The organism is Roseburia sp. AM23-20 (genome assembly GCF_003470905.1).
Classification (GTDB): domain Bacteria; phylum Bacillota; class Clostridia; order Lachnospirales; family Lachnospiraceae; genus Roseburia; species Roseburia rectibacter.
Genome location: NZ_QRHS01000012.1, coordinates 1 through 57,671 on the forward strand (window position 1 = coordinate 1; position 57,671 = coordinate 57,671).

General features: G+C 42.3%; 47 protein-coding genes, 1 pseudogene and 1 riboswitch (1 of these 49 running past the window's edge). Of the genes and pseudogenes, 42 read left to right on the forward strand and 6 right to left on the reverse strand.

Features of this window, described 5'->3' with window-relative positions; genetic code table 11:
* The first annotated feature begins 632 nt into the window (after positions 1 to 632).
* The 6 genes from DW650_RS10395 to DW650_RS10420 all read left to right on the forward strand — a co-directional run bounded on the left by DW650_RS10395 (position 633) and on the right by DW650_RS10420 (position 7,497).
* Positions 633 to 866, forward strand: a complete 234-nt coding sequence (locus DW650_RS10395; RefSeq protein WP_199654254.1) for a hypothetical protein — start codon at positions 633 to 635, stop codon at positions 864 to 866.
* Between the two features lie 18 nt (positions 867 to 884).
* Positions 885 to 3,128: a glycoside hydrolase family 31 protein gene (locus DW650_RS10400; protein ID WP_118209860.1), complete on the forward strand. Its 2,244-nt coding sequence runs from the start codon at positions 885 to 887 to the stop codon at positions 3,126 to 3,128.
* 76 nt (positions 3,129 to 3,204) lie between these two features.
* Positions 3,205 to 3,699 carry a hypothetical protein gene (locus DW650_RS19760; RefSeq protein WP_199536247.1) on the forward strand — a complete coding sequence of 165 codons (495 nt, stop codon included), beginning with the start codon at positions 3,205 to 3,207 and terminating at the stop codon, positions 3,697 to 3,699.
* A 261-nt stretch (positions 3,700 to 3,960) separates the two neighbouring features.
* Positions 3,961 to 6,486 carry a hypothetical protein gene (locus tag DW650_RS10410; protein WP_118209861.1) on the forward strand — a complete coding sequence of 842 codons (2,526 nt, stop codon included), beginning with the start codon at positions 3,961 to 3,963 and terminating at the stop codon, positions 6,484 to 6,486.
* A gap of 192 nt (positions 6,487 to 6,678) precedes the next feature.
* Positions 6,679 to 6,933: an HPr family phosphocarrier protein gene (locus tag DW650_RS10415; protein ID WP_015560179.1), complete on the forward strand. Its 255-nt coding sequence runs from the start codon at positions 6,679 to 6,681 to the stop codon at positions 6,931 to 6,933.
* Positions 6,934 to 6,957: 24 nt separating this feature from the next.
* Complete coding sequence (locus tag DW650_RS10420) at positions 6,958 to 7,497, forward strand: DUF6465 family protein (protein WP_118209862.1); 540 nt, start codon at positions 6,958 to 6,960, stop codon at positions 7,495 to 7,497.
* Between the two features lie 165 nt (positions 7,498 to 7,662).
* Here DW650_RS10420 and DW650_RS10425 read toward each other — a convergent pair whose 3' ends face one another.
* From DW650_RS10425 to murC, 4 genes are all read right to left on the reverse strand, one after another.
* Positions 7,663 to 8,841 carry a ribose-phosphate pyrophosphokinase gene (locus DW650_RS10425; protein ID WP_117922559.1) on the reverse strand — a complete coding sequence of 393 codons (1,179 nt, stop codon included), beginning with the start codon at positions 8,839 to 8,841 and terminating at the stop codon, positions 7,663 to 7,665.
* Between the two features lie 92 nt (positions 8,842 to 8,933).
* Positions 8,934 to 9,914, reverse strand: coding sequence for an ATP-binding protein (locus DW650_RS10430; protein ID WP_118209863.1), 981 nt, complete (start codon positions 9,912 to 9,914; stop codon positions 8,934 to 8,936).
* A 69-nt stretch (positions 9,915 to 9,983) separates the two neighbouring features.
* On the reverse strand, positions 9,984 to 11,108 hold the full coding sequence (locus tag DW650_RS10435; RefSeq protein WP_118209864.1) for a DnaD domain protein: 1,125 nt from the start codon (positions 11,106 to 11,108) through the stop codon (positions 9,984 to 9,986).
* Positions 11,109 to 11,431: 323 nt separating this feature from the next.
* Positions 11,432 to 12,811 carry a UDP-N-acetylmuramate--L-alanine ligase gene (murC, locus tag DW650_RS10445; RefSeq protein WP_118209866.1) on the reverse strand — a complete coding sequence of 460 codons (1,380 nt, stop codon included), beginning with the start codon at positions 12,809 to 12,811 and terminating at the stop codon, positions 11,432 to 11,434.
* A gap of 266 nt (positions 12,812 to 13,077) precedes the next feature.
* Between murC and DW650_RS10450 the strand changes: the two genes are divergently transcribed.
* The 11 genes from DW650_RS10450 (at position 13,078) to DW650_RS10500 (ending at position 27,478) form a co-directional block, all read left to right on the forward strand.
* Entirely contained in the window at positions 13,078 to 14,352 is a 1,275-nt protein-coding gene (locus DW650_RS10450) for a glucose-1-phosphate adenylyltransferase (RefSeq protein ID WP_199654256.1), read from the forward strand.
* The gene (glgD, locus tag DW650_RS10455; protein WP_006856279.1) at positions 14,349 to 15,467 is read left to right on the forward strand and encodes a glucose-1-phosphate adenylyltransferase subunit GlgD; all 1,119 of its coding nucleotides are present in this window, start codon (positions 14,349 to 14,351) and stop codon (positions 15,465 to 15,467) included. Before DW650_RS10450 ends, glgD begins: the two co-directional genes overlap by 4 nt.
* A gap of 50 nt (positions 15,468 to 15,517) precedes the next feature.
* The gene (spoVG, locus tag DW650_RS10460; protein WP_117922555.1) at positions 15,518 to 15,784 is read left to right on the forward strand and encodes a septation regulator SpoVG; all 267 of its coding nucleotides are present in this window, start codon (positions 15,518 to 15,520) and stop codon (positions 15,782 to 15,784) included.
* Between the two features lie 1,191 nt (positions 15,785 to 16,975).
* Entirely contained in the window at positions 16,976 to 17,719 is a 744-nt protein-coding gene (locus DW650_RS10465; RefSeq protein ID WP_118209867.1) for a sugar phosphate nucleotidyltransferase, read from the forward strand.
* Positions 17,720 to 17,779: 60 nt separating this feature from the next.
* Positions 17,780 to 18,358 carry an aminoacyl-tRNA hydrolase gene (pth, locus tag DW650_RS10470; RefSeq protein ID WP_186899368.1) on the forward strand — a complete coding sequence of 193 codons (579 nt, stop codon included), beginning with the start codon at positions 17,780 to 17,782 and terminating at the stop codon, positions 18,356 to 18,358.
* A gap of 49 nt (positions 18,359 to 18,407) precedes the next feature.
* Positions 18,408 to 21,938, forward strand: coding sequence for a transcription-repair coupling factor (mfd, locus tag DW650_RS10475; protein WP_118209869.1), 3,531 nt, complete (start codon positions 18,408 to 18,410; stop codon positions 21,936 to 21,938).
* A 79-nt stretch (positions 21,939 to 22,017) separates the two neighbouring features.
* Positions 22,018 to 23,061, forward strand: a complete 1,044-nt coding sequence (locus DW650_RS10480; RefSeq protein WP_117919913.1) for a peptidyl-prolyl cis-trans isomerase — start codon at positions 22,018 to 22,020, stop codon at positions 23,059 to 23,061.
* A 55-nt stretch (positions 23,062 to 23,116) separates the two neighbouring features.
* Positions 23,117 to 23,629, forward strand: a complete 513-nt coding sequence (locus DW650_RS10485) for a shikimate kinase (protein ID WP_117919915.1) — start codon at positions 23,117 to 23,119, stop codon at positions 23,627 to 23,629.
* A 31-nt stretch (positions 23,630 to 23,660) separates the two neighbouring features.
* A complete protein-coding gene (locus DW650_RS10490; protein ID WP_118209870.1) occupies positions 23,661 to 25,223 on the forward strand; it encodes a M23 family metallopeptidase in 1,563 nt (520 codons plus the stop codon).
* 154 nt (positions 25,224 to 25,377) lie between these two features.
* Positions 25,378 to 26,670 carry a UDP-N-acetylglucosamine 1-carboxyvinyltransferase gene (locus DW650_RS10495; protein ID WP_117919919.1) on the forward strand — a complete coding sequence of 431 codons (1,293 nt, stop codon included), beginning with the start codon at positions 25,378 to 25,380 and terminating at the stop codon, positions 26,668 to 26,670.
* A gap of 67 nt (positions 26,671 to 26,737) precedes the next feature.
* Positions 26,738 to 27,478, forward strand: a complete 741-nt coding sequence (locus DW650_RS10500; protein WP_117919921.1) for a YoaK family protein — start codon at positions 26,738 to 26,740, stop codon at positions 27,476 to 27,478.
* A gap of 91 nt (positions 27,479 to 27,569) precedes the next feature.
* On the opposite strand, the gene DW650_RS10505 is transcribed toward DW650_RS10500, so the two are convergent.
* A complete protein-coding gene (locus tag DW650_RS10505; RefSeq protein ID WP_243006755.1) occupies positions 27,570 to 28,649 on the reverse strand; it encodes an HD-GYP domain-containing protein in 1,080 nt (359 codons plus the stop codon).
* Positions 28,650 to 28,858: 209 nt separating this feature from the next.
* Positions 28,859 to 28,974: riboswitch (SAM riboswitch) on the forward strand.
* A 101-nt stretch (positions 28,975 to 29,075) separates the two neighbouring features.
* Between DW650_RS10505 and metK the strand changes: the two genes are divergently transcribed.
* From metK to DW650_RS10590, 17 genes and pseudogenes are all read left to right on the forward strand, one after another.
* Positions 29,076 to 30,257, forward strand: coding sequence for a methionine adenosyltransferase (metK, locus tag DW650_RS10510; RefSeq protein ID WP_118209871.1), 1,182 nt, complete (start codon positions 29,076 to 29,078; stop codon positions 30,255 to 30,257).
* A gap of 226 nt (positions 30,258 to 30,483) precedes the next feature.
* Entirely contained in the window at positions 30,484 to 31,971 is a 1,488-nt protein-coding gene (locus DW650_RS10515) for a sensor histidine kinase (RefSeq protein WP_117919925.1), read from the forward strand.
* On the forward strand, positions 31,964 to 32,653 hold the full coding sequence (locus tag DW650_RS10520; protein WP_117919927.1) for a response regulator transcription factor: 690 nt from the start codon (positions 31,964 to 31,966) through the stop codon (positions 32,651 to 32,653). Before DW650_RS10515 ends, DW650_RS10520 begins: the two co-directional genes overlap by 8 nt.
* Positions 32,654 to 32,969: 316 nt before the next feature.
* A pseudogene (fic, locus tag DW650_RS10525) lies at positions 32,970 to 33,434 on the forward strand (protein adenylyltransferase Fic); the annotation flags it as partial.
* A gap of 136 nt (positions 33,435 to 33,570) precedes the next feature.
* Positions 33,571 to 33,810, forward strand: coding sequence for a hypothetical protein (locus DW650_RS10530; RefSeq protein WP_117919931.1), 240 nt, complete (start codon positions 33,571 to 33,573; stop codon positions 33,808 to 33,810).
* A gap of 5 nt (positions 33,811 to 33,815) precedes the next feature.
* The gene (locus tag DW650_RS10535) at positions 33,816 to 34,481 is read left to right on the forward strand and encodes an RluA family pseudouridine synthase (protein WP_118209872.1); all 666 of its coding nucleotides are present in this window, start codon (positions 33,816 to 33,818) and stop codon (positions 34,479 to 34,481) included.
* Between the two features lie 39 nt (positions 34,482 to 34,520).
* Positions 34,521 to 35,960 carry a proline--tRNA ligase gene (gene proS, locus DW650_RS10540; RefSeq protein ID WP_117919934.1) on the forward strand — a complete coding sequence of 480 codons (1,440 nt, stop codon included), beginning with the start codon at positions 34,521 to 34,523 and terminating at the stop codon, positions 35,958 to 35,960.
* A gap of 182 nt (positions 35,961 to 36,142) precedes the next feature.
* The gene (locus DW650_RS10545) at positions 36,143 to 39,454 is read left to right on the forward strand and encodes a GGDEF domain-containing protein (protein WP_118209873.1); all 3,312 of its coding nucleotides are present in this window, start codon (positions 36,143 to 36,145) and stop codon (positions 39,452 to 39,454) included.
* The gene (locus DW650_RS10550; RefSeq protein ID WP_118209874.1) at positions 39,451 to 40,791 is read left to right on the forward strand and encodes a CCA tRNA nucleotidyltransferase; all 1,341 of its coding nucleotides are present in this window, start codon (positions 39,451 to 39,453) and stop codon (positions 40,789 to 40,791) included. The genes DW650_RS10545 and DW650_RS10550 overlap by 4 nt, the downstream gene beginning before the upstream one ends.
* Before the next feature lie 68 nt (positions 40,792 to 40,859).
* Positions 40,860 to 41,837 carry a CotS family spore coat protein gene (locus tag DW650_RS10555; protein ID WP_241070873.1) on the forward strand — a complete coding sequence of 326 codons (978 nt, stop codon included), beginning with the start codon at positions 40,860 to 40,862 and terminating at the stop codon, positions 41,835 to 41,837.
* 51 nt (positions 41,838 to 41,888) lie between these two features.
* Positions 41,889 to 43,280 carry a hypothetical protein gene (locus DW650_RS10560; RefSeq protein ID WP_118209875.1) on the forward strand — a complete coding sequence of 464 codons (1,392 nt, stop codon included), beginning with the start codon at positions 41,889 to 41,891 and terminating at the stop codon, positions 43,278 to 43,280.
* 101 nt (positions 43,281 to 43,381) lie between these two features.
* Entirely contained in the window at positions 43,382 to 45,118 is a 1,737-nt protein-coding gene (locus tag DW650_RS10565; protein ID WP_118209876.1) for a phospho-sugar mutase, read from the forward strand.
* A gap of 188 nt (positions 45,119 to 45,306) precedes the next feature.
* Positions 45,307 to 45,582: an HU family DNA-binding protein gene (locus DW650_RS10570; RefSeq protein WP_006856310.1), complete on the forward strand. Its 276-nt coding sequence runs from the start codon at positions 45,307 to 45,309 to the stop codon at positions 45,580 to 45,582.
* A gap of 207 nt (positions 45,583 to 45,789) precedes the next feature.
* Positions 45,790 to 46,032 carry an RNA-binding S4 domain-containing protein gene (locus DW650_RS10575; protein ID WP_006856311.1) on the forward strand — a complete coding sequence of 81 codons (243 nt, stop codon included), beginning with the start codon at positions 45,790 to 45,792 and terminating at the stop codon, positions 46,030 to 46,032.
* A gap of 72 nt (positions 46,033 to 46,104) precedes the next feature.
* Positions 46,105 to 46,395 (forward strand): sporulation protein YabP, encoded by a 291-nt coding sequence (gene yabP, locus DW650_RS10580; RefSeq protein WP_117919944.1) that lies wholly within the window; start codon positions 46,105 to 46,107, stop codon positions 46,393 to 46,395.
* Positions 46,392 to 46,847 (forward strand): spore cortex biosynthesis protein YabQ, encoded by a 456-nt coding sequence (gene yabQ / locus DW650_RS10585; RefSeq protein WP_118209877.1) that lies wholly within the window; start codon positions 46,392 to 46,394, stop codon positions 46,845 to 46,847. Before yabP ends, yabQ begins: the two co-directional genes overlap by 4 nt.
* 62 nt (positions 46,848 to 46,909) lie before the next feature.
* Positions 46,910 to 47,215 carry a septum formation initiator family protein gene (locus DW650_RS10590; protein WP_118209878.1) on the forward strand — a complete coding sequence of 102 codons (306 nt, stop codon included), beginning with the start codon at positions 46,910 to 46,912 and terminating at the stop codon, positions 47,213 to 47,215.
* Between the two features lie 71 nt (positions 47,216 to 47,286).
* Here the strand turns inward: DW650_RS10590 and DW650_RS10595 are convergent, their stop codons facing one another.
* Complete coding sequence (locus DW650_RS10595; protein WP_118209879.1) at positions 47,287 to 48,276, reverse strand: aldo/keto reductase; 990 nt, start codon at positions 48,274 to 48,276, stop codon at positions 47,287 to 47,289.
* A gap of 286 nt (positions 48,277 to 48,562) precedes the next feature.
* Between DW650_RS10595 and DW650_RS10600 the strand changes: the two genes are divergently transcribed.
* The 8 genes from DW650_RS10600 to DW650_RS10635 form a co-directional block, all read left to right on the forward strand.
* Complete coding sequence (locus DW650_RS10600) at positions 48,563 to 50,404, forward strand: SpoIIE family protein phosphatase (RefSeq protein ID WP_117919952.1); 1,842 nt, start codon at positions 48,563 to 48,565, stop codon at positions 50,402 to 50,404.
* Positions 50,405 to 51,901, forward strand: a complete 1,497-nt coding sequence (gene tilS / locus DW650_RS10605; RefSeq protein WP_118209880.1) for a tRNA lysidine(34) synthetase TilS — start codon at positions 50,405 to 50,407, stop codon at positions 51,899 to 51,901. It abuts the gene before it with no gap.
* On the forward strand, positions 51,891 to 52,421 hold the full coding sequence (hpt, locus tag DW650_RS10610) for a hypoxanthine phosphoribosyltransferase (protein WP_117919956.1): 531 nt from the start codon (positions 51,891 to 51,893) through the stop codon (positions 52,419 to 52,421). The genes tilS and hpt overlap by 11 nt, the downstream gene beginning before the upstream one ends.
* 13 nt (positions 52,422 to 52,434) lie before the next feature.
* Positions 52,435 to 54,261: an ATP-dependent zinc metalloprotease FtsH gene (gene ftsH, locus DW650_RS10615; RefSeq protein ID WP_118209881.1), complete on the forward strand. Its 1,827-nt coding sequence runs from the start codon at positions 52,435 to 52,437 to the stop codon at positions 54,259 to 54,261.
* 421 nt (positions 54,262 to 54,682) lie between these two features.
* The gene (locus DW650_RS10620; protein WP_118209882.1) at positions 54,683 to 55,744 is read left to right on the forward strand and encodes a sulfate ABC transporter substrate-binding protein; all 1,062 of its coding nucleotides are present in this window, start codon (positions 54,683 to 54,685) and stop codon (positions 55,742 to 55,744) included.
* Positions 55,745 to 55,766: 22 nt separating this feature from the next.
* A complete protein-coding gene (cysT, locus tag DW650_RS10625) occupies positions 55,767 to 56,603 on the forward strand; it encodes a sulfate ABC transporter permease subunit CysT (protein ID WP_118209883.1) in 837 nt (278 codons plus the stop codon).
* 75 nt (positions 56,604 to 56,678) lie between these two features.
* Entirely contained in the window at positions 56,679 to 57,494 is an 816-nt protein-coding gene (cysW, locus tag DW650_RS10630) for a sulfate ABC transporter permease subunit CysW (RefSeq protein ID WP_118209910.1), read from the forward strand.
* A gap of 77 nt (positions 57,495 to 57,571) precedes the next feature.
* A protein-coding gene (locus tag DW650_RS10635) for a sulfate/molybdate ABC transporter ATP-binding protein (RefSeq protein WP_243102931.1) crosses the window boundary here: on the forward strand, positions 57,572 to 57,671 show its 5' portion. 989 nt of this gene lie beyond the right edge of the window; the window shows 100 of its 1,089 coding nt (coding positions 1-100); its start codon is at positions 57,572 to 57,574; its stop codon lies off the right edge, out of view.

A 57,671-nucleotide genomic window follows, 5' to 3' on the forward strand; every position in this document is an offset into this window, starting at 1 on the left:
AGTACAATGTAGCAGATGGAAATTTTGGCAAGTCATTAGTCTGAATATCAATGATACAGTACATTAGGATCATAAGCAGATTATAGGCATAATGAATATCAAAAATTCGCACCTACGCCCCCAGTTTTGAGATGAACCGCCCACCCAAATGGTGTTTCATAACCTGGAGGCTGGCATCTTGCGCAAAGTCGAAGTAATTTTGTGACTTTGGGAGAAAATTAGAAAAACTTGGTCTGCCTGTAGTTACACAGTGATGTTCTGCCACGGATGGCAGAACAAGGCTTCACGAGCCAAGGATGGCTCGTTGAACGCCGGTCACGTCACTCCGCCATAACCTAAATCAGGCAGACCTAGCTTTTCTTATTTTCGGACAACGAAACCAAAATTAACTTCGGCTTTGCGCAAGAAGCCACTCACAGACCTACAACACACCATTTGGGCGGGCGATTTATTTCATAAACAAATCATCATTTTGACAAACGATTTTCCATTCTGTGACGGAAAATGAAAGGAAACCTTGGAAACCGCATAGAAAATTTCGTAATTTTTCGGGACAAATCCTCCATATTATAGTATAATGGCGGTACTAAAGTAATATAAACGAAAAATACACTGGAAAAGGAGAACAATCTATGATGAATCCGGCTTCAATTATGAAAATCATGAATGCAAAAAATAAATTCACGGCAAACCATCCGAAATTTGCCGCATTTTTAAATGCAGTATTTTCGACCGGCATCACGGAAGGAACCATTATTGAGATTACCGTGACAAAGCCCGGAGCAGAACCGATCACAACAAATATGAAAGTGCAGCAGTCGGATCTTGATCTGTTGCAGGAATTACAGGATATTGCAAAAATGTAAAAAGAAAAGGAGAAATATATGTTAGGGAAAAAACTTTCTTATCAGATCAATAGCAGTACGGTAGAGTTTGAATTTGAACATGGAACGGCATATGTCACAGTAGTTACGGATACGATCATGAATGTATTTGTTCCGTATCAGTCAAAAGATCACCGCTCAAAGGCAATCGAAGGAGATAAAAGACAGAATGTTTCCGTAAAAGTCTCTGAGGAGAACGGAGCAGTACAGATTAAAACAGATAAACTGACAGCAGAAGTACATGATGATTTTCTCATTGATTTTTATAAAGAAGACGGTACACTTTTATGCGAAGATTTCAGGGGAGAGCGAAAGAAAAAAGCAAGATTAAGTGATGAAGCACTTGCAACTTTAGAATCTGAAGGACATGCTGTCTCTGCAGATGGTGAAAAAGAAGATCCTGTCATGGTCATAAAGAAGATGGACGGAGATGAAAAATTCTATGGGCTTGGAGATAAGACAGGCGTTTTAAATAAAAGAAACTATGAATATGAAAACTGGAATTCTGATCTTCCGCAGGCGCACACGGACGATTTTAAGGCATTGTATAAATCAATTCCATTCCTGATCACGTTAAAAAAGACAGGTGTATTTGGAATGTTTTTTGACAATACCTACAGATCCCATGTTAATCTCGGAAAAGAGAATGATGCATACTATTATTACAGTGCAGAGAACGGAAATCTCGATTACTATTTTATTTCCGGAGAGAAAATGACGGATATCGTGGAAGGTTATACCTATCTGACCGGCAGGACACCATTGCCGCAGTTGTGGACATTAGGACATCATCAGTCGAGATGGGGATATCTGTCCGCCGAGGATATCAGACGTGTGGCGCATAAATACAGAGAACTACAGATACCGTGCGATACGATTCATTTTGATATCGATTATATGGATGGTTATCGCGTATTTACCTGGAATGAAAAGGATTTTGGAGCACCGGGAGGAATCATAAAAGAAATTGCAGAGGATGGTTTTAAGGTTGTCTGCATCATCGATCCGGGTGTGAAATTAGATCCGGGATATGCAAAATATGATGAGGGAATTGCGAATGATTATTTTGCAAAAACACCGGAAGGTGAAGTATACGTTAATGAAGTGTGGCCGGGAGAGGCTGTGTATCCTGATTTTGGAAAACCGGATGTCAGAAAATGGTGGGCGGACAATCAGAAGTTTTTAGTTGATCTTGGTGTACGTGGAACATGGAATGATATGAACGAGCCTGCAAGTTTCCGTGGAGAACTTCCACAGGATGTAGTATTCACGGATGAGGATCAAAAAACGGATCATGCAGCAATGCATAACGTTTATGGTCATCTGATGTCAAAGGCTACCTACGAGGGATTAAAGGAAAATGATAAAAGAAGACCGTTTGTCATCACAAGAGCATGTTATGCAGGAACGCAGAAATACTCTACGGTATGGACAGGAGATAACCAGAGCCTCTGGGCACATCTTAGAATGGCAGTCCCACAACTCTGCAATCTCGGTATGAGTGGAATTGCATTTGCAGGAACAGACGTCGGCGGATTCGGAGCAGACTGTACACCGGAACTGATGTGCCGCTGGGTTCAGGTTGGTGCATTTTCACCACTGTTCCGTAACCATTCTTCCGTGGGAAGTACATACCAGGAGCCATGGCAGTTTGATGAGAAAACGCTTCGCATTTACCGCAAATTTGTAGAATTAAGATATCAGCTGCTTCCGTATCTGTATGATCTGTTCCACGAGTGTGAACTGACGGGACTGCCGGTTATGCGTCCGCTGGTTCTGCATTATGAAAATGATCCGGAAACATGGAACTTAAACGGTGAATTTTTAGTAGGAGAGAATCTTCTTGTTGCACCTGTTTTAGAGCAGGGAGAGACAAAGAAGATCGTATATCTTCCGGAAGGTACCTGGTATGATTATGAGACAAAGAAACCATATCAGGGAAAACAGTATTACATGGTGGATGCACCGCTTGATACCTGTCCGATGTTCGTGAAAGAGGGAGGAATGATTCCGACTTATGAACTGGCACAGTATGTTGGTGAAAAGCCGTATGATACCTTGAAAATGCGCATATATCCGGGAGATGGAACATACCTGCATTACCAGGATAACGGAGAGGATTTTGCTTATCGTGATGGTGCTTATAATGAGTACATGTTTACGCATAAGGGAAATGAAAAAGAGGCATCCGTACAGATGAACAAAGAAGGTTACACAAAATACAAAAATATTCTTTTTGAGTAGGATTTATGGTATGGCTGATGACACAAAAATATTCCTTAAGCATATGATATAGAGATGTTAGTGACAGGAGTAATGTGTGGACTATAATCAGGAACAGTTTTTCCGTATGCAGATGGATGTACCCAAAATGCCATTTTACATGAGTTATCCGATGCAGAATCTGTATCTTACGGAAATGGAATATGAAAAAGATATGGAACGCATGAAAGAGCTTTATCCGAAAGAGGTAAAGACGATCCTTTCTTACGTGGAAGATGAGTGCGATAAAATGGAGTATGAGGGAAGCCTGATGTTTGACGAATATCCGGATCGTCTGATGTTAGAGCAGGTGGCAGAGCGGATTTACCGTAAGGTGGCAGGAGAAGAAAATAATGTTGAGGCAGAACAGTACTGGGGTGGAATGAATCCACCGCCAGGACCGGGAATGCCTCCACCGCCGCCACCAGGACCGGGGATGCCGCCTCCACCGCCCAGAGGACATGATGATATGAGGAGTCTGATCGGGGTATTATTAAATAACGAGATGTATAAACGGCGCTGCAGACACAGAAGATGCAGACGCTGGTGGTAAAATAGCTGATGCAGGAAAAAGGGCAGGTACCTCGATGTGAGGTGCCCTTTTTTTGTGTAATAGGAAAATTCGTTGAAAGTGCCTATTACATAAAAAGCCCTCCGGGCAGGATTCTTTCTTACTTGATATCTTAAATTTTCTAAAAGAATCGGCAATAGGCATTGCGGATTTGAAAAAAAATGCATACAATATAGCTATCGCTTTTTTTGCGGTTTAACAGAGAAAATATATTTCATTCACATAGAGCAAGGAGATAATATCGTGCAGAAAGGTGCAATTAAGGCAGTCGTACTGACCGTCATTTTTTTTGTGGCGGTCGGAATATTTAGTATGATGACAAATCATGTCAATGAAGATCTGACAACAGAAATGAAAAATGCTACGTTACCGGTTATTTCATTAGAGAGCAGCGAACAGGAAATCAATGAATTACATGGATATCGTACAAAAATGAATGCCGCAAGCATGCGCGATACGATCACGCCGATCGGAAAAGACAGAAAACTCCCGGTTACAATTCAGACGTATGAGACGAGTATAGATGCTATATCTTATGAAATACGGAGTCTTGATGGGGAGAGACTGATCGCTAATGCAGATGTCAGTTCCTACGATGAAAAAAAAGGTATGATCAGAGCGGAACTGGAAATTCAGAATCTTCTTCAGGAGGGGGAAGAATATTTACTGCTCATTAATTTAGAGAGCGGGAATGATGTGATCTATTATTATACAAGAATCGTGGAGATGCAGAATGCGCATATAGATGAATCCCTGAAATTTGTTAAGGAGTTTCATAATACCACATTTAATAGTGAAACGTCGGGAACGTTGTCAACGTACATGGAAAAAACGACCGGGGATAATACCACCTTACAGTTTGTTTCGTTAAATTCTTCGTTGAAACAGCTTGCATGGGCAGATTTTAACGGAGAGCAGTTAACGACACCAGTGCCATCGATAAAAGAGATCACAGATACTTATAATGTGATCGTGCTGGATTATGTTGTAACGAGTATCGGGGAGGACGGCGAGAGCGAATATTATAATGTAGAAGAATATTATCGTGTGCGTTATACGAGCAGCCGTATGTATCTGCTTAATTTTGAACGCCGTATGAATCAGATCTTCCGTGGGGAAAATGTCAACTTTTTTGATAATTATATTGAGCTTGGAATACGTTCGGGAAATGTGGAGTATCAGGCAAATGAGACTGGGACTACAGTAGCCTTTGTACAGGAGGGGGAGCTGTGGAGCTATAACGAGACAGAAAATACGCTTGCAAAAGTATTCAGTTTCCGCGGATATGAAGGAATTGACAGCCGCGAAAATTATGGCGAACATGATATCAAGATCGTCCGGATTGATGAGGCAGGGAGCCTTGATTATATCGTGTATGGTTATATGAACCGCGGAAGCCACGAGGGGGAAGTGGGAATACAGGTAAATCATTATGACAGTCTTTCAAATACAAACGAAGAACTGGCATTCATTTCTTCCGATAAAGCATATGAAGTTATGAAATCAGAACTTGGTCAGCTGATGTATGTGAATGAGGGCGGAGAATTATATCTGATGGTGGACGGCAGTGTATATGGGATAGATCTTAGTACATTGGAAATGAAAGAGCTGATAAAAGGACTGGATAAGGAAATATATGCAGTTTCGGAGTCTGACCGCTATTTTGCATGGACAAAAGGCAGCCAGAATGGACAGAGTGATACGATCTGTCTCATAAACTTTTCGAATGAAAAAATAACAACGATAACAGAAGGAAGCAGCAAATATGTAAAACCGCTTGGATTTATGGGAGATGATTTTGTATATGGTGTAGCGAATGCTGCAGATGTATCAACAGAAGCTGCCGGGAATGTTATTTTTCCGATGTATCAGATTAAAATTCTGGATGTGTCGTCCGATGAACCATCTGTGTTAAAAACTTATGAAAAAAATGGTTATTATGTATCAGGTGTTGATATTGATGATTATACTATGTATTTAAACCGCATCCAGTATAATGGAACCGCCTATGTTGATGCAGATCAGGATATGATCATGAACAGGGAGGGAGATGGAAATAAAATTGTTTCCATTGTAAGCAGTAATTCCGACAGCAAAGAAACCCAGTTTGAAATATCTCTGCCGGAAACTGTAGGGGCGAAGGCTCCGAGGCTGCTTACTCCGAGAGAAACCATATTAGAGCAGGAGCGTACACTCACACTTGAGGATAAGGGTGATAGTAGGAAATATTATGTTTATGTAAAAGGTGATGTGGTCTATACTACAGATCAGGTGGCAGATGCGATCACAAAAGCGAATGAAAATATGGGAGTTGTGGTAGGAAAAGATCAGGAATATATCTGGAAACGTTCCAGAGATGCGATCAGACCGGCTCTTTCCGATATTGCGGTTGGCGCGGAAGATGCATCCTCTAACAGCATTGCGCAGTGTATCAATGCAATGCTTGAAAAGGAGGGAATTAATATCAGTGTAAGTGCATTGATCGCAGGCGGAGAAACACCAAAGAATATCCTGAGCAATACCATGAAAGATGCAAGAATTTTAGATCTGACAGGATGCAGTGTGGAGGAAGTCCTTTACTATGTAAGCTGTGGTAATCCTGTATTTGCGATGACGGGAAGCGATGAAGCGGTACTTGTGGTAGGCTATGATGCCAATAATGTCATTATCTTTGATCCGTCAACCGGAAGTAATTTTAAGCAGAGCCTGACAGATGCGGATGAAGTTTTTAAGGAAGCCGGAAATGTATTTTTCACATACCTCAAGTAAAAGAACAAAAATGCGGATATACAGACACATTGTAAGTATATATACATGAAAAAAACGAGAAAACTGCATAAAAAAACAGTGCTTCCATAGAATAGTTCGTTGAACTTTAACAGATTTAAGTGAGACGTATTGCAAATTAAAGTCGAATGGGTTATATTTTGAGAAGTACTTGAAAAGAGGAAGAGGATGAATATGAGCAGAAAAGAAGTAGTGGTTTCGAATGTTTCTAAAGAACACGATAATCCGATTGCAGAACTGGTTCAGGTGGCATGCCGCTATGACAGTGAGATTATCCTTGAGAGCAATAACCGCCGGATCAATGCAAAGAGTATCATGGGAATTATGGCATTTAATCCTTCAAAAGGTATGACTGTCAATATCGTTGCAGAAGGAAGCGATGAAGAAGAAGCATTAGACGCAATGGAGAAGTTTTTAGTTTGTGAGTAATTTTTGTTGAGGAGGGAATTCATTATGGCAAAAGAAACTATAGCAAAAAATAATGCAACAAAAACTAATGTTGTAAAAACAGCAGAGCCAAAGACAAACGAAAAGCAGGCAGAAGTATTGCAGGCAGCAAAGAATGTGGCAGCAACAGCAAAAACAGTTGTAAAAGAATCTGCAACTGAGGTAAAAGCAGCAGTAGCTGAGAAAACAACAGCAGTTAAAGAAGCAGTAGAAGAAATGACAGCAGCAAAGGCTGCATCGTCAACAAAACCAGTTGTCGAGAAAAAGGAAACAGCAAAACCTGTAAAAGAGAAGAAACCTTCAAGAGCAGCAAAGAAAGCGGCAGCGAAAGCAGCAAAGGAAGAATTAGTTCCGGAAGTATTTATTCAGTATCAGGGAAATGAAGCGATCGTTGCAGATGTGATCGAGAAAGCAAAAAATGAGTTTGTTGCAGAGGGTCACAGAGCATCATCTATCAAGAGTCTTCAGGTATATTTAAAACCGGAAGAATTTGCAGCATATTATGTGATCAACCAGAAGTTTGCAGGAAGAGTTGATCTGTTTTAAATAAGTCTGTAAGACACAAATACATAGAAGTGAAATAGAAGGAACCGATGTACCAAAAAGTACTGAGGTTCCTTTTTTAATTCATGATCATGGAATGAAGGCATCCTGTTATTTGTAAAGAAAAGCCGGCACAAAAAGTACCGGCTTTTGAAAAGTATTTCAGGATTATTTCTGCTCTGCTTTGTATTTGGATACCAGACGTTCGATTCTGTCATACGGGTTTAACAGATCGCTGATGGAAGAATCATGGTTTAAGGTATCAATGATATAAGCGATGTATTTACTCATATCACAGCTGATGTAATAAGGTTTGGATAAGAGCTCAGGTGTCTGATAAGTAAGGTTTGTAGTAACGACTTTGTAGATGATACCATCAGCAACTGCCTGATCAAATTTTTCTAAACCGTTTGTGAAGAGTCCGAAAGTTGCAACAACGAAGATACGGTTTGCTTTACGTTTCTTTAATTCAGTTGCAACATCGATCATACTTTCACCGGAAGAGATCATGTCATCAATAATGATAACGTCTTTTCCTTCCACGGAGGAACCTAAGAATTCATGTGCAACGATCGGGTTACGTCCGTCTACGATACGGCTGTAATCACGTCTCTTATAGAACATACCGACATCTAAACCGAGAACGCTTGCAAGATATACAGCACGGTTCGTACCGCCTTCATCCGGGCTGATTACCATCATATGATCAGAATCGATCTTTAAGTCAGTCACTTCACGCAGGATGCCTTTTACAAACTGGTATGCAGGCTGTACAGTTTCAAAGCCTTTTAATGGAATTGCATTCTGGACACGTGGATCATGAGCATCAAATGTGATGATGTTGTCTACACCCATTGCAGTCAGTTCCTGTAATGCTAAAGCACAATCTAAGGATTCGCGGGAAGTACGTTTGTGCTGACGGCTTTCATATAAGAAAGGAATGATGACTGTGATACGTCTTGCTTTACCGCCAACGGCTGCAATGATACGTTTTAAATCTGCATAGTGATCATCCGGTGACATGTGATTTTCATGACCGCATACAGAGTAGGTAAGGCTGTAATTTGTCACATCGACCATCAGGTACAGATCGTATCCACGAACAGATTCTTTGATCACACCTTTTGCTTCACCGGTTCCGAAACGCGGAACAGCGGTAGAGATGATGTAAGAATCGCGGCGGTAATCCTTGAAGGCAAGATCAGATGCATGCTGATGCTGTCTTTTTTCTCTCCAGCCGACCAGATACTTGTCTACTTTCAGACCAAGCTCTTTGCAGCTCTCAAGCGGGATCAGACCAAGTGCTCCATCAGGTAAGGTTTCTAGGTTTCTTTCATCGTTTGGCATTGAATGGTTCCTCCATAAAAATTTGTTTACATGTATTTCAATAGATTGCTCTAATTGAAGGCAGAAAAAGTATCGTGTGTCTGTTGCAATGATTAACGTCTCCGCTTCTGCATCCTGATATCTTCCCCGAATAATTTGATCAGAACATAATTATCCATGATTCTCGATAAGATTCGCTCCGAATACAGATCGGTAAGCTGTGATAATCCGAGATTTGTGGAAATGATGGTTGATTTCCGGTGCAGGATTCTTTCGTTTAAACATAAAAACAACTGGGAAGTTGTAAAAGAATTTGTAAGCTCTGTGCCAAGATCATCTATGATCAGAAGATCGCATGTAAAAATATTTTCATTTGCGGCAATCGCATCTTCATCTTTTGCAAATACACCCTTGCTTAATATATCAAATAATTGGAACGCCGTAAAGTAAATTACAGAATGACCGTGATCCATCAGCTCTTTCGCAACGCAGTTTGACAGAAAAGTTTTGCCGATACCGGTATCTCCGTAAAAGTAAAGATTGGAAAATGTATCATCAAAGTGATCGATAAAGTCGTGACATTTTGCGACAGCATCTTTTGCTGTTGCCAAAGATGATAACCCGGTTGCAGGATTTATGTCTTTATCAGAATAATAGTCAAAAGAAAATGTGGAAAAATTCTCACGGAGCAGGATGCTTTTTAAATTCGACTGGGTATAGACCAGATCGATCGCAGCCTGTGTAAAACAGTGGCAGCGTTTCCCGTCGATAAAACCGGTGTCCTTACAATCCGGGCATTCATAAGAAGTCTCCAGATAATCAGCAGCCAGACCGGCTTTTTTTAGAAGATCCTTTTTCTCACTGCGGTAGGAGGCAATCTGTTCTTTTAAGGTATGAAGAGCTTTGGTATCGCCGTCTAAGAGCTTCTTTGCCTGTGCAACGGAACAGGTTGCGATGGCATCATCAATCTCGCGGAGACGCGGAATCTTGATGTAGGCATAGCGTGTCCGTTCTTCCCTGTCATGTTCATTTTTTAACTGTCGGGCATCGTATGCCCGTATGATCTCGTCATATTGCGAATTTGTCAGAGGCATGTTCTTATCCTAATCTCCATTTTTGCCTGTTTTAGTATGAAGACAATATTTTCATACTATTCTATGGTATCAGCGTTTTGAATTGGTTGTCAGTAACATTTTTTCAAGCTCATCATATTCATAGGAACGGTGTCCGATGTTGTTGAACTTATTTTTTGAACCAGCCGCTTCCTGTGCGGAAGTCTTTGCACGTTCTTTATGTTCAAGATTTAAACGTTTTACATCTTCCATGGTATGTACGTTTAATTTACGCCAGTTCGAAAGCATTTTATCCGTGTAAGGAAAACTCGGCTGATGGATACTCTGTATGGTCTGCTGACATGCCGCACAGATGATGTCGATGGAAAAACCATACTCGGAACGCCATTTTTCAATGAAGTCTGTTTCAGATGGAACGAGATTCCTTCCGGTAATGCCAAAGGAACGCATTACTGCATAATAAGCCGGACTGTGGATCTTTGCTTCCTGTTTGGCGGAGGTTACAGTCCGGATACCGCTTTCTGCCCATTTCAACGCCGTAGCTTCGATGTAGCGGATCGCAGTATGGTTTTTGCTTACGCAGTATTCCACCAGATATTCGATCAGATCCGGTGAAAAAGAAAGTTCTTCATATAAATACAAAAGCGTGTTTGTATCAGTCTGGCTGAGAGGGCGTCCGAGATAGCGTTCTGTAATAAAAAGAAGTTCTGCGATCTGGTCATTTTCCTGAAACTGCTTTAATTCATCGCGGGTGTAATCCCTCTTTGGAGGAAAATTTTCCGTATCTGCAGAAGAAATACCATCATCATCTGAGGAGGTGTATTCGTCTGCAGATGATGAAATGCTGTTTGAGTCGGGTGCCTCTGCGGCAGATTCATTTTCTGAAAATTCGCCGGTTACATCAGTTTTATCCCTGGATGCAGAATCAATAAGGCACACACCGGTTAAGTTATGATCTGTATCGTATTCCAGACGCAAAAGATGCATGCGTTCCCAATAACTTAAGGCACGTTTTACATCTTTTTCTGTGTGTTCGAATTTATCTGCAATGGAAGAAATCGAAAAAGCGGAATCCGGGGCATTCATCAGACGCAGCAGGTACAGGTAGATCTTTACAAATTCTCCATTTGCGTCAGACATATATTCATCAATAAAAATATTCGATACACTCGTGGCAGAAGATGCGCTGTCACTGTGGATTAGTATTTTAGCCATGAAGGAAACCCTCTTTCGATAATATTCTAAAAGTATAAGCATAAATATTTGCTGCGCCACAAATTATAGCATAGGAAAAGAAAAAAGAGAAGAACAATTTTGAATACAAATGCTGTAAAATCAAGGGTTAAGGGGAATGTGGATAATGTGGATAAAAAGTGAATACATAAAAAACGAAAGTGATGGCAACTGTGACAAAATACAGAAAACAAGGGACATGAAAGAAAACGGAACAATAAAAGAGGGACATGTTATGTCGACAAGAAAAATCCACATTCGATGGTTGAAGTTTTCCCCAATCGAATGTGGATAATGTGGATAACTTATCTGCCAAGAAGGTGTTCACCAACGTTTACGATATCTCCGGCACCCATAGTTATCAACAGATCACCGTTTATACATTTTTTCAATAAAAATTTCTCGATTTCTTCAAAGGAAGGGAAATAATAACATTCTGTTCCTTTGTCCTTTAATTTTTCAAGGATATCTTTCGAGCTGATTCCGTAAGTATTTTTCTCGCGGGCAGCATAGATATCTGCAAGAACGACTACGTCAGCCATGGAAAGCACATCTGCAAAGTCATCTAAAAATGCTTTTGTCCTGGAATAAGTGTGCGGCTGGAAAGCTAAGACCAGACGTTTGTGCGGATAATTCTTTGCAGCAGTTAATGTTGCACGGATCTCTGTCGGATGATGCGCATAATCATCAATGATAGTAACGCCATCCACACATCCTTTATATTCAAAACGACGGTCTGCACCTCCGAAAGCGGATAAACCGGCGAGGATCGCATCCTTTGAAATGCCAAGGTCAAGTGTAAGTGCAATCGCTGCAAGCGCATTTGAGATATTGTGCATGCCTGGAACATGCAGTTTGACATCCATGACCGGAGAACCGTGATGCATAGCTGTAAAGGAAGCACATGCTGTCTCATCAAATGTAACATCGGACGGATAATAGTCGCAGGAGTCATTCAGACCGAAAGTGATCACCTTGGGATCTAAACCATCTGTAAGCTCGGTGTAATTTTCAATTTCACCGTTGATAATGATCGCACCGTCTTTTTTTGTATTTCCTGCAAATTTTCGGAATGAATTGCGGATGTCCTGAATATCTTTAAAGAAGTCAAGGTGTTCCGCTTCCACGTTTAAAATGACACTGTAGCGTGGATAAAAATGAAGAAAACTGTTGGTATATTCGCACGCTTCGGATACAAAAATATCGGACTTGCCTACTTTTATATTGCCGTCGATGGCTTTTAAAATCCCACCCACGGAAATAGTAGGATCTGCATTTGCGGCAAGAAGGATCTGACTGATCATGGATGTGGTCGTCGTTTTTCCGTGGGTACCGGCAACGGCGATGGAATTGTTGTAATTGTCCATGATCTGGCCAAGCAGTTCTGCACGGCTTAACATTGGGATGCTGCTCTCTTTTGCGGCCGCGTATTCCGGATTGTCTTCACGGATGGCTGCGGTGTAGACGATAAGATCAATGTCATCGCTAAGGTTTTCGGCCTTCTGACCGTAAAAAATACGGGCACCCATGTGCTCTAAATGTCTGGTCAGTCCGGATTCCTTTGTGTCAGATCCTGAGATGGTAAAATGTTCTTCTAAAAGTATCTCAGCAAGACCACTCATGCTGATACCGCCGATCCCGATGAAATGGATGTGCAGCGGCTGGTTGAAATTGATTTTATACATTTATTGATACCTGCCTGTTTTATTAATAATTCTGTTTGTTTCATTATACCCGTATGGAATCAATTTGCAAATTCTTTTGAGGAAAAATCTTTTCGACAGAAAAAAAGAATTGTAGATAAAATTTTATCAATTTGTGCAATGTGTCAAAAATATGTAAAATCAAAAAAAAATATTGTGAAAAATGATGTACATGAGATTTGGAGTGTGGTATAATTAAAAATACCAAAAGGAATAGATTGACTAGAAAGTGACGAGAGGTGATTGACGTGATTCGAAAAGAAATGATAGCCATGCTATTGGCTGGAGGACAGGGCAGCCGTCTTGGAGTGCTTACAGCAAAGGTTGCCAAACCCGCAGTTGCGTTTGGAGGAAAGTATCGTATTATCGATTTCCCACTCAGCAACTGTATTAATTCAGGAATTGATACCGTTGGTGTTCTGACACAGTATCAGCCGTTACGTTTAAATACCCATATCGGAATCGGTATTCCGTGGGATCTTGACCGTAACAATGGCGGTGTAACGGTGCTTCCACCTTATGAGAAGAGCAATAACAGCGAGTGGTACAGTGGAACAGCAAATGCAATCTACCAGAATATGAATTACATGGAGAGCTATAATCCGGAATATGTCCTGATCTTATCAGGTGACCATATTTATAAGATGGATTATGAGGTAATGCTCGATTTCCATAAAGAAAATCATGCAGATGTAACGATTGCAACAATGCCGGTACCGATCGAAGAAGCAAGCAGGTTTGGAATCGTGATCGCGGATGAAAATAAAAAAATACAGGATTTTGAGGAGAAACCGGCAGAGCCGAGAAGCAATCTTGCATCCATGGGAATCTATATTTTCAGCTGGAATGTTTTGAAGGAAGCATTACATGCCATGAAAGACCAGAGTGGCTGTGATTTCGGCAAGCATATTATTCCATACTGCCATGAGAGAGGAAAACGTCTTTTCGCCTATGAATTTAATGGTTACTGGAAGGATGTTGGAACCTTAGGCTCCTATTGGGAAGCCAATATGGAACTCATCGATCTGATCCCGGAGTTCAATCTGTATGAAGAATACTGGAAGATCTACACAAAGAGCGATATCATTGAACCGCAGTATCTGTCAGAAGATTCTGTGGTTGAGAAGAGTATTATCGGTGAGGGATCTGAAATATATGGAGAAGTGCACAGTTCTGTCATCGGTGCAGGTGTTACGATCGGTAAAGGCAGTGTAGTAAGGAATTCAATAATTATGAAAGGGACACAGATTGGTGAAGGTGTCACGATAGATAAGTCAATCGTTGCAGAAAACTGCCATATTGGTAACAATGTGGTGCTTGGAGTCGGTGAGGAAGCACCGAACAAGCTGAATGCAAGTATATATTCTTTTGGTCTTGTAACAATAGGTGAAGATTCCGTGGTGCCGGATGGCGTTCAGATAGGAAAGAATACGGCAATTTCCGGAGTTACGGAAAAAGAAGATTATCCGGATGGAATTCTTGGAAGCGGTGAAGCAATTATTAAGGCAGGTGACTCAGAATGAAGGCAATAGGTATTATTTTAGCTGGCGGTAATAACAGCCGTATGCAGGAACTATCCAATAAAAGAGCGATTGCAGCAATGCCTGTCGGAGGCAGCTATCGCAGCATTGATTTTGCACTCAGCAATATGAGCAATTCGCATATACAGACAGTTGCAGTACTGACACAGTACAGCGCCAGATCCTTAAATGAGCATCTGAGTTCCTCAAAATGGTGGGATTTCGGAAGAAAACAGGGTGGACTGTTCGTATTTAACCCGACAGTTACGGTTGATAACAGCTGGTGGTATCGCGGAACGGCAGATGCCATGTATCAGAATATCAGCTTCTTAAAGAAACGCCATGAACCGTATGTCATCATTACGAGCGGTGATTGTGTTTATAAGATTGATTACAATAAAGTACTTGAATATCATATCGAAAAGAAAGCGGATATCACGGTAGTGTGCAAAGATATGGCACCGGATGTGGATGTAAGCCGTTTTGGTGTGGTACGGATGAATGAAGATTCCAGGATCGTAGAATTTGAAGAGAAACCGATGGTATCCCAGTCTAACACCATTTCTACCGGTATTTATATCGTGCGCAGAAGACAGTTGATCGAGATGTTAGAGCGCAGTGCAGAGGAAGGACGCTGGGATTTTGTTACGGATATTCTGATTCGTTATAAAAATATGAAGCGTATCTATGGTTACAAGATGAAAGAATACTGGAGCAACATCGCAACTGTTGAGTCTTATTACCAGACAAATATGGATTTCCTGAAACCGGAGGTACGCAGATACTTTTTCCATGATGAGCCGAAGATCTATTCAAAGGTTGATGATCTCCCACCTGCAAAATATAATGCAGGCTCTGATGTGCGGAACAGCCTGATCGCGAGCGGATGTATCGTGAACAGCAAAGTGGAAAATTCTATCCTGTTCAAAAAAGTATTTGTTGGCAAGAACTGTGTAATTAAAAACTCTATTATCTTAAATGATGTATATATTGGCGATAATACACATATCGAGAACTGTATCGTGGAGAGCAGGGACACATTGAAAGCAAATACATATTATTGTGGAGACAATGGTATCAAGATTGTTTCTGAGAACAATGAGCGCTACGTGTTGTAAAAATGCATTTTCGGGACAAGGGTAAAACAACTTAAAGGGGGACATAAGACATGCAGATAACGGACGTGAGGATCAGAAAAGTAGAAAAAGAAGGCAAGATGAAAGCGGTAGTTTCAATCACGATCGATGAAGAGTTCGTGGTACATGATATCAAGATCATTGAAGGGGAAAAAGGTCTTTTTATTGCAATGCCAAGCCGCAAGGCTGCGGATGGAGAATACCGCGATATTGCACATCCGATCAACTCTGGTACAAGAGAACGGATTCAGAAACTGATCTTGGAAAAGTACGAGGAGACATTAGCTGCTGAGGAGTAAGGAGCTTTTGGCAGCAGGTCTTTGAGGAAGATTGTTGTGTCGGCAGAATAAAAAGAATGAGCGGCTGTAACAGGGGATTGTTGTTACAGCCGCTTTTTGGTGTGTGTTAAACAGTTGATTCGCCAAATGATGGTTTGTGGTTGTGATGTGAGTTTCCCTGTGTAGGGTGGTTCTGGGGGGTTACGATTGGCAAATTGCATCAAGCCGGGACTGTTTTGTTTCGTTGTCCGAAAATAAGGCAATCTAGGTCTGCCTGCTTAGGTTGTGGTAGAGTGACGTGTGCGTCCTAAATGTGCCGTCCGGGCACATTAGGACTTGTGCTGCCGTCCGTGGCAGCACAACACTGTGTTACGAACAGGCAGACTAAGATTGCCTAATTTTCTTCCAAAGTCACAAAACGAGTCCCGGCTTGATGCGATTTGCCAGCCGCAAGGATGTGAACCACCCTTCGCCGGGGAACTCATTTTACAACTTTGGGGGTGCGTAAATTTTTAGTGTTTTGTGTCTTTATTTCCATACACATTTGAAAATATTTTGTGTTATTGGTCTGGAAATTTACGAAAAAATCATGTAATACAATGTAGCAGATGGAAAATCTGGGAAGCCATTAGGTTGAATATTAATGATACAGTATATTAGCATTTTAAGCATATTTCCATTTGTGCGAATATCGAAAATTCGCACCTACGCCCCCAGTTTTGAGATGAACCGCCCGCCCCAATGGTGTTCATAACCTGGAGGCTGGCATCTTGCGCAAAGCCGAAGCTAATTTTGTGACTTTGGGAGAAAATTAGAAAATCTTGGTATGCCTGTCTACACACAGTGATGTTCTGCCACGGATGGCAGAACAAGGCAGCATCGAGTCATGGATGACTCGTTGTTGCCGGTCACGCCACTCCGAGAAAACCTAAATCAGGCATACCTAGACTTTTCTTATTTTCGTACAACGGAACAAAAATTACTTCGGCTTTGCGCAAGATGCCATTCACAAGCCTATGAAACACCATTTGGACGGGCGATTTATTTCATAAACAAACCATCATTTGGTGGCAGCTTATTATAATGACGGTGTGAAAAATACTTGTAAAATCAGGAAAGTCCTGTAAAATAAAACATAGACTGCAATGAGAAAAACAGTATGGTATGGTGAACAATATCAGAAAAATAGCACGTAGATGCAGGAGGATACATATGGAACAGTTAAAAGCGGTAATACTTGCAGCAGGTAAAGGAACACGTATGAAATCAGATCTGCCGAAAGTGGTACATACAATAGAAGGAAAATGTCTGGTAGATTATGCAATCGAAGCAGCGATCGGAGCAGGGGCAGAGGACATCTGTCTGGTTGTCGGATACAAATATGAAGTCGTACGGGAGACGATCCTGCATCAGGAGGTCAGCTTTGTATTACAGGAGGAACAGCTTGGAACCGGGCATGCAGTGCGCTGTGCAAAGGATTTCTTAGGAGATGCGGGACAGACGATGATCCTGTTTGGAGATACGCCTTTGATCACCGCGGAAACATTGAAGCGCTTGAAAGAATACCATACAAAGAATAAAAATACGGTTACCGTATTATCCGCCATGGTGGAAGATCCGACCGGATATGGAAGGATCATTCGTGATGCAGATGGTAATTTCGTAAAAAGTGTAGAGCACAAAGATGCAAGTGAGGAAGAGAGAGCTTCTCATGAGATCAATTCCGGCATGTATATTTTTGATACAAAGGAATTAAAAGAGGCACTTGAAAAAATCCAGCCGAATAATGCGCAGGGTGAATATTATCTGCCGGATACGCTGACAATTATAAAGAACAAAGGACTAAAAGTGGATGCATTTGCATTAAGTGATCCGGAGGATATCATGGGTGTGAATGACCAGGAGCAGTTGAAATCTGCAGCAGAGATCATTCGCAGACGGAATCAGGCAAAATAAATGGGATGGAAAGATTTATTCCGGTCACGGTGGATAAAAGATACAGAAATGGAGAAATACATGTTTTTGATCGTAGGGCTCGGAAATCCGGGAAAACAGTATGAGCACACCAGACACAATATCGGATTTGATGTCATGGATGCGCTTGCAGAGAAATATAATATCAGTATCAGTGAAAAAAAACATAAGGCACTCTGTGGAAAAGGTGTCATAAACGGTGTGAAAGTTGTGCTGGCAAAACCACAGACATATATGAATTTAAGCGGGGAGAGTGTGGCAGAACTGCTCAGTTATTACAAGATGGACCCGGAAGAAGAGATGATCGTGATCTATGATGACATCAGCCTTGCGCCGGGAAATCTGCGCATCCGCAAGAAAGGAAGTGCAGGCGGGCACAACGGCATCAAAAATATCATTGCGATGACCGGGACGCAGAATTTTTTGCGCATCAAAGTCGGTGTCGGGGAAAAACCGGCGGGCTGGGATCTTGCAGACCATGTGTTAGGACATTTTGATGCCGCAGACCGCGTAGAAGTTGAGAAAGCGATCGGGCATGCCGTAGAGGCTGTTGAAATGATGGTTGCCGGTGAAACAGATGCAGCGATGAATCATTATAATGTAAAAAAGAAAGAAGCGTAAATGGGATTTGTGTGAATAAAGATTTTCACACACCGGAATGGGGATTATCATGAGAGCTTTTTCGGAACCTTTAAAAGAGCTGAAAGAATTTGAAAATTTAAGTGCGATAGTGCAGAAGCTGCGCGGGATCGCGCAGATCTCAGGATGTATAGATGCGGCAAAACCACATCTTATGTACAGTGTAAACAATGGTTCTGGAAACAGGATCATTGTTACGTTTCAGGAGCAGAGAGCGAAAGAAATCTATGAAGAATATCGGTTCTTTGATCCGAAGGCAGCGTATTATCCTGCAAAAGATATCCTTTTTTATCAGTCGGATATCCGTGGAAATGTACTTACTGCGGAGCGTATCAATGCATTAAAAATGCTTGCAGAAGAACCGGCGTGCACCATAATAACTACATTTGACGGACTTATGAATCCAATGCCAGTACCGGAAAATTTTATTCAGTCCGTGATAAAGGTTGCGGTCGGGGATACATTAAATCTCGAAGAACTGGTAAAACACTTAGTGGAGCTTGGTTACGAAAAAAACTATCAGGCAGAAACGATGGGAGAGTTTTCGGTGCGTGGCGGAATTTTAGATATATTTCCACTGACAGAAGATAATCCGTTTCGAATTGAATTCTGGGGGGACGAGGTTGACTCTATCCGTTCCTTTGATGCGGAAAGCCAGCGATCGATTGAAAATCTGGAGGAAATTTTAATTTATCCTGCCTGTGAACTGGTACTGACAGCACAGGAACGGCAGGCGGGGATCGGAAGGATCTTAAAAGAGGCTGATAAGGTATCTGCAAAACTCCGGAAAGAAATGAAAACGGAGGAGGCACACCGCATAAAAAGTACTGCTGCCCAGATTGCAGAGGAAGCGGGAGAGTTAGGTATCAGTGCAGGACTTGACGCGTATCTGTCGTATTTTTGTGAGAAAAGAGTATCGTTACTTGATTACTTTAACAGGGAGAATACGATTATTTTTGTGGATGAGCTGGCACGTTCCATTGAGCGCGGCATGGTGACGGAAACGGAGTTTTCCGAGAGCATGAAACAGCGTCTTGAAAAAGGTTATATTCTGCCTGGACAGATGCGGGAACTTTTTTCCTGTAAGGAAATCCTGGCAAAAATTGAAACAATGGCATGTATTTCTTTGGTGGCACTGGATTTAAAAAACAGTCATGTGGATATCAAAGAAAAATTTACCATCGACTCAAAGACGGTCAATCCATACAATAACAGTTTTGAACTTCTGGTCAAAGATCTCACCCGTTACAAAAAAAACGGATACCGTGTGATTTTGCTTTCCGGATCAAGAACGCGTGCGAAGCGGCTGGCAGAAGATCTGATGGCAGAGGAACTGAATGCTTTTTATTCAGAAGACTTCGACCATGAGGTAAAACCGGGTGAGATCATGACCGGTTACGGTAAGATCAAAAAAGGTTATGAATATCCGTTACTCAAATTTGTTGTGATCTCAGAGAGCGATATTTTCGGCAGTGAAAAGAAAAAAAAGAAACACCGCCGCACCTATGAGGGAGAAAAAATTGCAAGTTTTACCGACCTTAACGTTGGTGACTATGTTGTTCATGAAAATCATGGACTCGGAATCTACCGCGGAATCGAAAAGATCGAAGTTGATAAGACGGTTAAAGATTATATCAAAATTGAGTATGCCGGCGGTGGAAACTTATATATCCTTGCAACACAGTTAGAACTGATCCAGAAATATGCCGGTGCAGATGCGAAAAAACCAAAGCTGAATAAATTAGGCGGACAGGAATGGAATAAGACCAAGACGAAGGTGCGCGGTGCAGTAAAAGAGATTGCACAGGATCTTGTGAAACTTTACGCAATGAGACAGGATCAGGATGGATTTGTCTATGGACCGGATACTGTCTGGCAGAGAGAATTTGAGGAAATGTTCCCGTTTGAAGAGACGGAAGATCAGGAGCTTGCGATCGAGGCGACGAAAAAAGATATGGAAAGCACGAAGATCATGGATCGCCTGATCTGTGGTGATGTCGGGTATGGAAAGACGGAAATTGCGATACGTGCGGCTTTTAAGGCAGTGCAGGACGGAAAACAGGTTGCTTTTTTAGTGCCGACGACGATCTTAGCGCAACAACATTACAATAACTTTGTGCAGCGTATGAAAGATTTTCCGGTCAATATTGATCTTTTGTGTCGTTTCCGGAGCAGTGCAGAACAGAAAAAGACAGTGGAGGCATTGAAAAAAGGAAGCGTTGATATCATTATCGGGACACACAGACTGCTGTCGAAAGATGTGGTATATAAGGATCTTGGACTTTTGATTATTGATGAGGAACAGCGTTTTGGTGTGACGCACAAAGAAAAGATCAAACAGTTAAAGACAAATATCGATGTGCTCACGCTCACAGCAACACCGATTCCAAGGACGCTTCATATGAGTCTGATCGGAATCCGTGATATGAGTGTATTAGAGGAACCGCCGATGGACCGTGTACCGATCCAGACGTATGTAATGGAATACAATGAGGAACTGGTACGCGAAGCAATCTCAAGAGAGCTTTCCCGTGGGGGACAGGCATATTATGTATACAACCGTGTGAAAGAGATTGCAGATGTGGCAGCTAAAATTGCAGAGCTTGTGCCGGAGGCAAATGTTGCCTATGCGCATGGACAGATGAAAGAGACAGAATTAGAAAATATCATGTATCGTTTTATTAATGGTGAGATTGATGTACTGGTCTCCACAACGATCATTGAGACAGGACTGGATATTTCAAATGTGAATACCATGATCATCCATGATGCGGATAACATGGGATTGTCACAGCTTTATCAGCTTCGTGGACGTGTCGGCAGATCGAACCGGACAGCATATGCGTTTTTAATGTACCGCAGGGATAAGATGTTAAAAGAGGTAGCAGAAAAAAGGCTGGCTGCGATCAAAGAGTATACGGAGCTTGGAAGCGGTTTTAAGATCGCCATGCGGGATTTAGAGATCCGCGGTGCGGGAAATCTGCTTGGTGCCAAGCAGCATGGGCATATGGAGGCAGTCGGATACGATCTTTACTGTAAAATGTTAAATGAAGCGGTTAAGGAAGCAAAAGGCATGGAAGTTGCTGAAAGTTTTGACACTTCGATCGACATTGATATTGATGCTTATATTCCGATGGGATATATTCCGAACGAGATGCAGAAACTTGACATTTATAAGCGTATTGCAGGCATTGAGACTGCGGATGAGTCAGAAGAGATGTTAGAAGAACTGATCGACCGTTTTGGAGATCCGCCAAAATCTGTCGAAAATCTGCTTTATATTGCAAGGGTAAAATCCATGGCACATCATCTTTATTTCACGGATATTTCACAGAAAGGTGATGCACTGCGGTTTACCCTGTATGAGAAAGCAAAGATCAATGTGGCGGCAATTCCGGAGTTTACAGCATCCTTTAACAATCATGTGAAGTTTACCATGGATGCGAAAGAACCGTATTTTACTTATTTCCTGAAACTGAATACCAGGGAAAAATATGTGGAAGCAAAAGATGTGATGGAGATATTTTTAAAGCGTGCGGGAGAGATGCTGATGGAAAAATAACTTGCGGCTTTTGATAAAACGAATTATAATAAACTGAATGACTGCCTATATCTGAAAAAGAGGGCACTGGGAGGAATATATGAACAGCAGAAAAATTACCGCATTATTGTTAAGTGGCGCTATGGCTTTATCTGTACTTACAGGCTGTGGCGGAGTCAATAAAGATAAAACAGTGGCAACTTTAAATGGAGAGCCGGTAACACTTGGAATCGCAAACTTTGCAGCAAGATTTGGGCAGGCGGGAGCAGATGATTTTTATACCGCATATTTTGGAAAAAATGTCTGGACATCTGATCTGTATGGAAATGGAACGACCGGACAGGATAATTTTAAAGACAGTGTGATGGATTCTTTAGAAGATATGTACGTGCTGCAGCTTCATATGGATGAGTATAATGTCAGCATTACAGATGATGAGAAAGCGGCGATCACCGCAGCTGCAACACAGTTTATGGAAGATAACAGTAAAGATGCGATAAAGGCACTCGGTGCAACGCAGGAAATCGTGGAAGAATATCTTACATTAGAGACGATCCAGAGCAAAATGAAAGCAGCGATCGTTGCGGATGCAGACACTAATGTAACGGATGAGGAAGCAAAAACAGGCGCATATAGTTATGTAGGTGTTTCTAAGACGACACATAGGGATGAGAGCGGCAATACCGTAGATTATACGGATGAGGAGAAAGAGGAGCTTGCAGCAAAGGTGGCTGATTTTGCAAAGGCAGCAAAGGAAGACGGTCTTGATGCAGCAGCAGAGGATGCAGGCTATACAGTAAGTACCGGCACGTTTACACAGGAAGATGATTCTGTGGATGAGAAACTTTTAGCGGCACTGAAAGATTTAAAAGAAGGCGAAGTGACAGATCTGATCGAGGGTGACAGCTCTTATTTTGTGGCACGTCTCGATAAAGAAGTGGATGCGGATGCGACAGAGGAGACACGCCAGAGCATTATTGAGCAGCGCAAAGATGATCTGTATAATGAGACGCTCGATGGATGGAAAGAAGGAATCGAGTGGGCAGTGAAAGAAAAAGTCTGGGATGACGTGAATTTTGATAACCTGTTTACAACTATAAAAGATACAGAGACAGAAAGCACGACGGAGCAGGCAACAGAGTAAAAAGAGAACGTCGAAAGCACAGTCTTTCGACGTTTTTTATAGTGGGAGAAAACAGATGGAGAAAGAAAATATTGTACTGATCGGAATGCCTGGTGTCGGAAAAAGCACCGTGGGAGTCATATTGGCAAAGGTATTAGGCTATCAGTTTGTAGATGCAGATCTGGTTATTCAGGAAAAAGAGGGAAAGCTGCTGCGCGAGATCATTGCAGAAGAAGGACCTGACGGATTTATTGCGGTCGAAAACCGTATTAACAGTGAAATAGAAGCACATCATTCAGTCATTGCCACCGGAGGAAGTGTTGTATATGGAAAAGAGGCAATGGAGCATTTAAAGCAGATCGGAACTGTGATCTATTTAAAATTAGATTATACAGGAATCAGCCGCAGACTGTCGGATATTAAAGGCAGGGGCGTTGTTTTAAAAGATGGACAGACTTTAAAAGATCTGTATGATGAGAGAATTGTACTGTATGAAAAATATGCAGACATTACGATTGCAGAGAATGGTCTGAATGTGGAACAGACGATCGAGAAGATTGTGGCACAGATCCAAAAAGAATCTTTGTAAAATCACATCAATGGAATGAAAGAGTCAGAAGATGAACAAAAGATTAAAAGATAAAAAACTATTGTCTGGAATGATCGTTACCGGTGGATTTCTTATAATATTGGCGGGAGGTGCACTGACGCAGCAGACGGCATTAGGACAGAGTTATCAGAGTGTGTATATAGATGGAATATTTGTCGGTTATGTGGCAGAAAATGTCGATGTGAAGGAGGCAATCCGGAAGGCAAGAAGAGAACTGGCAGCAGAGTCAGAAAAACGTCTGTGTATGGATTATGAATGGTCAGTAAAGACAGAAAAGAAGCCGTTTGTGCATCTGGAAAAGAAAGAAGCATTAGAAGAGCAACTGAAAAATGTGCTGTCAGAAAAGACGATTGAGAGCAGAGAGCGTGCATATACAGTTGCGATCGGTTCCTACCGTGGGAATTTTACAACAATCGATGAAGTGACGGATTTTTTGAACCAGGTCAGAAAAAAAGCGGATGAAGAAGATGCGTATACAGTTACATACCAGTCGTTGGAAGGACAGATTGACGGAATATTAACGGCGGATCTGAAACAAAAAGAAAGCGAAGCCGATTTGGCAAAAGAAGGGGAAAAAGAAACACAGGATATACAGGCATCATCGCTTGCAGGTGTCTCATTAGAGTCGGCAACACAGCTTTTGGATGCTGTGACGTCGGATGCGGCGGATTTTTATGAAACAGGTGTCCTTGACATGGCATTTGTGGAAAATGTTGAGGTTTATGAAAATTACGTGCAGCCGGATGCATTTACTAATCCGGGTGATGCTGCTGCGGAAGTAACAAAAGAGAAAGAATCGAATAAAATATATGTAGTAGAGAGTGGTGACTGTCTCTCTGTGATCGCACTTGACCATGACACAAAAGTTACGGATATTATGGCATTAAACGGACTCGAAAATGCAGACGCACTGCGAGAAGGACAGGAGCTTATCATTGCGGTTCCGGAACCGGATTTAAAGATCAGGCTGACTGTAGGGGAAGTTTACGAGGAAGATTATGAGGAAGAACCTGTCATTATGGAAAATGATTCCTGGTATACCAATCAGGAGGAAGTTATAGAAGAAGGTGTGTCAGGACATCGTGAGAGAAATGATATCGTCGTATATGAAAACGGCTCTGAGGTAAGCAGGGAGCTGGCACACCAGAAAATCATGACGGCAGCGAAGGCAGCAGTTGTGGAACGGGGAACGATCGTACCACCGACATACATCAAACCGATTGCCGGAGGAAGATTTACATCGGGATTCGGAAGACGCTGGGGAAGAATGCATAAAGGTGTGGACTGGGCATGCCCGGTTGGAACAACCGTGTATGCGTCCTGTGCCGGAACTGTGATCCAGGCTTCTTATAATGGAGGATACGGTAACAATGTCGTGATCAGCCATGCAGATGGAAGACTGACACGTTATGCACATAACAGTAAACTGTTAGTGAAAGTTGGCCAGAAAGTAGAGCAGGGAGAACCGATCGCACTGAGTGGAAGCACCGGACGCTCCACAGGACCGCATGTGCATTTTGAAATCTATATCGGAGGCGCAGCAGTTAATCCACTGAAGTATATCAGTAACTGATAAAAATTGAATGTAAAGTGTGTGGAAATGCAGATTTTTTTGGGAATATCTGCATATTTACAACAAAATTGAAACTGTGATATAATTCTTGACAAAAGCACATAATAGCAACTATAATTATGTGTTTGTATGAAAAGGTTCATAGAGGTGTGATATGGAACAATATGTCATTAAAGGAGGCAATCCGTTAGTCGGTGAAGTGGAAATCGGCGGGGCAAAAAATGCTGCGCTTGCCATCATTTCTGCGGCAGTCATGACGGATGAGACCGTTACAATAGAAAATTTACCAAATGTCAGAGATATCAATGTGCTGTTAAATGCGATCAGTGATATCGGAGCGAAGGTAGACAGACTGGATACACATACGGTGAAAATGAACGGATCATTTATTCACAATCTGGTTGTGGACAATGAATATATCCGTAAGATAAGGGCATCCTATTATCTGCTTGGAGCTCTCCTTGGCAAGTATAAACATGCAGAGGTAGCTCTTCCGGGTGGCTGTGATATCGGAAGCCGTCCGTTTGACCTTCATCTGAAAGGATTCCGTGCATTAGGTGCGACAGTAGATATCCGGCATGGTCTTGTGGTTGCAGATGCAAAGCAGTTAAAAGGAACGCATATATATCTGGATAAGGTATCTGTCGGTGCAACGATTAACATTATGATGGCAGCAGCCATGGCAGAGGGAAAAACAACTTTGGAAAATGCTGCAAAGGAACCTCATGTTGTAGATGCAGCCAACTTTTTAAACAGCATGGGTGCTAATATCAGAGGTGCAGGTACGGATGTGATCCGTATCGTCGGAGTGGAGAAGCTGCATAAAACAGAGTATTCTATCATTCCGGATCAGATTGAAGCCGGAACATTTATGCTTGCTGCAGCAGCCACAAAGGGAGATATTACAGTAAAAAATGTAATTCCGAAGCACTTAGAAGCGATCAGCGCAAAACTGCTTGAGATCGGATGTGAGGTGGAGGAGTTTGATGATGCGGTACGCGTGGTATCTTCAAAACCATTGCATCATACACAGGTTACAACGCTTCCGTATCCGGGATTTCCAACGGATATGCAGCCACAGATCGCAGTGGTATTAGGTATTTCAGAGGGTACGAGTACCGTTACGGAAAGCATTTTTGAAAATCGTTTTAAATATGTGGGCGAGCTTGCGCGCATGGGTGCCAATTTTAAAGTCGAGAGCAATATAGCGATCATCGGCGGAGTTGACAATTATACCGGAGCACGTGTTAATGCACCGGATCTGCGGGCGGGAGCGGCTCTTGTGATCGCAGGGCTGGCAGCAGAAGGAATCACAGTGGTAGATGATATCTACTATATTGAACGTGGATATGAAGAATTTGAGAAAAAACTCGCATCACTGGGGGCTGTGATCGAGAAAGTAAGTACAGAGAAAGAGATTCAGAAGTTTACACTGAAAGTATCTTAGGAGTAGAGAAGGGCGTTTCCGGGTATAGGAGACGTCTTTTTTTGGTTCATAGGAAATGAGGATAAAGATGAGAAAAATATTTCAAAAAGAACTGGATATGATACTTCACTGGAATCTCACGCTGGTTGGTGGATTCCTTGGAACTTATGCGATATTGCTGCATGCAGGAAATTTTGGATCTGCACAGACCGGAAACGTTATGGAGATGGCAGCGGCACTTACCGGTAAAGATTTTGCAGAAGTGGGAATAAGATTTCTGGCATTTCTTATTTTTGGCAGTGCGATCGTTATCTCCTATCTGCTGACGAATTTTACCAGACTGGATATGCGAAGGCTGGTACTCTGGGTAGATGCGGCAGGACTTACCGCAACAGCGGTCATGCCGGAGGGAATGTCTGCGGTTGTGAGTCTTTATCCGATATTTTTCTGTTCGGCATTCCAGTGGGGAAGTTATTCCGGTGCATCCGGGTATAACAGCGCAAGCATTTTTACCACGAATAATTTTAAGCAGTCGCTGCTTGCATGGACACAGTACATATTGACAAAGGATCCGGAATTTCGCAGAAAAGGAATCATGTATACCATGACAGTACTTTCTTTTTTTGCAGGTGCATGTATCGGATGTGTGTCTGTCTATGCATATGGTGTGTATGGCGCATTTGTGGGATTTGTTCCGTTGATTGCCGCACGTGTGTTTATGCATATTGGAAAGATACCGGTTTTGAATGGAACACCGGAAGAAATCGAAGAGGAAGCAGAAGAAGCGCTCGAAGAGGCAGTTCTGTTAGAAAACGATCAGAAAATATGATCGTTTTCTAAGGAGCCTCTTTGAGCGCTTCTTTTTGAAACTGCAGGTATATCCGAAAAATAGTGGATTCTATCTACAGCAATCAGTCCGCTTACAGAATACTCTGGATATGCAGATCAAGACGTGTAGACAAATCAATGCAGGAGTTATCGTTCAACTGTACGATCGGTCTTGCAAGATGCTGCTGGTTTAACATAACGATATTGGCACTCTGCCCGTTACTTAAAAGAACACGGTTGTTCTGATAAGTGGATGCGATATGCTGTAAAAAAGTCAGGATGAACTTTGGCTTATACTTCTGAAGACCTTCCTGTTCAAAACGCTCAATGACCTGAAATGGACAAAGAGGAGCACGGTAAGATCTTGCAGCAGTCATGGCATCATAAACATCAGCGATCGCAACGATCATTGAGCAGTCATCTAAGTCTTTCTGGGTCGCTTTCAGCGGATAACCGGATCCATCACAACGCTCATGATGAAGCAGGGCAGCTTTTTTAATATGAGGATCGATCTGCAGCGGTTTTAATAATTCATAGCCAAATTTTGTATGTCTTTTGACGAGATCAAATTCTTCGTCTGTATATTTGCCTGGTTTATTTAAAATATCATCCGGGATCTTTAATTTCCCGATATCATGCAAAAGACCACAGAGTGTTAAAGTGTCTAAAGTGTCAGCATCTACTTTCAGCCATTTACCGATACGCCGGCAGATCAGAGCTACATTTAAAGAATGTGCATAAGTGCTGTCATCGTAAGCACGCATATTGTGCAGCATATCAAAAAGCTCAAGTGATGTTTTACAGGAATTAAACAGTTTAACTGTCTGGTCAAGAAGATCATTTGTGTCAAGCGGCTGATCATGAAAAACATAGCCTTCCATGGAAGACTTTAAGGAGTTCAATACGAAAGAATGATCAAACTGGAATGTCTGAAATTCTTTCGAGGCTTTTACCTTCTGGGAATAAGCCGGAATAAAATGTGGTGTTTCCGGTTCTTTTGGTTCATCCGGATCTTCAATACCGACCTCTAAAACACAGTAAAAAGAAAGACGCATGATAAGTGGTCTTGTAAGTGTGACACCTTTATCAACGATCATCTGTCCGTTCTTTGTCAGAATCTGTTCGGCAGTAATCATGCCGGGTTCAAGTTTGTTGACTGTTACCTTTTTCATAAAAAACCCCATTTCATTCATGATAACAGAATGTCCGCAGAACATGCATTCTATTATATGTACGTTTATAATTAAGTATAGTATAGAATTTTCATATTTGAAAGTCAATCGGGTTTGTGCAAAAGGTTAAGAAATTATACCTTGACATTTTAGAAAAACAGGTGTATGTTAGTCACTGTGAGTTTTATAACTTAATAACTTTTAGAATTTTCTTATTCAGAGTGATGGAGATACAAAGGATCTGTGAAGTCACGGCAACCCCTCTACGGAAGGTGCCAACCTGAGCGAATTGTACGTTACAGTATATATGTTCGAACAATAAGAGGATTTGATGATTGATTTACAGATATCACTTCCACTTGTTTTTCGCAAGTGGATTTTTTTTGCGAAAACGCAAAAAACACTATCAGAAAAAGGAGCAAAAGAATGGAAAAAAGATTATTTACATCAGAATCCGTAACAGAAGGACATCCTGACAAAGTCTGCGATGCAATCTCTGACGCAATCTTAGATGCATGTATGGCAGAAGATCCAATGAGCCGTGTTGCATGTGAAACCGCAAGCTGTACAGGTTTCGTTTTAGTAACCGGAGAGATCACCACAAAAGCACAGTTAGATATCCCGGCAATCGTTCGTAAAACGGTAAATGAGATCGGTTACAACGATGCCAAGACAGGATTTGACGGAAATACATGTGCAGTTATGGTAGCACTTGACCAGCAGTCACCGGATATTGCAATGGGTGTTGATAAAGCATTAGAAGCAAAAGAGGGTGCCCTGACAGATGATCTTGATACCGGAGCTGGTGATCAGGGTATGATGTTTGGTTATGCAACCAACGAGACACCGGAGTTAATGCCATATCCGATCTCTTTAGCACACAAACTGGCATTACAGTTAACAAAAGTAAGAAAAGACGGTACATTAACCTACTTAAGACCGGACGGAAAAACACAGGTTTCCGTAGAGTATGATGAGGCAGGAAAACCGATACGTCTTGAGGCAGTTGTATTATCTACCCAGCATGATGATGATGTAACACAGGAGCAGATTCATGCAGACATCAAAAAATATGTTTTCGATCCGATCCTTCCGGAAGATATGATCGATGCAGATACCAAGTTCTTCATTAACCCGACCGGACGTTTTGTAATCGGCGGACCACACGGAGATGCAGGTTTAACAGGACGTAAGATCATCGTAGACACTTACGGCGGATATGCACGTCATGGCGGAGGAGCTTTCTCTGGAAAAGACTGCACAAAGGTTGACCGTTCTGCAGCATATGCAGCACGTTACGTTGCAAAGAACATCGTAGCAGCAGGTCTTGCAGAGAAATGTGAGATCCAGTTATCCTATGCGATCGGTGTTGCACAGCCGACATCCGTTATGGTAGATACTTTTGGAACAGGTAAATTATCCGATGAGAAGTTAGTTGAGATCATTCGTGAGAACTTCGACCTTCGTCCGGCAGGTATCATCAAGATGCTTGACTTAAGAAGACCGATCTACCGTGGAACAGCAGCTTACGGACATTTCGGACGTACAGACTTAGACCTTCCGTGGGAGGCAGTTGATAAGGCTGATACATTAAAGAAATATCTATAAGGAAATAAATTTCCTTGAAATAAATTTCCTCGAAATAAATTTCCTCGAAATAAATTTCCTCGAAGATTTTAAGTGAAAAGACAGATCCGGTTTCACAAAAAGTTTAGACAATTTTATATAAAATAAATGGGATTTGTAATTTTTCATGTTATAATAGGTCATAAAGGTATTTTTATGAAATCATAAAGATGCTTTTATGACCATTTTTTATGGCAGGGAGATTACAATGAAACTGAAATCCAAAATTATTATTTCTTTTTGTATTATTATTTTTGTCCCGATCGTGCTGATGATGGCGGCACTTTTCAGTTTTCAGCGTATCCAGGTAAAAGCGATTGAGCAGACTTATGGGATCACGGAAAATAATTATAGTTATTTTTCAAATTCCATGCAGCTCCTGAGCCGCTTTACCAAAGAATGTTTCAAAGAACTGAAGGATACGGCGAAGGATGATCCGGCGCGACTGGAAGATCAGGATTATTTAGATGAACTTAATCAGACTTTAGAGGAGAAGAGTTCCTATCTGATCGTAAGAAAAGATAAGGAGCTGATTTACATTGGCGAGGATGCAAGTATTTCACTTCTGACACAGCTGCCATCCTATGGGGATACTGTGAAAGATGAGGATGCCGGAACTTACATTGACGGTGATGAACAGGTGCTGATCAAGCAGATCGATTTCCAGTTTCAGGATGGAAGTGCGGGAAGTGCATTTATCGTTACAATTTTAGAGGAGACTGTTCCTGAGGTAAAGAAACTGCTCATTGATGTATTAGTTTCCATTATTCTCATTCTAGTGCTGACAGCGACAATGTTAACCATCTGGATGTATACGAGCATGATCAATCCGATCAGAAAACTGCAGACGGCAGCACAGAATATCAAAGATGGTAATCTTGATTTCTCCGTGGAATCGGACAGCAAGGATGAGATCGGTGAACTCTGCAGATCGTTTGAGGAGATGCGTCTGCGCTTAAAAGACAATGCGGAGGAAAAGATCGAGGGTGAAAAAGAAAATAAGACACTGATCAGTAATATTGCGCATGATTTAAAGACACCGATCACAGCAGTAAAGGGATATGCGGAAGGACTTATGGATGGTGTAGCTGATACACCGGAGAAACGGGATAAATATATCCGCACGATCTATAATAAGGCAAACGAAATGGATACACTTTTAAATGAGTTGACATTGTATGCTAAAATTGATACAAATCGTATTCCATATAATTTTGCAAAAATTAACGTATCAGAATATTTTAATGACTGCGTAGAGGAGATCGGGCTTGACCTCGAGACAAGAAATATCAGGCTTGCTTATTTTAATTATGTGGATGAAAATGTTCTGATCATTGCAGATCCGGAGCAGCTCCGCCGTGTGATCCATAATATTATAGGTAATTCCATCAAGTATCTGGATAAACAGCAGGGATTTATCAATATCCGTATCAAAGATGTCGGTGACTTTATCCAGGTGGAGATCGAGGACAACGGCAGAGGTATCTCTGCAAGAGATCTGCCATATATTTTTGACCGCTTTTATCGTGCGGATGCGTCGCGTAATTCTGCAACCGGTGGCAGCGGTATCGGTTTGTCTATTGTAAAGAAGATCATAGAAGACCACGGTGGAAAGATCTGGGCAACCAGTAAGGAAGCCATCGGAACAGTTATGTATTTTGTAATTCGTAAATATCAGGAGGTACCAAATGAGTAAGGTTTTGATTATTGAAGACGAGGTAGCAATCGCAGATTTAGAGAAAGATTATTTGGAATTAAGTGGTTTTGAGGTTGAGATCGAGAATGACGGGGTGGTCGGGTTAAAACGTGCACTCTCGGAAGATTTTGATATGTATATCTTAGATCTGATGCTGCCGGGGATTGACGGATTTGAGATCTGTAAACAGATCAGAGAAGAAAAGAATACACCGATACTTATGGTATCTGCCAAAAAAGATGATATTGACAAGATCAGGGGACTCGGACTCGGTGCAGATGATTACATTACAAAGCCGTTTTCACCGAGTGAGCTTGTCGCACGGGTCAAAGCACATCTTGCCCGCTATGAACGGCTGATCGGAAGCAATATCGTGGAGAATGACGTCATTGAGATCCGTGGCATCCGTATTGATAAAACAGCGAGACGTGTCTGGGTGAATGGAGAAGAAAAGCAGTTTACGACCAAGGAGTTCGATCTTTTAACATTCTTAGCAGAGCATCCGAACCATGTGTTCACAAAGGAAGAACTTTTCCGTGAGATCTGGGATATGGAGTCGATCGGAGATATCGCAACCGTGACTGTGCATATCAAAAAGATCAGGGAAAAGATTGAGATGAATACCAATAAACCCCAGTATATAGAGACTATTTGGGGTGTCGGATACCGCTTTAAACTATAGCTGATGTGAGCTTTGATGAAGTTGAGACGATTATTAAGAAAAATGAGCCTGCAATGGCATAAATATCAGAATAAAATAATTTAAAAAGTCAGGGCGGCAGATTAGTAATGATTTGCCGCCTCTTTTGAAGTTTATACTGATACATCAATAGAATTACGAACGATTCTATTACTATCATCATAAAAATATGGTTATAATACTTGAGTATGATCAAAAAGTGAATTACAATGTGCGTATAATTATAAATTATAGAGTTGAGATATATGCGTATAATCTGAAGAGACTATGATTTTAAAGAGAAAAATATAAATAAAATGCGGCAATTCATAAATATTTATTTGGGGAAATATACGATTTTGCAGGGGAAGTGAGAAATGTAAATATTTCAAAAGGAAACTTTCGATTTGCTCCAGTGATGTATTTACAAGCTGCAATCGAAAATGTTGAGAAGATGCCACAGTCAACATTTGATGAAATTGTTGAAAAATATGTTGAGATGAATATAGCTCATCCGTTTCGGGAAGGTAACGGTCGAAGCACTAGGATATGGCTTGATTTAATTCTGAAAAGAGAATTGAATCAGGTTATTGATTGGAGTGTTGTAGATAAGGAAGATTATTTGTTAGCAATGGAAAGAAGCCCAATCAAAGATATTGAAATAAAATATATTTTGAAACAGGCTTTAACAGATAAGGTTGACGATAGAAAAGTTTATATGAAAGGCATAGATCATAGCTATTATTATGAAGGTTATGTGATATACAAAGCTGAGGATTTATAGAAGCGTTACAGTTCACACCCACATTTATACCAAAATAGGATAGCACTGATCCGTAAAAGGGTATATAATAAAGAAGTTCGGGCTCTGACAAAGTCAGTCATCCGGATGAAATAAAGGATAAGCGAGGAAACAAAAGATGGGTAACTATGAAAAACCAACTGTCATAGTGACAGGAGAAAATATAGAAGGTGTGTATCTTGCAAGCGGAGATCACCCGGAGCAGTGCAGATTTGGAAGAACAGAAGCATCGGCTGGTTCGGATGTATGTCAGGAATGTTCCAAGAGTGGCGGAAAGCGTTCCACTCCGCTGCCGGGAGAAGAGTCCGCAAGGAGAGAGGATTTTGTAAGCTGCGTGGATAATATGCCGGTCAAATAGTAGAAATGAGGAACAGTATGCAGCCAGCGATTATTTATGAAGATGAAGATATTATCGTCTGCAAAAAGCCGGCAGGCGTGGCAACACAGACAAAACGTATCGGACAGGCGGATATGGAGAGCCTGCTTAAAAACTACCGGGCATCCAAAGGAGAAACACCTTATATCGGTGTGGTGCACCGTCTGGACCAGCCGGTCGCAGGAGTCATGGTATTTGCCAAAAATAAAGAGGCAGCAGCGGATTTGAGCCGTCAGATCAAAACAAAACTGACAGACAAATACTATTATGCCATGACGGACGGAGTGCCGGAAGAGAAAAAGGGAACCTTAGAGGATGATCTTTTGCAGAATGGACAGACAAACACATCTGAGGTGGTAGAGAGAGGAACTTTGCAGGCAAAACATGCAAAACTTTCCTATGAAGTAATTGAGCAGAATGGGAGAAATGCCATTTTACGAATAAAGCTTGATACCGGACGTCATCATCAGATCCGCGTACAGCTTGCACATGCAGGAATGCCGATCGTCGGGGATAAAAAGTATAATTTCAAAGAAAATATTACCCCGTCAGGAAAACAGCTTGCACTATGTTCTTTCAAGATCGCATTCCGTCATCCAAAGACACATAGAAAACTGGAGTTTGAAATTGACAAGCCTTTTGGTTTATCATAAAATAAATCCAAAGGTTTTTAAAGAATAAGGAGATTTATCATGGCAAAGGACAAGAAGTTAGTAGAGGCAATCACTTCCATGGAGGAAGATTTTGCCCAGTGGTATACAGACGTGGTCAAAAAAGCGGAACTGATCGATTATTCATCCGTAAAGGGATGTATGATCCTTCGTCCGGCGGGTTACGCGATCTGGGAGAATATCCAGCATGAATTAGACCGCCGTTTCAAAGAGACAGGCGTTGAAAATGTATATTTACCGTTGTTTATCCCGGAGAGTCTGTTAGAGAAAGAAAAAGATCACGTGGAAGGGTTTGCACCGGAAGTTGCATGGGTTACTTACGGTGGCTTAAATCAGCTTCCGGAGCGTCTGTGTGTCAGACCGACTTCAGAGACATTGTTCTGTGATTTTTATAAAAATATTATCCAGTCTTACCGTGATCTGCCAAAGGTATATAACCAGTGGTGTTCTGTTGTAAGATGGGAGAAGGAAACACGTCCGTTCTTACGTTCCAGAGAGTTCTTATGGCAGGAGGGACATACCGCACATGCGACTGCAGAGGAAGCAGAGCAGAGAACCGTACAGATGTTAAATGTCTATGCGGATTTCTGTGAGGATGTACTTGCAATGCCGGTTATCCGTGGACAGAAGACAGAAAAAGAAAAATTCGCAGGCGCAGATGCAACTTACACGATCGAAGCGCTGATGCATGATGGAAAAGCATTGCAGTCAGGAACCAGCCATAACTTTGGCAATGGATTTGCAAAAGCATTTGGCATTCAGTACACTGATAAGGACAACAAACTTCAGTATGTATATCAGACATCCTGGGGTATGACAACACGTCTGATCGGTGCGATCATCATGGTACACGGAGATGATTCAGGACTTGTGCTGCCACCGCGTATTGCTCCGGTACAGGCTATGGTCATCCCGATCCAGCAGCAGAAAGATGGTGTGCTTGACACCGCAAAAGAAGTCTGCGAGCGTATCGGAAAAGTCTGCCGTGCAAAACTTGATGATTCTGACAAGAGTCCGGGATGGAAATTCTCCGAACAGGAGATGAGAGGTATTCCGGTTCGTATCGAACTTGGACCAAAGGATATTGCAGCAGGCAAATGTGTGATTGTGCGCCGTGATACCAGAGAGAAGATCGAGGTTGCATTAGATGAGCTTGAAGCAAAACTTCCGGAGTTATTAGAGCAGATCCAGAAAGATATGTTTGAGCGTGCAAAGGCACACAGAGATGCACATATCTGGGATGCACATAACTACGAAGAGTTTACAACAATCGCAAATGAGAAACCGGGCTTTATCCGTGCAATGTGGTGTGGAGATCAGGCATGTGAGGATAAGATCAAAGAAGATCTTGCAGTGACATCACGCTGTATGCCGTTTCATGATCAGGAACATATCTCAGATGTATGTGTATGCTGCGGAAAACCGGCTCACAAATTAGTATATTGGGGTAAAGCATACTAAAAAATAAAAACAGAACCGCAAAGTGATTCAGCGAATATAGACAGATTCGCTGAATCATACGGTTCTGTTTCCTTTTAACATAAAATGGAAACGATTCCGGTAGCGTTTTTACAATGGGATCATAAGACCTGCAGAAAGTACATGTAACACAAAATATTATTTTTTCAGGGGGATGGGAGAAGATGATAGAAAAGTATTATGATGGTGCGATAGAACAGGTGGCAGCCGGTTTGGGAACTGTGGAAAAGAACCATCTTCTGGTCAGATACAGTGGACAATTTTCCATAGAAGAATTAAGTTATAAAGATCAGCTGGAGAAAATGGAGAATATTTTCGTACAGATGCACGAATTTGAACCGGGTGAGATCACCAGTGCATATGAGCCGTATCTTACCATGATCTGTGATGGCTTCAGGCGGTATATGACGGGTACATTCGAAGAATTTATGGAAGAATGTGATGTGTATTATCTGCACCGGCCGGTACTGCTTGGCTATTTTAACCGGGGATATGCAAAAAGGGAAGAGATCATTTTGCTCGATGAGGTGGCATATGAACAGGAGCGCATGCTAGCGGCACTTGAACGTATGCTGTATGCCATTGCAGACAGGCATCCGGTTCTTCTTATTTTGAACCGTTTTCAGCTGGCCTCAAAAAGTACGATGCAATTGACAGCGCGAATTTTAAAAGCCGAGAACAGCAATATAGGTCTTGTGCTTGGGGTCAGTGATATTCAGGCAATGCCGGAGTTTTTAGTGCCGGACTGGGAGATGCTTTACGAGACATTAGATGATGGCAGCAAGATTTACCATATCGGAAATTCCGGCAGGAAAAAAGAAGAAATCGCAGATGATGGAAAATATGCTGACTACGGAAGCGAAAAGGTCTACCGCAAACTGCAGAATATGGTGGAATTTCTTGATTTTGACCAGGCAGCATATTATCTGGAGGTTATAGAGCGAAAGATAAAATTTGATAATCTCTTTGTCGATGATCCTGCGCGTTTTCGCATGTGGCTTTTATTTGCAAAAGTTTCCATTTTAAGGAAGGATATTCCCAAAGCTCTTGAGATCTGCGAGGATTTAGAAAAAATTCATCTTGCCGGAAGGGAAGATGAGTGTGCATATGAGCAGGACTATCTGATCGCAACTGCGTATATGTATCAGGGAAAATTAAAAGAAGCCTTAGAGATGGCAGGCGAAACATATTGTATTGCAGAAAAAATATCGGATGATTACCGGAAGTTTTTATCCGAGTTACTCAAAACCCAGATACAGATGTCCGGCTGGTATAACATATTTTTCTGTGCGCAGGATGTAAAAATAGAGAAAAGCCTGACCGAAAATCTGATCCGCTACAATTACCGCAATCATCTGGCACATGTATATATTTATGCATATGACAATAAGCCGGAAATCGTCGAGAAGGCGAATCAGTCTGAAGAACTTCTGATCTACTTCAGCAAGGGAATACGTATTGCCAAAGAAATCGAAAATGAACATCTGATCAACACGGCATACCAGAAAAATATCATGCTTTCGTCGACAAATGGCATGTATGAAATTTCCCTGCTTTATTCGGTGCGCACGTATGAAGCATTGAAAGATAAAAGATCAATCCAGGCAGGCCGTATCTATTCGGGAATTGCATATAATTTATGTGCGATCGGTGAAAATGAACGTGCAATGGCGTATTACACGCATGCCATCCGTCTGTTTTATTATCTGAGGGAGCCGGGAGATATTGCAGAAGTGCAGTATAATATGTCTTTAAACTGCATTATGTGCGGTCAGTATGAAAAGGCGGAATTTTATCTGACACAGTGCATGAAGGCTGTGGAACGTCTGCATTTAAACAGTCTGAGGGTATGCAATCTGTCAAAATTATATGGACTTCTTGCACTTGTGTCTGTTTTAGAGGGCAACAGGTTTAATTGTGAGCGCTACTTAAATAATTGCAGACAGTTTTTAAATTACGTTATAGAAAAAGAAAAGATGGGAGATGGGTTTGGAACTGTCCATGATTATGCGAAAGTTGATGACGACATGTTTTTATATACATTTTCCCGCGGATTGCTTGCCGTATACGATAGAGATTATGAAAAAGCTGACTTAGATTATGAAAAAGCGGAGAATTATCTGAGATGCTCCGAGGGAAATCAGTTTTTCAGCTATGCACTTTTCCGGAAAAAGCGAATGGAGTGTTTCAATCATCTTGGAAATAAAAAAGGGGAAGTAAAACAAAAGAACATACTGGAGGAATACGAAAACAAACATTTTAACACTTATGGAAAGCTGGCAGAAAAAATTATGGATACCCTGCCGCCTTTAGATGATGAGGATGGGAAGAAGGAGATTTCCGTACAGGAATTAGATGCGCTTCTCTGGCAGGAAAGTATGGTGCTTGCTTATAAGAGTAAAAAACACCAGCTGGATTTTATTTTAACCTGGCAGAAACTGATCGACGTGACCGGAGTCAGTGCAGAAGAAATGATCGATGCGGTCATGAAAACGTTTTTAAATCATTTTAATGTGGATTGCGCGGTATATGCGCGCTGTATGGAGAGACAGACGCAGGTATTATACAATAATACAGGGATAGAATTAAACGACGGGCAGACGGGCAGGATCATTGCTTCCCTGAAACGGAATCCGGGAGGTTATGCAATCTCGAAGATCAGCAGCAATTATAATGAGCACCAGGATATCACATCATTATTTGGTGAGGATGATGTGTGTTCTTTAGTGGCAGTACCGTATTTTAACAATTCAAAACTGGAAAATTTCCTGATCGCCTATGTGAGGATGAAGGATAACTGGCATTCTTCCGTAAACAGATATATGTTAGATGAAGATGACTTAAACATGTATCAGCTTTTGTTCCGGGAGGTAAAATACTCTTTGAACCGTCTGGACGCATATGATAAAATATACGAGATGAACAATAAACTTTATCTTTCTGCAGTTACAGACCAACTGACTGGAATTTACAACAGAGAAGGGTTTTACCGGAGAATCAAAGCCCTGATGGATGAATTCCTGGGAGGAAAACGAAAACCGGAACTGGGACTGATGTTTATTGATCTCGATAATTTTAAACATTATAATGATACTTACGGTCATGATGTCGGAGATCTGGTTTTAAAGGAAATGGCAGACATTTTCTCGGGTCTGTGTGAAAAACATGGATTTGTATGCCGCTACGGCGGGGATGAATACATTATCGTATTTTTTACTGCAGACGAAGAAAAACTTACAGAGACAGCAGAGCTGATCTATAAAAAGATCGATCAGGCAGACGGTTTTGAAGGAGCGATTTCTGAGAAACTGAAAAAACAGATTTCTATCAAAAAAGAGCAGCGTATTTCCTGTTCCATTGGAATCGTGTCGGCGAAAGACGTTCATGACGAGGAAGAAATCAACCAGATGATCAAGCGGGCGGATGATCTGCTCTATTCGATCAAGACAACAAAAAAGGGAACTTACCGTATATGAAAATCGTTTTGCCGGAAAAAGTAAAATTTATCATAGAAACATTAGAAGAACATGGCTATGAAGCGTATGCAGTCGGCGGCTGTGTGCGCGACACCATGTTACACCGCACACCGGGGGACTGGGATATCACGACACAGGCGAAACCGGAGCAGGTTAAAGAAATATTTGCCGAAAAAAAGATCCATACCATTGATACCGGGATACAGCATGGAACAGTCACCGTGATGGTGGAACATGAAGGATTTGAAGTGACAACTTACCGGATCGACGGTGAATATGAGGATGCAAGACACCCGAAAAACGTGCAGTTCACGGCGAGTCTGCTGGAGGATTTAAAACGGCGTGATTTTACAATCAATGCCATGGCATATAATGACAAAAACGGTCTGGTCGATGCATTTGACGGTGTGGGTGATTTAGAGCGCGGCGTGATACGATGCGTGGGATGTGCCACAGAGCGTTTTTCGGAAGATGCGCTTAGGATGCTTCGTGCCGTGCGTTTTGCTGCACAGCTTGGATTTGCGATTGAGGAAGAGACAAAAAAGGCGATGGTAAAACTTGCACCGAATATTGCAAAAGTCAGTGCGGAACGGATACAGACCGAACTGGTAAAATTAATTACCTCTGCACATCCGGGCGAGATCAAAACAGCATGGGAGACAGGTCTTACAGCAGTATTTCTGCCGGAGTTTGACCGTATGATGGAGACACCCCAGAATACAAAACATCACTGTTATTCGGTCGGGGAACATACCGTGGCAGCGTTAAATCATATCGTCGGGGATAAGGTGCTGCGTCTTACCATGTTGCTGCATGATGTGGCAAAACCTGCGTGCAGGACCACGGATGAGTCCGGCAGCGATCATTTTTACGGACATCCGAAGGAAGGCAGTGAGATCGCACGAAAGATCCTGCGCCGGTTAAAGTTTGACAATGATACGACGGATAAGGTGTGCCGTCTGGTGTGCTGGCATGATGATAATCCGCCTCTTTCAGAGAAAAATATTAGAAGAGCAGTAAGCAGGATCGGAGTGGAACAGTATCCGGCATTGTTTGCGGTAAAACGTGCAGATATCCTGGCACAGAGCGAATACCAGAGGGGAGAAAAGTTAGCATACGTGGATGGATATGAGGCATTATACCGGGATATTTTAGAAAAAAATCAGTGCCTTACGATACGGGACCTGGCAGTCAATGGAAGTGACCTGATTGCTGCCGGGATGAAACCGGGAAAAGAGATCGGGGAAACATTAAAAGGTCTTTTGGAACTGGTGCTTGATGAACCGGAGCTGAATACAAAAGAAAGACTATTGGAGAGAATCTGTAGTCATGAATGAACAAACCCTCTCATATGATGAAGAGACACGGTGGTAAGACCGTAATCAATTATATGGGGGGCGTTTTTTTGTATAATCGACCGGAACAGGTATTAGAACAATACGAACTGGAAGTAAAGTCCATCTCAAGAGGACGGGACAGCTATCAGTGTGATACCGAACAGGGACCAAAAATATTGCGTGAATACAGAGGTTCGAAAGAACGGGCAGAGTTTTTAGCAGATATGCTGGATCATCTTGATAGACAGGGAAGAACTGTGGAAACGATAATGCGCACAAAAGAGGGCGAGCCGTTTTCTGTGAATGAGGAGGAAACAAAATACATATTATATCAGGCGTATCCGGGTGCAGAATGTGATACGAAAAACAGGTCAGATATGTTTAGCGCAGTAAAAGAACTTGCGCTGCTGCATCAGTCTGCACAGAATTATGAGGGCAGTGTACCGGAGTTTTTACGATCGGGACAGAACAGTCTGTTAATGCTTTATGAAAAAAGAAACCGTGAGTTAAACAAAGTAAAGAATTATATCCGTGCAAAAAAGAAAAAAAATGATTTTGAGATGATGTTTGCGGTCTGGTATCCGGAATATGTGAAAAAAGCGAAAGAGACAACGGATATTTTAAAGGATCTTGGACGGCAGGAGAAACTGATCGGATTCTGTCATGGTGACTATAACCAGCACAATGTTATTTTCTCACAGGATGGAATTGCAGTCGTTCATTTTGAAAATTTCCTGTATCAGGAGAGAGTCGGGGATCTTGCAAACTTTATCCGGAAAATGATGGAAAAGAATAACTGGAATGCAGGACTTGGCATGGATCTGATACGTAATTATGACCGGGTAAAAAAGCTGTCGCCGGAAGAACTGAAATATCTGTATGTTTATCTTGCATATCCGGAAAAATTCTGGAAGATCGCAAACCGTTATTATAATTCACATAAAGCATGGCTGTCAGGGAGAAATATAGAAAAATTAGAGAAAGTTATTGCGCAGGAAGATGCAAGGGAACAGTTTTTACAGATGCTCTTCCACTTTACCGTGTAGATAGTTTGCGGTATAATTATTTGCACAATATTTTAGAAAGCAGGAGAGCACATGAAGATAAAATACAGGATTATTTTGCTGCTTGCAGCAATGATCATGCTGTTTAGTGCATGCGGAAAGAAGAATACGGTTGTGACCGGGCGTTATTATTACCCGGATCAGGAGAAAGATGCCAAAACGGAGGATGTTTCGGATGATGCAAATGAGTCGGTGGAGGCAACCGGGGAAGATGTGGTCGGAACAGACCAGTTCCTGATCAGATCGAATGATATGCAGGCAGAATGTCTGACATTAGAGCAGATCGCATCCGGTAAAGAATATGTGTATTATTACACAATCGCAACCAGATTTCTCGATAAATATGGAAACCGCACAGCGGTGTCTTATTTTGAACCCGGCAGAGTGATCACGGTGGGAGAAAAAGATGATCAGGGAAAGATCACGCAGGTGCAGATTTCCGATGCTGTCTGGGAATATCCGGATGTATCACGTTATTCGGTGGATATGGATCGGAGGATTTTTAAGATCGGAGATGAACGGTATTCCTATGATGCAGATCTTTATATCTGTGAAGATGATGTGAGAAAGCAGTTATCAGATCTGTCCGATTTAGATACACTGCGGGTGACCGGTATAGGAAAAAAAATGATCTCCATTGTTGTCACAACCGGACATGGGGAACTTGCGCTGACGAATACAGAACTTTTTGAGGGAAGTTTTATCCAGATCGGAAGCAAAATATTTGCGGAAGTGACCAAAGATATGACGATGGAACTGCCGGCAGGAACTTATACTGTGACTGTGGCAAATAACGGATATGGCGGAAGTACAGATCTTACGATCGAGAGCGGACAGAAAGAGACACTTGATCTTAACACTTTAAAGGGTGAGGGACCAAAGTTTGGAAATATTTTATTTGCTGTGGATGTGGAGGATGCGATCATTCAGATTGATGGAAAAGTGATCGACACCGAGGAGGCAGTTCCGATCCAGTATGGAGTGCACAGTCTTGCTGTTACAGCTCCCGGATATGATACCTACAATAAGAAGCTGTTTGTTAATTCAAAAGAGGCAACGATCGTGATCGGAATGTCCGGTGATGGAAGTGGAACAGAAAGCACCACGGAAGAGACAGAAACAGAAAATACAGCGGATTCCGTGACGAACGAAACAGATACTACGACAGATGGAGCAGCAGGGAGCCTTGCGGGAAGTCTTGCAGGAAGCCATACAGCTGGGGAAAGCAGCGGAACAACTGCCGGAACTTCTGTGGGAAGCAGCACTGGAACCTCGACGGGGGATTCACTGGAAAACAGCAGCGGAATTTTGACGGATGGGAATTCGGGAACCGGCACCGGGGATGGCACATCAACGGGCAGCAGTACGGATTATCTCTCTACTCTGTCAGAACTTTTGTCAACGTTATCCGGAAACAGTAATTAAAAAGGACAGAATTGTACAAATTTAGCATGGAATAGTACTTGAAAAACAAGTTTGTTATCGCTAATATAAAGACAGAATCATAAGTATGGGAGGAAAGAAAAATGGGATACAAAGAAAATTATGAGAGCTGGCTGAATAATCCTTACTTTGATGAGGATACCAGAAATGAACTGAAAAATATTGCGGGAAACGAAAAAGAGATCGAAGACCGTTTTTATATGGATCTGGAATTCGGTACGGCAGGACTCCGTGGTGTGATCGGAGCCGGAACCAACCGTATGAATATTTACACCGTACGCAAGGCTACACAGGGACTTGCAAATTATATCAGCAAGGTAAACGGGCAGAAGCGCGGAGTTGCGATCGCCTATGATTCCCGCCACATGTCACCGGAATTTGCAGATGAAGCAGCACTCTGCCTGGCAGCAAACGGAATCAAAGCATATGTATTTGAATCTTTAAGACCAACCCCGGAACTTTCCTATGCAGTACGTAAATTAGGCTGTATTGCCGGAATCAATGTGACAGCAAGCCACAATCCACCGGAGTACAATGGATATAAAGTATACTGGGAGGATGGTGCACAGATCACACCTCCGCATGATACCGGAATCATGGATGAAGTAAAAAAAGTAACCGATTATGCAACAGTAAAGACCATGCCGCTTGATGAGGCAAAAGCAGCAGGACTTTATCAGGTGATCGGAGCAGATATCGACGATCCTTACATTGCTGAATTAAAGAAACTGGTTCTGCATCAGGACTGCATTGATAAAGTGGGCGGAGAGTTAAAGATCGTTTATACACCATTACATGGAACAGGAAATATTCCGGTACGCCGTGTATTAAAAGAGCTTGGCTTCAAAAATGTATATGTTGTTCCGGAGCAGGAGCTGCCGGATGGTGATTTTCCGACGGTAAGTTATCCGAACCCGGAAGCAGCAGAAGCATTTGAACTTGGACTTGCCCTTGGCAAAAAAGTAGATGCAGACTTAATTCTTGCGACAGATCCGGATGCAGACCGTCTCGGTGTGTATGTAAAGGACAGCAAAACAGGAGAATATCACAGCTTAACCGGTAATATGTCAGGATGCCTGATCGGTGATTATGTGATCGGACAGCGCAAAGAGCGTGACGGAAGCCTTCCGGCTGACGGTGCATTTATCCGTTCTATCGTTTCTACGAATATGGCAGATGCGATCGCTGACTATTATGGAATCGAGCTGGTAGAAGTGCTGACCGGATTTAAATTTATCGGTCAGAAGATCTTGGAATTTGAGAAAACAGGAAAAGGAACCTATCTGTTTGGTATGGAAGAAAGCTATGGCTGTCTGACAGGAACCTATGCGAGAGATAAAGATGCGATCGTAGCATCCATGACACTCTGTGAAGCAGCCGCTTACTATAAGACAAAGAATATGACATTGTGGGATGCAATGCTTGCAATGTATGAGAGATACGGCTATTACAAAGATGATGTGACATCCATCACCTTAAAAGGTATCGAGGGCCTTGCAAAGATTCAGGAGATCATGAATACACTGCGTGATCAGGCACCACAGGAGATCGGTGATTATAAAGTGACTGCAATCCGCGACTATAAGAAAGACACTGTTACAGATCTTGCAACCGGTAAGGTTACACCGACAGGACTTCCATCTTCTAACGTTCTTTACTACGAGATGACAGATGGTGCGTGGGTATGTGTAAGACCATCCGGTACAGAGCCGAAAGTAAAATTTTATCTGGGTGTAAAGGGAACTTCCCTTGCAGATGCTGACCAAAAATCATCCGATTTATCAAAAGCAGTACATGCGATGATCGATAAAATGCTTTAATCATAATCCTGAACGGAAAATGTATGTAAAAATGCCCATATTTAGGGGATTTTCCTTGACAACAGAAGTAAAAACAAGTATAAATAATGAAGTAGGTATTACAGTGTACGGATATCCGTCAGGGATTGGTGCATCAGAAGACCGCAAAATTAAATTTACTGTGAAAATCCAGAGGAGGAATTTTTAACATGAACAAAGCAGAATTAGTTGCAGCAATGGCTGAGAAAACTGAATTAAGCAAAAAAGACGCAGAAGCAGCATTAAAAGCTTTCACAGACGTTGTAGCTGAAGAATTAAAAAAAGGTGAGAAGATCCAGTTAGTTGGATTCGGAACATTTGAAGTATCTGAGAGAGCAGAGAGAACAGGAAGAAACCCACAGAGCGGTAAAGAGATGGTTATTCCGGCTTCTAAAGCTCCAAAATTCAAAGCTGGTAAGGCTTTAAAAGATATGGTTAACGCATAATCATAACAGAAAAGATTCTAAGCGGGTTCCGGTTGCGGAATCCGCTTTTTAATGTAATAGGAAATTCCCTATTACACAAAAGGCCCTCCGGGCGGGATGCGCATCTCGCGGAGAAGAAGTTAGCTGTAAACAGCACCACTCGAGCGCGAAAGAGTCGCAAGCGACTCTTTGTTCATTGCATTTTATGAATAAGAGGAGGATTATATAATGAGACTTGATAAATTTTTAAAGGTATCCCGTCTGATCAAACGCCGTACGGTGGCAAATGAAGCGTGCGATGCAGGAAGGGTATCGGTAAATGGAAAACCGGCAAAGGCATCGGTTAATGTCAAAGTCGGAGATATCATTGAGATCGCATTTGGAACGAAAACCGTAAAAGTGCGTGTGCTTGATCTGTTGGATACGACAAAAAAAGAACAGGCAAAAGATTTATTTGAATATATAGCATAAAAACAAAGACCTTCTAATATATTTAGAAACGGTGATAGATATTTCCGCTAATAAGTATCAGGAGGTCTTAGGATGGATGATAGAAATACAAATGTGACAAAGTCACATAAAGTACTGCTTGCAAACCGCAAAAGCGGGGCTTTTTCCGGAGTTGTGGACGTGTTGTCATTTGATGTGGCAGAAATTCTGTTAGAGACAGAACTGGGTATGCTTTTGATAAAAGGGCACGATCTCCATGTGAATCGTCTGACTTTGGAAAAAGGCGAAATTGATATTGAAGGAAGAATCGATTCCCTGACTTATTCCGATATCAAAAGTGCAGGAAAACAGGCAGAATCTATTTTAGGGAGATTGTTTAAATGATGGCTGTCAGCGCGGCGATCAGTGAACAGGCAGCCTCACTTGGAGTATCCATACTGATTGGCGGAGCATTGTTTCTTTTGTATGATATCCTGCGTATTTTTCGCAGAATCGTGCCCCATGGGAATTTCTGGATCGGCATGGAGGATTTTGTATACTGGATCTGCTGTACGGCAGTGGTTTTTGTGATGCTGTATCGGGAAAATGACGGCATGGTGAGAGGATTTTCCATAGGTGGAATCGTGCTTGGCATGCTGCTCTACTATCTTCTGCTCAGCCGTTTTGTCATACGGATCAATGTGATGGTCTTTGGGGCGGTTTTTGGTCTGCTCGGCAAAATGTTTGGTACTATTTTACTACCAGTCAGAAAACATGGGAAAAAAATTATACATTTTTTCAGAAAACGATTGAAAAAAGTGTGCAGAGCAGTTAAAATTGGGTTATGTAAACTATAGTCTGACGGTATGTTTGCGAAAAACAGTCAGGACAGCGGTATATCAGATGGAAGGAAACAGATATGGCAGGTAGGGGACGTCGAAAAAAGAATAATAACAGAGCAGGCAAGCTTTGTATTGGATTGATCGTCATTGCATTTGTTGCGGTAATGTCTGTTCAGATCATCCGGGTTTACCAGAAGGATCAGGAGTACATACAGCAGGAAGCATCACTCCAGAAGCAGTTAGAGGATGAAACTGCAAGGGGAGAACAACTGAGCAATTATGAGACATATACAAAGTCCCAACAGTATGTGGAAGATACTGCAAAGAGTAAATTAGGACTTGCCTATGATAATGAGATCATCTTCAAGGAAGCGAAAAAATAGATTACAGATAATGATTAAAAAACAGTTCCATGATGTGCGGATAACGCATCTGGAACTGTTTTTTTGTTTACTTATTTTGCGATAGCGTCGATTTTTTCAAGTTCTTCTTTGGAGAAAGAAGTATGTCCGATGATACCGATATTGTCTAAGATCTGTTCCGGTTTTGAGGCACCGATCAGAACACTTGTCACATGATCGTCCTTTAAGATCCAGCTTAATGCCATCTCGGCAAGTGTCTGACCACGTTCTCCTGCCAGTTCATTTAATGCTTTGATCTGAGCCAGGCGTTCCGGCGTTAAGGAAGATTCATGTAAAAAGCGGCCGTCCTTTGCAATACGGCTGTCTGCCGGGATACCGTTTAAGTAGCGGTTGGTCAGCATACCCTGGGCTAAAGGTGAGAAGGCGATGATACCTTTATGAAGATCATGCGCAGTTTCCTTTAGGCCGTTATTTTCGATGGTACGGTCAAAGATCGAATAGCGGTTCTGGTTAATGATGAACGGGCATTTTAAGTCATTTAAGATAGCTGCCGCTTTCTTTAAGGTTGGTCCATCATAGTTAGAAAGTCCGACATAAAGTGCCTTACCGCTTTTTACGATGGAATCAAGAGCACCCATTGTCTCTTCAAGCGGTGTTTCCGGGTCCATGCGGTGATGGTAGAAAATATCGACATATTCAAGTCCAAGTCTCTTTAAGCTCTGGTCTAAACTTGCGATCAGGTATTTACGGCTTCCCCAGTTGCCATAAGGTCCCTCCCACATATCATAACCGGCTTTTGTACTGATCAAAAGCTCATCACGGTAAGGCATAAGATCATCTTTTAAGATCTGACCGAAATTGCGCTCTGCACTTCCGTAGGCAGGACCGTAATTGTTGGCGAGATCAAAGTGGGTAATGCCGTGATCAAAGGCGGTGCGGCACATTGCCTTCATGTTGTCATAACATCCGGTATCACCGAAATTGTGCCATAATCCCAAAGATACGAGCGGAAGTTTTAATCCGCTTGCTCCACAGCGGTTATACTGCATGGTTTCATAACGTTTACTGTCTGCTGTATACATTTTATTCCTCCCATGAAACGTTTTATATAAGATGTAATAATGAATTATACCATATAACGTGAATAAGGTGTGATGGCATTTTGAAATTCCTAAAAATAATCAACTGTTTTGAACTCCCTCGAAAGGATATCAAAAAAGGAATTTTGGCGAAAACTTTTTTGAAACCGGGTTTTTCTTTGACAAAGATTTTTGTTCCTGACTCCTATAATGGGATGCACCCGAAAAAATCAGCCGGATGAGATCTGGTGGATGGCGGGGAAAATAAGAAAGTGTAAGGAGACAGTAAATGAAAAAGACCAGAATCAGACAAATGATATTCAGTATACTTGGGAGCCTGGTATGCAGTGTCAGTGTGATGGGATGTTATCCGCTTGTGCCCGCATATTTTACGGCACTCTATTTAGAGCAGGTAAACGGAGTCATGCTGCTTGCGTTTATGTACATAGGAATGACCATATTTATGCCGCTTACCGCTGCGGTAAAATATGGAGTAACACTGATCGTTATGATTGGTGCTGTAAAGCTGATCGAATGGGCAAATGAAGGATGTCCTGCATTTTTAGCAGGTGTGATGGCGGGGCTTACCACACTGATCTTATCGTTTTGCGGGAGTCTTCTGGAATGGAAAAACCAGCCGGCTGGTGCGGCGGTATTTTTAGAGTCTATATTTATATTTGGTGCAGTGATCCTTTTAAACCGCAGCATTCATTTCCTGATGGAGTGGACACCTGTGCAGCAGAAAACGGAGGATCTGCCGGAGACAGGAAATGGCGAGCGTTTAAAAAATTATGCGGAATCTTTCCAGGGACTATCTCAGATTTTCTTAAATATGAGCACAGGAAAAGAAAAATATGCAGCGGACGAGCTTGGCAGGGTACAAAATGAGCTGACCGGAAAAGTCTGTGCTTCCTGCGATTCCTGCACACTTTGCTGGGAGAGGGACTGCACACCGCTTTATGGGATTTTGTCCTCGATGATCACCTCAATCTGGCAGAAGGGGGAGCCGGGAGCAGAAAATGAGGCAGAACTGAAAAAGTATTGTGCAAAAAGCCGGGATATGGTGGAGGAGGCAGTACGTGTATTTGAACGTGTCAGTTTAAATCATGCATGGTACAACCGGCTTTTGGAAAACAGGCAGGTGATCGCGGAACAGCTTGATGCCATGGCATATATCATGCAGGACTGTGCAAGAGAAGAACGCGTGCTTGATGCGCAGGAGAGGAGGGCAATCTCCGAGATACGCTACCGTGCGAAAGAGAAGGGAATCTCGATTGAGGAGATTCATCTGATCGAGACATTAGATGGCAGGTTAAAACTGAGTGCGACTTTAAAAAGCAGAAGGGGAGGGTGCATTGCTTTAAAATCATTTGTGACCGCGGCAGAACATGCTTTAGGAAAGCAGATGCGTGCAGCGGCAGATACGAAAACTTTTATTTCGAGGGAACCGGTCAGTTATGTTTTTTATGAGGATACGGTGTACCGCAATGTGCAGGGAATTGCGAGAGTCAAAAAAGACGGGGCAAAAATATCGGGAGATAATTTTTCTTTTCTGGAGTTAGAGCGGGGGGAATTCCTTCTTGGACTTTCTGACGGCATGGGTTCCGGAAGCATGGCATGTAAAGAGAGTGAGATGGTATTAGACCTTGTTGAGCGTTTTTTAGAGGCAGGTTTTTCTGTGGAGACAGCGATCCGCATGATGAATTCTGCGATGGTCATGAAAGGAGCAGATGATCTGTATTCCACAGTTGATCTCTGCAAGATCAATCTGTATACAGGAATGGCAAGGTTATATAAGATCGGTGCGGCGGCAACTTTTATAAAGAGAGGAACGGAGGTGGAATGTATTGCTTCACAGAGCCTGCCGGTGGGAGCACAGGTACAGATGGATATTTCCATGCAGGAAACAAAACTCATGGGTGGTGATTTTGTTGTCATGGTAACGGATGGTGTGTTAGAATATCTGCATGTAAAGAAACCGGAGGACACCATGCAGGAGATCATAGAGAGCATACAGACGAATAATCCGGGGATACTGGCAAAGAAGATCATGGAGCGTGTGATGCTTTTTACGGGAGGAAAGGCTAAGGATGATATGACCGTGTTAGCGGCATGTATATGGGAAAAATAAATGACAGAAGATGTATTAAACTGGATCAAAAAAGAAAAACTGATGACAGAAGGGGATACCGTGATCGTAGGGCTGTCCGGTGGGGCGGATTCTGTGGCACTTTTGCTGGTGCTTTTGGAATTGCGCGAAAGAATCGGATACACGCTTTTGGCAATACATGTAGAGCACGGTATCCGGGGAGGAGAGAGCAGGAAGGATGCAGCGTTTGCAGAAGAACTCTGCAGACAAAAAGGGGTTCCATGCAGGATATGTCCGGTCAGTGTGCCGGAATATGCGGCTGCGGAGGGACTTGGCATTGAGGAAGCTGCGAGGATACTCCGTTATGACTGTTATCAAAAGGAGGCAGAGAAACTTAAGAAAAACGGAGCGGGACATGTCTGCATTGCCCTTGCACATCATGCAAATGACAATGCAGAGACGGTTTTGTTTCAGATGGCGAGAGGGAGCGGAATCCATGGAATGTGCGGAATGCACCCGAAGCGTGTACTTGCAGGAGACATTTCCATTGTGCGTCCGCTTCTTTGTGTTTCAAGAAAACAGATTGAGGAGTACCTTGATAAAGCCGGTCAGGAGTACCGGACAGATGGCACTAATCTGGATATAAATTACAGCAGAAACCGTATCCGTCACTGTGTTCTGCCGGAACTGTTAAAGGTCAATGAACAGTCGGTTTCCCATATCAATCAGAGTGCACTGCTTTTACAGCAGGCAGTTGATTATATGGAACAGGAGACTAAAAAGGCAATGCAGACATGCTGCGCTTTTACAGATGGCGCATATACTATTTTAAAAAATGAGTGGCAGCAGTATCCTGATATCATCCGGCAGGAGATCGTTCATGCGGTATTAGGAAAAGCATCTGGCAGCAGGAAAGATATCGGTATGGTACATGTGCAGGATGTCTGTGCCCTGATGGAAAAACAGACCGGACGTGAGATCATGCTTCCGTATCAGGTGACGGCATGCAGGGTCTATGAAGGGGTAAGACTGCGCCGTGGGGAAATCCAAAAGGATGTCGGGGGAGCATGGAAGAAGCTGGAACCTGAAGATAAAAACGAAAATGTCCGGCCGGTTTATAAGCTCACAGAGACAGATTTTGCAAAATTAGAAGCGGGAGAAACGGTAACGATCACATTGCCGGATGCCAGTGTGAGCCTCAGACTGCTTTTATTTTCGGGAAAAATTGACGAAATTCCTAAAAATCAGTATACGAAATGGCTGAATTATGATAGGATAGAATGTGGCTTGCAGTTTCGGAGCCGGGCATCCGGAGATTATCTGACGGTGGATGATGCAGGACACAAAAAGAAATTAAAGAGCTATTTTATTGATGAAAAAATACCGCAGATAAAAAGAGATCACATATGGCTTTTAGCGCAGCAGTCGCATGTGTTATGGGTCATTGGCGGGCGGATCAGTGCCGTCTGCAAAATAAAAGAAGATACAAAAAGGATCCTGGAAGTAAGGATCGACGGAGGAAATTATCGTGAAGATTAAAAACATTAATGTTCATTTTACGGAAGAAGAGATTGACAAGAAGATCAGGGAATTAGGTGCAAGGATCAGTGAGGATTACGCAGGGGAATCTGTATGTCTGATCTGTATTTTAAAGGGAGCATCTTTCTTTACCTGTGAGCTGGCAAAAAGAATCACCGTACCGGTGGAAGTGGAATTTATGTCAGTTTCCAGTTATGGTTCCGGCACAGAATCCAGTGGTATCGTAAAGATCGTACAGGATTTATCAACCAGTATTGAAGGAAAAAATGTTATTGTTGTTGAGGATATCATCGATACAGGAAGAACTTTAAGTTATCTTTTAGAGAATTTGAAAACAAGAAGTCCAAAGAGCGTTCGTCTGTGTACACTGCTTGACAAACCGGACCGCAGGGTTGTGGATGTAAAGGTTGACTATGTCGGATTTGAGATACCGGACGAGTTTGTAGTAGGTTATGGCCTTGATTATGATCAGCAGTACCGTAATCTGCCTTATATTGGATTTGTGGAGATAGAGGAATAAAGGAGAAAAAGGATTGAATAATAAGAGAAGCGGTTTTAGAGGATTTGGAGTATATCTGATATTAGTGCTTGCTGTCATTGCAATCTGGTACTGGCTCGACGGTAGCAATGTGACCAATACTTATACGAGGCAGCAGTTTGAGACGGCGTTAGCAGAAGGTAAGGTGACACAGGTTAATGTGGTACCGAACCGTGAGGTGCCTACGGGAAGTGTGAACATTACATTCAGCGATTCGAGTACGCAGGTGATGCTTGTCTCTGACGTAGCAGAGATTGAGCAGTATATGCGGGAAACCGGATTTAAGACCTATACGGTACAGAATCCGCCGGAGGAGAGCTGGCTTTTGACACTGCTTCCATATCTGATCATTTTTGCTGCGATGTTCATTTTCTTTATGATCATGACAAATCAGGCGGCAGCAAATTCAGGTGGCGGAAGCAAGATGATGAATTTTGGAAAGAGCCGTGCGAGAAGGATGAGTGATGATCCGGCGAAACGTGTGAAGTTCTCGGATGTGGCAGGATTGCAGGAAGAAAAAGAAGAGTTAGAAGAAATCGTTGATTTCTTACGCGCACCGAAGAAATATACACAGCTTGGTGCGAGAATCCCCAAAGGTGTACTTTTGGTGGGACCTCCTGGTACCGGTAAGACATTGCTTGCAAAAGCGATCGCAGGAGAGGCGGGAGTACCATTTTTCTCTATTTCAGGTTCTGATTTTGTAGAGATGTTTGTCGGTGTCGGTGCATCGAGAGTTCGTGACCTTTTTGAGGAAGCAAAGAAAAATGCACCGTGTATCATTTTTATCGATGAGATCGATGCAGTTGCAAGACGAAGAGGAACAGGTATGGGCGGCGGTCACGACGAGCGCGAGCAGACCTTAAACCAGATGCTTGTCGAGATGGACGGATTTGGCGTGAATGAAGGCATTATTGTCATGGCTGCGACCAACCGTGTGGATATCTTAGATCCGGCGATCATGCGTCCGGGACGTTTTGACCGTAAAGTTGTTGTGGGTCGCCCGGATGTGCGCGGAAGAGAGGAGATCCTTTCCGTTCATGCAAAAAACAAGCCTCTTGGCGATGACGTTGACTTAAAACAGATCGCACAGACAACAGCAGGATTTACCGGTGCAGATCTTGAAAATCTTCTGAATGAAGCTGCGATCGTTGCGGCAAAAGATAACCGCGCCTATATCAGACAGGATGATATCAAGAAGTCCTTTGTAAAAGTCGGAATCGGTGCGGAGAAGAAAAGCCGCGTGATCTCTGACAAGGAAAAACGTATCACGGCATTCCACGAATCCGGTCATGCAATCTTATTCCATTTATTACCGGATGTAGGACCTGTTTATTCTGTTTCGATCATTCCGACCGGAAGCGGCGCTGCAGGATATACCATGCCTTTGCCGGAAAAGGATGAGATGTTTAACACGAAGGGCAAGATGTTACAGGATATCGTTGTATCACTTGGCGGACGTGTGGCGGAAGAACTTGTATTTGATGACATCACGACCGGGGCATCACAGGATATCAAGCAGGCGACCCAGATGGCAAAAGCCATGGTCACTAAATATGGTATGTCTGATAATATCGGTCTGATCTGCTATGACAATGATGATGATGAAGTATTCATCGGACGTGATCTTGCACATGCCAGAGGATACAGCGAGGGTGTAGCAAGTGCGATCGATCAGGAGATCAAGCGTATCATTGATGAATGTTATGCGAAAGCAAAGCAGATGATCACAGATAACCGTGATGTATTAGATGCCTGTGCAAACCTTCTGTTAGAAAAAGAAAAGATCAGCCAGCAGGAATTTGAAGCATTATTTGATAAATAATTGTGCAAAATTTTCTGTTTTCGGAAATATTTAGTACCAAGGTACTGTACAATATGTATAAAAACAACTATAAAAAATTGTGAACTTTGTGCACACTTATTTGCGGGGGCATGCTATTATAATAACCGTAAAAACCCCCCAATAGATTATATATAGTTTTTGCTATACCCCATAGTAAAAATACCTTCTCCTAAAAATGGAACCTGACCCCAGGTTTCATTTTTTTTGTCTATAACCGGATTATCTCCGGATCAGATCAACATTACATAATTGAAAAAAATTTCCAATTATATCTTGACACATTAGCGAACTAAAGTTATAATCCTAGTAATCTTATAGGAAATATATGAAAAGAAAAAGCAGCTACAGAAGACACAGATTTTACATATGCATGATGCAGGTTTTACGGAGTGGAGGGACAATGAGAAAGAGGATGGCAGCAATCCTTGCGGCAGTGATGCTTGCAATGGAGACATTCGCCGGATGCGGCAGTGTGGCAGATGCGGATACAGTAGAGATTGTCAATGTTTCCTACGATCCGACCAGAGAATTATACAAGGCCTACAATACCATGTTTGAACAACACTGGGAAGAACAGGCAGGGCAGAAAGTAAGGATCATCCAGTCTCATGGCGGTTCCGGAAAACAGGCACTTGAGGTTGCAAACGGACTGGACGCAGATGTGGTAACACTTGCATTAGAAGGTGATATCCAGACCATTTCCGATTTCGGGCTGATCGATCCCGGATTCGTATCAGAGTTTCCGGATGACAGTGCTCCATATACCTCAACGATCGTATTTCTTGTGCGGAAAGAAAATCCCAAACAGATCAAAGACTGGGATGATCTGCTAAAGTCCGATGTCAGTGTCATTACACCGAATCCGAAGACTTCCGGCGGGGCGAGATGGAATTATCTTGCAGCGTGGTACTATTTTGAAAGTCAGGGAGAGAGTGAAGAAGAGATCACGGAGCATATGAAAACGTTATATCAGAATGTGTTGGTATTAGATTCCGGCGCACGCGGTTCGACGACCACATTCATTGAAAATGGTCAGGGTGATGTTTTAATTGCATGGGAGAATGAAGCATTTTTATCCATGCGGGAAGAGCCGGGGGAATATGAGATCGTTGTTCCATCGGCATCGGTACTCTGTCAGCCGACCGTGGCAGTTGTGGATGAAGTGGTTGACCGGAGAGGCAGCAGGGCTGTGGCAGAGGAATACTTAAATTATCTGTATTCGGATGAGGCACAGAAACTTGTGGGAGAAAATTATTACCGTCCGGCAGATCCGGATATTGAAAAGGAATTTTATACAGAGGAAGGAACACGTGAGATCGCAGAAATTCCTTCCGATGGAAAATGGATGGTGACGGATGTTGATCTGGCAGATATCAGTCATTTTGGGGGATGGAATACAGTGATAGAGAAACATTTCTCAGATGGCGGGATCTTCGATACAATCTATGAACGTAACAGATAATGATGAAGGGGGCAGGATTCATATGAAAAAAAGTAAAAATAAACGAGTGATCCCCGGATTCGGGCTGTCATTTGGGATCACCATAACAATGCTTGGACTGATCGTTATTATTCCGTTATGTTCGCTGGTTATATTTTCTGCGAAACTTTCACCGTCAGAATTTATTCAGACGATCACAAGACCGCGTGTTTTATCCAGTTATGCAGTCAGTTTTTTTACCGCATTTGTGGCGGCAGCGATCGATGCAGTTATGGGTATGATCATTGCATGGGTGCTTGTAAGGTATGATTTTCCGGGAAAAGCGATCATGGACGGCATCATAGAACTTCCATTTGCGCTTCCGACTGCAGTGGCGGGCATCGCACTGACACATCTGACTACGACGGAAGGCTGGGTAGGAGCATTTTTTCAGAAGTTTGGAATTAAGATCGCATATACAAGACTTGGAATCATCGTAGCACTGGTGTTTATCGGAATCCCGTTTGTTGTGCGGGCGGTGCAGCCGGTTTTGGAAAAAATAGATATCCAGTACGAGGAGGCGGCAAATATCCTTGGGGCAAACAGCAGACAGACAATGTTCCGCGTAATCTTACCGGAAATTTTACCGTCTCTGATTGCCGGATTTACAATGTCCTTTGCAAGAGGGCTTGGCGAATACGGAAGTGTGGTATTTATCGCAGGAAATACACCTTATGAGACAGAGATCGCACCGCTTATGATCATGTCAAAACTTCAGGAATTTGATTATGCAAGTGCAACATCGATCGCACTTGTCATGTTAGCGGCGGCATTTGTGATTCTTTTTATCAATGCATGGCTGCAGAGCAGGGCGTCGAAGATTGTCAGCGGTATCGCATAATATTGCAGGTGCATGGATATTGGCACAACATCTGTCAGATTTTATCAAAATCAGATAAAAGGAAGGAGAAAAGCTATGGAGATAAGAAAAAATTCAGGACCGTTCAAATGGATACTGATCGGCATCAGTGCTTTATTTCTTATAGTGATGCTGATACTGCCGCTCACATATGTCCTTGTAATTGCATTCGGGGAAGGCATCAAGGTATTTGTGGCAGCAGTTACCGATTATTATGCATTAAAAGCCATCGGACTTACATTAGAGGTAACGCTGATCGCAGTCGTTGTCAATACCATATTTGGAATAGCGGCATCCTGGTGTATCACGAGATTTCAGTTTCATGGTAAAAAGATCTTATCCACGCTGATCGATCTTCCGCTTACGATTTCACCGGTCATTGCCGGATTGATCTATATCCTGACATTTGGACGACAAAGTATCCTTTACGAGTATCTGCGGTCAGCGGGGATCAAGATGATATTTGCAGTACCGGGAATCGTGGTAGCAACCGTGTTTGTGACATTCCCATTTATTTCAAGGGAGATCATACCTGTGCTTTCCACACTTGGTACGGATGAGGAAGAGGCGGCAGCGCTGATGGGGGCAAATGGCTTTACGATTTTCCGGAAGATCACTTTTCCACATATCAAATGGGCACTGCTTTATGGAATCGTCCTTTGTACAGCAAGAGCAATGGGAGAGTTTGGTGCGGTGTCTGTTTTATCCGGACATCTTCAGGGAAAAACAAATACGATGCCGCTTTACATTGAACTTTTATATCAGGGTTATGATTTTACGGGTGCGTTTGCAGTATCGGCGATTCTGGTGTGTATGGCAGTCGTGATCTTAGTGCTTCGCAGTGTGTTAGAGCATAAGGGAAAAGAAGCGTAAAAATGTTACCGGAAGTACTTGACAGAGAATAGAAGGAACAAAAAAACAGATAATGCAGCATGGAAATGGAGCAGGTTATGACGGAACAAAATTATGTAGAACTTAGGCATGTGAATAAAAAATATAAAGATTTTCAGGCATCCGATGATATTAATTTTGGAATCGGAAAAGGAAAAC

Excerpts from the sequence above, each read along its gene's own strand:
- DW650_RS10395 (WP_199654254.1), top strand. The coding sequence starts at position 633 with ATGATGAATCCGGCTTCAATTATGAAAATCATGAATGCAAAAAATAAA.
- DW650_RS10400 (WP_118209860.1), top strand. The coding sequence starts at position 885 with ATGTTAGGGAAAAAACTTTCTTATCAGATCAATAGCAGTACGGTAGAG.
- DW650_RS10415 (WP_015560179.1), top strand. The coding sequence starts at position 6,679 with ATGAGCAGAAAAGAAGTAGTGGTTTCGAATGTTTCTAAAGAACACGAT.
- DW650_RS10420 (WP_118209862.1), top strand. The coding sequence starts at position 6,958 with ATGGCAAAAGAAACTATAGCAAAAAATAATGCAACAAAAACTAATGTT.
- DW650_RS10425 (WP_117922559.1), bottom strand. The coding sequence starts at position 8,841 with ATGCCAAACGATGAAAGAAACCTAGAAACCTTACCTGATGGAGCACTT.
- DW650_RS10430 (WP_118209863.1), bottom strand. The coding sequence starts at position 9,914 with ATGCCTCTGACAAATTCGCAATATGACGAGATCATACGGGCATACGAT.
- DW650_RS10435 (WP_118209864.1), bottom strand. The coding sequence starts at position 11,108 with ATGGCTAAAATACTAATCCACAGTGACAGCGCATCTTCTGCCACGAGT.
- murC (WP_118209866.1), bottom strand. The coding sequence starts at position 12,811 with ATGTATAAAATCAATTTCAACCAGCCGCTGCACATCCATTTCATCGGG.
- glgD (WP_006856279.1), top strand. The coding sequence starts at position 14,349 with ATGAAGGCAATAGGTATTATTTTAGCTGGCGGTAATAACAGCCGTATG.
- spoVG (WP_117922555.1), top strand. The coding sequence starts at position 15,518 with ATGCAGATAACGGACGTGAGGATCAGAAAAGTAGAAAAAGAAGGCAAG.
- DW650_RS10465 (WP_118209867.1), top strand. The coding sequence starts at position 16,976 with ATGGAACAGTTAAAAGCGGTAATACTTGCAGCAGGTAAAGGAACACGT.
- pth (WP_186899368.1), top strand. The coding sequence starts at position 17,780 with ATGTTTTTGATCGTAGGGCTCGGAAATCCGGGAAAACAGTATGAGCAC.
- mfd (WP_118209869.1), top strand. The coding sequence starts at position 18,408 with ATGAGAGCTTTTTCGGAACCTTTAAAAGAGCTGAAAGAATTTGAAAAT.
- DW650_RS10480 (WP_117919913.1), top strand. The coding sequence starts at position 22,018 with ATGAACAGCAGAAAAATTACCGCATTATTGTTAAGTGGCGCTATGGCT.
- DW650_RS10485 (WP_117919915.1), top strand. The coding sequence starts at position 23,117 with ATGGAGAAAGAAAATATTGTACTGATCGGAATGCCTGGTGTCGGAAAA.
- DW650_RS10490 (WP_118209870.1), top strand. The coding sequence starts at position 23,661 with ATGAACAAAAGATTAAAAGATAAAAAACTATTGTCTGGAATGATCGTT.
- DW650_RS10495 (WP_117919919.1), top strand. The coding sequence starts at position 25,378 with ATGGAACAATATGTCATTAAAGGAGGCAATCCGTTAGTCGGTGAAGTG.
- DW650_RS10500 (WP_117919921.1), top strand. The coding sequence starts at position 26,738 with ATGAGAAAAATATTTCAAAAAGAACTGGATATGATACTTCACTGGAAT.
- DW650_RS10505 (WP_243006755.1), bottom strand. The coding sequence starts at position 28,649 with ATGAAAAAGGTAACAGTCAACAAACTTGAACCCGGCATGATTACTGCC.
- metK (WP_118209871.1), top strand. The coding sequence starts at position 29,076 with ATGGAAAAAAGATTATTTACATCAGAATCCGTAACAGAAGGACATCCT.
- DW650_RS10515 (WP_117919925.1), top strand. The coding sequence starts at position 30,484 with ATGAAACTGAAATCCAAAATTATTATTTCTTTTTGTATTATTATTTTT.
- DW650_RS10520 (WP_117919927.1), top strand. The coding sequence starts at position 31,964 with ATGAGTAAGGTTTTGATTATTGAAGACGAGGTAGCAATCGCAGATTTA.
- DW650_RS10530 (WP_117919931.1), top strand. The coding sequence starts at position 33,571 with ATGGGTAACTATGAAAAACCAACTGTCATAGTGACAGGAGAAAATATA.
- DW650_RS10535 (WP_118209872.1), top strand. The coding sequence starts at position 33,816 with ATGAGGAACAGTATGCAGCCAGCGATTATTTATGAAGATGAAGATATT.
- proS (WP_117919934.1), top strand. The coding sequence starts at position 34,521 with ATGGCAAAGGACAAGAAGTTAGTAGAGGCAATCACTTCCATGGAGGAA.
- DW650_RS10545 (WP_118209873.1), top strand. The coding sequence starts at position 36,143 with ATGATAGAAAAGTATTATGATGGTGCGATAGAACAGGTGGCAGCCGGT.
- DW650_RS10550 (WP_118209874.1), top strand. The coding sequence starts at position 39,451 with ATGAAAATCGTTTTGCCGGAAAAAGTAAAATTTATCATAGAAACATTA.
- DW650_RS10560 (WP_118209875.1), top strand. The coding sequence starts at position 41,889 with ATGAAGATAAAATACAGGATTATTTTGCTGCTTGCAGCAATGATCATG.
- DW650_RS10565 (WP_118209876.1), top strand. The coding sequence starts at position 43,382 with ATGGGATACAAAGAAAATTATGAGAGCTGGCTGAATAATCCTTACTTT.
- DW650_RS10570 (WP_006856310.1), top strand. The coding sequence starts at position 45,307 with ATGAACAAAGCAGAATTAGTTGCAGCAATGGCTGAGAAAACTGAATTA.
- DW650_RS10575 (WP_006856311.1), top strand. The coding sequence starts at position 45,790 with ATGAGACTTGATAAATTTTTAAAGGTATCCCGTCTGATCAAACGCCGT.
- yabP (WP_117919944.1), top strand. The coding sequence starts at position 46,105 with ATGGATGATAGAAATACAAATGTGACAAAGTCACATAAAGTACTGCTT.
- yabQ (WP_118209877.1), top strand. The coding sequence starts at position 46,392 with ATGATGGCTGTCAGCGCGGCGATCAGTGAACAGGCAGCCTCACTTGGA.
- DW650_RS10590 (WP_118209878.1), top strand. The coding sequence starts at position 46,910 with ATGGCAGGTAGGGGACGTCGAAAAAAGAATAATAACAGAGCAGGCAAG.
- DW650_RS10595 (WP_118209879.1), bottom strand. The coding sequence starts at position 48,276 with ATGTATACAGCAGACAGTAAACGTTATGAAACCATGCAGTATAACCGC.
- DW650_RS10600 (WP_117919952.1), top strand. The coding sequence starts at position 48,563 with ATGAAAAAGACCAGAATCAGACAAATGATATTCAGTATACTTGGGAGC.
- tilS (WP_118209880.1), top strand. The coding sequence starts at position 50,405 with ATGACAGAAGATGTATTAAACTGGATCAAAAAAGAAAAACTGATGACA.
- DW650_RS10620 (WP_118209882.1), top strand. The coding sequence starts at position 54,683 with ATGAGAAAGAGGATGGCAGCAATCCTTGCGGCAGTGATGCTTGCAATG.
- cysT (WP_118209883.1), top strand. The coding sequence starts at position 55,767 with ATGAAAAAAAGTAAAAATAAACGAGTGATCCCCGGATTCGGGCTGTCA.
- cysW (WP_118209910.1), top strand. The coding sequence starts at position 56,679 with ATGGAGATAAGAAAAAATTCAGGACCGTTCAAATGGATACTGATCGGC.